The 57671-nt window shown below is 38.4% G+C and carries 51 protein-coding genes, 1 pseudogene and 1 other annotated feature (1 of these 53 running past the window's edge); of the genes and pseudogenes, 7 read left to right on the top strand and 45 right to left on the bottom strand.

Annotation, left to right across the window (positions count from 1 at the left end; translation table 11 throughout):
* From glmU to IGJ24_RS00175, 18 genes are all read right to left on the bottom strand, one after another.
* Positions 1–187: the beginning of a bifunctional UDP-N-acetylglucosamine diphosphorylase/glucosamine-1-phosphate N-acetyltransferase GlmU gene (gene glmU, locus IGJ24_RS00260; protein WP_271706453.1), read on the bottom strand. 1199 nt of this gene lie to the left of the window's left edge; the window shows 187 of its 1386 coding nt (coding positions 1–187); it begins with the start codon at positions 185–187; its stop codon lies off the left edge, out of view.
* A gap of 201 nt (positions 188–388) precedes the next feature.
* Positions 389–1210 carry a pur operon repressor gene (gene purR, locus IGJ24_RS00255; RefSeq protein WP_002381336.1) on the bottom strand — a complete coding sequence of 274 codons (822 nt, stop codon included), beginning with the start codon at positions 1208–1210 and terminating at the stop codon, positions 389–391.
* A 143-nt stretch (positions 1211–1353) separates the two neighbouring features.
* Complete coding sequence (locus tag IGJ24_RS00250) at positions 1354–2193, bottom strand: metal ABC transporter permease (protein ID WP_002383493.1); 840 nt, start codon at positions 2191–2193, stop codon at positions 1354–1356.
* Positions 2194–2354: 161 nt separating this feature from the next.
* A complete protein-coding gene (locus IGJ24_RS00245) occupies positions 2355–3047 on the bottom strand; it encodes a metal ABC transporter ATP-binding protein (RefSeq protein WP_002356064.1) in 693 nt (230 codons plus the stop codon).
* Positions 3048–3072: 25 nt separating this feature from the next.
* Positions 3073–4026, bottom strand: coding sequence for a metal ABC transporter substrate-binding protein (locus IGJ24_RS00240; protein WP_002367576.1), 954 nt, complete (start codon positions 4024–4026; stop codon positions 3073–3075).
* A gap of 166 nt (positions 4027–4192) precedes the next feature.
* The gene (gene ispE, locus IGJ24_RS00235) at positions 4193–5044 is read right to left on the bottom strand and encodes a 4-(cytidine 5'-diphospho)-2-C-methyl-D-erythritol kinase (RefSeq protein ID WP_002356061.1); all 852 of its coding nucleotides are present in this window, start codon (positions 5042–5044) and stop codon (positions 4193–4195) included.
* Between the two features lie 180 nt (positions 5045–5224).
* A complete protein-coding gene (locus tag IGJ24_RS00230; RefSeq protein WP_002383497.1) occupies positions 5225–5527 on the bottom strand; it encodes a Veg family protein in 303 nt (100 codons plus the stop codon).
* 57 nt (positions 5528–5584) lie between these two features.
* Positions 5585–6151 carry a sigma-70 family RNA polymerase sigma factor gene (locus IGJ24_RS00225; RefSeq protein WP_002356059.1) on the bottom strand — a complete coding sequence of 189 codons (567 nt, stop codon included), beginning with the start codon at positions 6149–6151 and terminating at the stop codon, positions 5585–5587.
* A gap of 85 nt (positions 6152–6236) precedes the next feature.
* Entirely contained in the window at positions 6237–6767 is a 531-nt protein-coding gene (locus IGJ24_RS00220; RefSeq protein ID WP_002356058.1) for an NYN domain-containing protein, read from the bottom strand.
* 14 nt (positions 6768–6781) lie between these two features.
* Positions 6782–7639, bottom strand: a complete 858-nt coding sequence (rlmB, locus tag IGJ24_RS00215) for a 23S rRNA (guanosine(2251)-2'-O)-methyltransferase RlmB (RefSeq protein ID WP_129194061.1) — start codon at positions 7637–7639, stop codon at positions 6782–6784.
* Positions 7629–8027, bottom strand: a complete 399-nt coding sequence (locus IGJ24_RS00210; protein ID WP_002356056.1) for a Mini-ribonuclease 3 — start codon at positions 8025–8027, stop codon at positions 7629–7631. The genes rlmB and IGJ24_RS00210 overlap by 11 nt, the downstream gene beginning before the upstream one ends.
* Positions 8024–9436, bottom strand: a complete 1413-nt coding sequence (gene cysS / locus IGJ24_RS00205) for a cysteine--tRNA ligase (protein ID WP_010709112.1) — start codon at positions 9434–9436, stop codon at positions 8024–8026. Before cysS ends, IGJ24_RS00210 begins: the two co-directional genes overlap by 4 nt.
* Positions 9429–9968 (bottom strand): serine O-acetyltransferase EpsC, encoded by a 540-nt coding sequence (gene epsC, locus IGJ24_RS00200; protein WP_002356054.1) that lies wholly within the window; start codon positions 9966–9968, stop codon positions 9429–9431. The genes cysS and epsC overlap by 8 nt, the downstream gene beginning before the upstream one ends.
* A 64-nt stretch (positions 9969–10032) precedes the next feature.
* Positions 10033–10239 (bottom strand) — a binding site (T-box leader).
* Positions 10238–11695 (bottom strand): glutamate--tRNA ligase, encoded by a 1458-nt coding sequence (gene gltX / locus IGJ24_RS00195; protein WP_010707928.1) that lies wholly within the window; start codon positions 11693–11695, stop codon positions 10238–10240. (Overlaps the previous feature by 2 nt.)
* 52 nt (positions 11696–11747) lie before the next feature.
* Positions 11748–12221: a 2-C-methyl-D-erythritol 2,4-cyclodiphosphate synthase gene (ispF, locus tag IGJ24_RS00190; RefSeq protein ID WP_002367570.1), complete on the bottom strand. Its 474-nt coding sequence runs from the start codon at positions 12219–12221 to the stop codon at positions 11748–11750.
* Between the two features lie 18 nt (positions 12222–12239).
* Positions 12240–13385 carry a PIN/TRAM domain-containing protein gene (locus IGJ24_RS00185; RefSeq protein WP_002368622.1) on the bottom strand — a complete coding sequence of 382 codons (1146 nt, stop codon included), beginning with the start codon at positions 13383–13385 and terminating at the stop codon, positions 12240–12242.
* 100 nt (positions 13386–13485) lie between these two features.
* Complete coding sequence (gene radA / locus IGJ24_RS00180; RefSeq protein WP_002356050.1) at positions 13486–14856, bottom strand: DNA repair protein RadA; 1371 nt, start codon at positions 14854–14856, stop codon at positions 13486–13488.
* 78 nt (positions 14857–14934) lie between these two features.
* Positions 14935–15420, bottom strand: a complete 486-nt coding sequence (locus tag IGJ24_RS00175) for a dUTP diphosphatase (RefSeq protein WP_002361472.1) — start codon at positions 15418–15420, stop codon at positions 14935–14937.
* Positions 15421–15739: 319 nt separating this feature from the next.
* Between IGJ24_RS00175 and proB the strand changes: the two genes are divergently transcribed.
* Together proB and IGJ24_RS00165 are read left to right on the top strand one after the other, a co-directional pair.
* Positions 15740–16555, top strand: a complete 816-nt coding sequence (gene proB, locus IGJ24_RS00170; protein ID WP_002389550.1) for a glutamate 5-kinase — start codon at positions 15740–15742, stop codon at positions 16553–16555.
* Positions 16542–17795 (top strand): glutamate-5-semialdehyde dehydrogenase, encoded by a 1254-nt coding sequence (locus tag IGJ24_RS00165; protein ID WP_129194060.1) that lies wholly within the window; start codon positions 16542–16544, stop codon positions 17793–17795. The genes proB and IGJ24_RS00165 overlap by 14 nt, the downstream gene beginning before the upstream one ends.
* A gap of 91 nt (positions 17796–17886) precedes the next feature.
* Here IGJ24_RS00165 and IGJ24_RS00160 read toward each other — a convergent pair whose 3' ends face one another.
* On the bottom strand, positions 17887–18834 hold the full coding sequence (locus IGJ24_RS00160) for a helix-turn-helix transcriptional regulator (RefSeq protein WP_002389777.1): 948 nt from the start codon (positions 18832–18834) through the stop codon (positions 17887–17889).
* Between the two features lie 64 nt (positions 18835–18898).
* Between IGJ24_RS00160 and IGJ24_RS00155 the strand changes: the two genes are divergently transcribed.
* The 3 genes from IGJ24_RS00155 to IGJ24_RS00145 all read left to right on the top strand — a co-directional run bounded on the left by IGJ24_RS00155 (position 18899) and on the right by IGJ24_RS00145 (position 23084).
* On the top strand, positions 18899–19366 hold the full coding sequence (locus IGJ24_RS00155; RefSeq protein WP_048949316.1) for a VOC family protein: 468 nt from the start codon (positions 18899–18901) through the stop codon (positions 19364–19366).
* A 7-nt stretch (positions 19367–19373) separates the two neighbouring features.
* Complete coding sequence (locus tag IGJ24_RS00150) at positions 19374–19883, top strand: ClbS/DfsB family four-helix bundle protein (protein WP_002378680.1); 510 nt, start codon at positions 19374–19376, stop codon at positions 19881–19883.
* 585 nt (positions 19884–20468) lie between these two features.
* Positions 20469–23084, top strand: coding sequence for a YfhO family protein (locus IGJ24_RS00145; RefSeq protein ID WP_010830571.1), 2616 nt, complete (start codon positions 20469–20471; stop codon positions 23082–23084).
* 36 nt (positions 23085–23120) lie between these two features.
* On the opposite strand, the gene mprF is transcribed toward IGJ24_RS00145, so the two are convergent.
* The 5 genes and pseudogenes from mprF to IGJ24_RS00120 all read right to left on the bottom strand — a co-directional run bounded on the left by mprF (position 23121) and on the right by IGJ24_RS00120 (position 30100).
* Positions 23121–25712: a bifunctional lysylphosphatidylglycerol flippase/synthetase MprF gene (gene mprF, locus IGJ24_RS00140; RefSeq protein WP_002378676.1), complete on the bottom strand. Its 2592-nt coding sequence runs from the start codon at positions 25710–25712 to the stop codon at positions 23121–23123.
* A gap of 191 nt (positions 25713–25903) precedes the next feature.
* Positions 25904–26284, bottom strand: a complete 381-nt coding sequence (locus tag IGJ24_RS00135) for a RidA family protein (RefSeq protein WP_002356039.1) — start codon at positions 26282–26284, stop codon at positions 25904–25906.
* Positions 26285–26383: 99 nt separating this feature from the next.
* On the bottom strand, positions 26384–27598 hold the full coding sequence (locus tag IGJ24_RS00130; RefSeq protein WP_438775339.1) for a MalY/PatB family protein: 1215 nt from the start codon (positions 27596–27598) through the stop codon (positions 26384–26386).
* Between the two features lie 14 nt (positions 27599–27612).
* A complete protein-coding gene (gene malX / locus IGJ24_RS00125; protein WP_289865771.1) occupies positions 27613–29181 on the bottom strand; it encodes a maltose/glucose-specific PTS transporter subunit IIBC in 1569 nt (522 codons plus the stop codon).
* A gap of 148 nt (positions 29182–29329) precedes the next feature.
* Positions 29330–30100, bottom strand: a pseudogene (locus IGJ24_RS00120) (MurR/RpiR family transcriptional regulator).
* A gap of 197 nt (positions 30101–30297) precedes the next feature.
* Between IGJ24_RS00120 and IGJ24_RS00115 the strand changes: the two are divergent.
* The gene (locus IGJ24_RS00115) at positions 30298–30501 is read left to right on the top strand and encodes a hypothetical protein (RefSeq protein WP_002381332.1); all 204 of its coding nucleotides are present in this window, start codon (positions 30298–30300) and stop codon (positions 30499–30501) included.
* Positions 30502–30550: 49 nt separating this feature from the next.
* On the opposite strand, the gene IGJ24_RS00110 is transcribed toward IGJ24_RS00115, so the two are convergent.
* From IGJ24_RS00110 to IGJ24_RS00080, 7 genes are all read right to left on the bottom strand, one after another.
* Complete coding sequence (locus IGJ24_RS00110; protein WP_002356034.1) at positions 30551–31078, bottom strand: HdeD family acid-resistance protein; 528 nt, start codon at positions 31076–31078, stop codon at positions 30551–30553.
* A 247-nt stretch (positions 31079–31325) separates the two neighbouring features.
* The gene (locus tag IGJ24_RS00105; protein ID WP_002356033.1) at positions 31326–31703 is read right to left on the bottom strand and encodes a DUF956 family protein; all 378 of its coding nucleotides are present in this window, start codon (positions 31701–31703) and stop codon (positions 31326–31328) included.
* A gap of 161 nt (positions 31704–31864) precedes the next feature.
* Complete coding sequence (locus IGJ24_RS00100) at positions 31865–32776, bottom strand: PTS system mannose/fructose/sorbose family transporter subunit IID (RefSeq protein ID WP_002356032.1); 912 nt, start codon at positions 32774–32776, stop codon at positions 31865–31867.
* A 22-nt stretch (positions 32777–32798) separates the two neighbouring features.
* Complete coding sequence (locus tag IGJ24_RS00095; protein WP_002356031.1) at positions 32799–33602, bottom strand: PTS mannose/fructose/sorbose transporter subunit IIC; 804 nt, start codon at positions 33600–33602, stop codon at positions 32799–32801.
* Positions 33603–33636: 34 nt separating this feature from the next.
* Positions 33637–34629: a mannose/fructose/sorbose PTS transporter subunit IIA gene (locus IGJ24_RS00090; RefSeq protein ID WP_002356030.1), complete on the bottom strand. Its 993-nt coding sequence runs from the start codon at positions 34627–34629 to the stop codon at positions 33637–33639.
* A 234-nt stretch (positions 34630–34863) separates the two neighbouring features.
* Positions 34864–35376: a mannose/fructose/sorbose PTS transporter subunit IIB gene (locus tag IGJ24_RS00085; protein WP_002385473.1), complete on the bottom strand. Its 513-nt coding sequence runs from the start codon at positions 35374–35376 to the stop codon at positions 34864–34866.
* 201 nt (positions 35377–35577) lie between these two features.
* Complete coding sequence (locus IGJ24_RS00080) at positions 35578–38463, bottom strand: sigma 54-interacting transcriptional regulator (protein ID WP_002356028.1); 2886 nt, start codon at positions 38461–38463, stop codon at positions 35578–35580.
* 252 nt (positions 38464–38715) lie between these two features.
* Here IGJ24_RS00080 and IGJ24_RS00075 point away from each other — a divergent pair, with 252 nt between their 5' ends.
* The gene (locus IGJ24_RS00075; RefSeq protein WP_002359215.1) at positions 38716–40347 is read left to right on the top strand and encodes an ABC-F family ATP-binding cassette domain-containing protein; all 1632 of its coding nucleotides are present in this window, start codon (positions 38716–38718) and stop codon (positions 40345–40347) included.
* Between the two features lie 39 nt (positions 40348–40386).
* On the opposite strand, the gene IGJ24_RS00070 is transcribed toward IGJ24_RS00075, so the two are convergent.
* The 14 genes from IGJ24_RS00070 to dnaA all read right to left on the bottom strand — a co-directional run bounded on the left by IGJ24_RS00070 (position 40387) and on the right by dnaA (position 57671).
* On the bottom strand, positions 40387–41256 hold the full coding sequence (locus tag IGJ24_RS00070) for a DegV family protein (protein ID WP_289865772.1): 870 nt from the start codon (positions 41254–41256) through the stop codon (positions 40387–40389).
* Between the two features lie 124 nt (positions 41257–41380).
* Positions 41381–42673, bottom strand: a complete 1293-nt coding sequence (locus IGJ24_RS00065; RefSeq protein ID WP_002376293.1) for an adenylosuccinate synthase — start codon at positions 42671–42673, stop codon at positions 41381–41383.
* A gap of 237 nt (positions 42674–42910) precedes the next feature.
* Positions 42911–44278, bottom strand: a complete 1368-nt coding sequence (gene dnaB, locus IGJ24_RS00060; RefSeq protein ID WP_002381331.1) for a replicative DNA helicase — start codon at positions 44276–44278, stop codon at positions 42911–42913.
* Positions 44279–44551: 273 nt separating this feature from the next.
* Positions 44552–45004: a 50S ribosomal protein L9 gene (gene rplI / locus IGJ24_RS00055; protein WP_002356023.1), complete on the bottom strand. Its 453-nt coding sequence runs from the start codon at positions 45002–45004 to the stop codon at positions 44552–44554.
* Positions 45005–45009: 5 nt separating this feature from the next.
* Positions 45010–46986: a DHH family phosphoesterase gene (locus tag IGJ24_RS00050; RefSeq protein ID WP_002356022.1), complete on the bottom strand. Its 1977-nt coding sequence runs from the start codon at positions 46984–46986 to the stop codon at positions 45010–45012.
* A 205-nt stretch (positions 46987–47191) separates the two neighbouring features.
* Complete coding sequence (gene rpsR / locus IGJ24_RS00045; RefSeq protein WP_002356021.1) at positions 47192–47431, bottom strand: 30S ribosomal protein S18; 240 nt, start codon at positions 47429–47431, stop codon at positions 47192–47194.
* Between the two features lie 25 nt (positions 47432–47456).
* Positions 47457–48023 carry a single-stranded DNA-binding protein gene (ssb, locus tag IGJ24_RS00040; RefSeq protein WP_002364599.1) on the bottom strand — a complete coding sequence of 189 codons (567 nt, stop codon included), beginning with the start codon at positions 48021–48023 and terminating at the stop codon, positions 47457–47459.
* A gap of 44 nt (positions 48024–48067) precedes the next feature.
* Entirely contained in the window at positions 48068–48370 is a 303-nt protein-coding gene (gene rpsF / locus IGJ24_RS00035; protein WP_002356019.1) for a 30S ribosomal protein S6, read from the bottom strand.
* Positions 48371–48544: 174 nt separating this feature from the next.
* A complete protein-coding gene (gyrA, locus tag IGJ24_RS00030; RefSeq protein ID WP_002361457.1) occupies positions 48545–51046 on the bottom strand; it encodes a DNA gyrase subunit A in 2502 nt (833 codons plus the stop codon).
* A 55-nt stretch (positions 51047–51101) separates the two neighbouring features.
* Positions 51102–53051, bottom strand: a complete 1950-nt coding sequence (gyrB, locus tag IGJ24_RS00025; protein WP_002359210.1) for a DNA topoisomerase (ATP-hydrolyzing) subunit B — start codon at positions 53049–53051, stop codon at positions 51102–51104.
* Entirely contained in the window at positions 53048–54175 is a 1128-nt protein-coding gene (gene recF, locus IGJ24_RS00020; RefSeq protein ID WP_002356016.1) for a DNA replication/repair protein RecF, read from the bottom strand. Before recF ends, gyrB begins: the two co-directional genes overlap by 4 nt.
* A complete protein-coding gene (gene yaaA / locus IGJ24_RS00015; protein ID WP_002356015.1) occupies positions 54162–54407 on the bottom strand; it encodes a S4 domain-containing protein YaaA in 246 nt (81 codons plus the stop codon). The genes recF and yaaA overlap by 14 nt, the downstream gene beginning before the upstream one ends.
* 579 nt (positions 54408–54986) lie before the next feature.
* Positions 54987–56117: a DNA polymerase III subunit beta gene (gene dnaN / locus IGJ24_RS00010; protein ID WP_002356014.1), complete on the bottom strand. Its 1131-nt coding sequence runs from the start codon at positions 56115–56117 to the stop codon at positions 54987–54989.
* 210 nt (positions 56118–56327) lie between these two features.
* Entirely contained in the window at positions 56328–57671 is a 1344-nt protein-coding gene (gene dnaA / locus IGJ24_RS00005; protein WP_002356013.1) for a chromosomal replication initiator protein DnaA, read from the bottom strand.

The raw sequence follows: 57671 nt of genomic DNA, 5'->3' as shown, positions 1-57671 counted from the left end.
TCATTTCCGCCCCGTGTCCAACGATCGTCACGATTTCTGTTGGTTCTGTTTGTTCTACTTGATCTAAAATATGTTCGACCATTGGTTTACCAGCAACTGGATGCAATACTTTATAAAGTTTAGATTTCATGCGTGTTCCTTTACCAGCTGCTAAAATAATTGCGTATCTATTTTCCACGTTTGCCACCTCAAATTAACTAAATTGTTTGATTTTCTTCTAAATCGTCCTCATTATACCTTTTCTAGTTTATCTTACTCTTTTGTCTTTTTCAACAAAATAAGGCATTTAAAAGGTAGACCAATTTATTTTCTCATCTTTTTTTAAAGGAATAAAACAGAAAAAAAGAACCTGAAAATGGAATGGACCATTTTCAGTTTCTTTTTCAAATTATTTCTCTGTGAAATAGTTTCCTGGGACTACGCTAATCGTTTTTGTTTGTGTATCCACATCTTCCACATATAATAGCGAAGTGTAGTCATCGATTGCACGACGGCCATTGAATTTTGACTCAGCAAAAACGGTAATGCCCACAAGTTCTGCTTCAAATTCTTCAATCATACTCTTCATACCATTGACGGTGCCGCCGCCTTTCATGAAGTCATCCACGACTAAAACTTTTGATCCGCGTTTTAAGCTGCGTTTTGAAAGTTCCATTTTTTCGATACGTTCTGAAGACCCTGATACATAGTTCACGCTCACCGTTGAACCTTCAGTAATCTTAGAATCGCGACGAACAATCACAAACGGAACATTTAAGTAATAAGACACAGCTTGCGCAATTGGCACTCCTTTAGTCGCAACGGTCATTACCGCATCAATTTGTTTGCCTAAATATTTAGAAGCAATAATCCGGCCCACTTGTCTTAATAAATTCGGTTCCCCAAGTAAATCTGAAAGATAAACATAACCCCCAGGTAATAAGCGATCTTGTTCTGACAAACGATCACACAAATCCATAATCAACTGCTCCGCTTCCTCATAAGGAATTTCAGGGATAAAGCGGACACCGCCTGCAGCGCCCGGAATCGTTTCTAAAATACCTGTTCCACGTTCTTTAAATGTTTTTTTAACAATTGCTAAATCTTCACTAATGGAAGACTTGGCAGATTGGTATCGGTCAGCAAAATATGTCAAAGAAACCAATGTATGGGGATGATCTAAAAGATATTGGGTCATATCGATTAATCGTTCACTTCTCCGAATTTTCAAATTCGTCACTCCTTTTCATTCTATCGTTCCTTATTATAAGGGGTTTAACCGAAAAATTCGAGGATTTTTTTCAAATAACTGAAAATAGTTCGCCATTTCTTTTAAAAAAAAGAAATAAAAGAGAAAAACTTTCGTTTTTCTCCTTAGTTTCTTTGCATTTTTTGTTTTCGTTGGACCATAACAACCACTCGGCGATAAATATTGACTAATAAGAATAAACCAATAAAAATTAGGGTAATACTTGCACTCGGTGGTGTTTCCAAATAATACGAGCTAGTCAACCCTGTTAGCATGCCAATCAAGCCCATAAACACACTGATAATAATCACCGTGTTAAAACCTTTACCAATTCGCATACCTATTGCAGCTGGTAAGACCATAATTGCTGAAATTAACAAGGCTCCCGCAATCGGAATCATCACAGCAATCGCCACACCAGTAATTACATTAAAAAGCATCGACATCCAATGAATAGGTAGCCCATCAACATGAGCAGTATCTTCATCAAATGTTAAAACATACATTGGACGTTTAAATAACATAAACAATAGAACTAAAACTACGAATAAAATTGCCAACATAACCACTTGATCCCACGTAATCGTGACGATGGAACCAAATAAATACGATTGAATACTAGCAGCTGAATTGCCTCCTGTTAAATTCATCAAAACTAACGCCAAAGCCAAACCGCCTGACATTAAAATAGCAATCGAAATTTCTGAATAGGTGCTATAAATCATTCGTAAATATTCTAGAATGATTGCAGCCACAATCACGACAATTAAGGTCATTAAATTAGGATTCCAATTAAAAAAGAAGCCTAGTGCCACACCAGCTAATGACACATGTGAAAGGGTATCTGCCATTAAAGATTGTCGGCGAATAACTAGAAAGACGCCGAGCATTGGGGCAATCACTGAGATAAACAGTGCTGCTAAAAAGGCCTTTTGCATAAATGCATAAGAAAGCATTTCTGCCATACGATTCACTCCTTACCGCTAAAATGAACACTACCATTGTAGCGACGTTTAAGCGAATTAATTTTTTAATTCCTGCTTATTTTTTAAATTTTTCCAACATTTCTTTAAGCCGTTCCTTGGCTTTCGTTATTATCGAGCCAGATAACGTTTTATTGGAAAATTTACGTATACGATTCTTCACTCATATGGAAGCAACGCCATTTCGAATCTTCTTTGCGGACAAGACGAATTTGACGATCCACATAGGTTTTGATATCTTCATGATCATGCGTAATCATCAAAATAGCTTTTCCATGTTCATGCGCACTGTGTTGCAACAATTGATAAAATTCGTTTCGCGATTGTTCATCCATACCTGTTGTTGGCTCATCTAAAATAAACAAATCTGGATCGGTCGCAAACACTCGTGCTAAACTAATTCGTTGCTTTTGCCCTCCAGAAAGCTCGCCAATTCGTTTGTGGCGCATTTCCCACATATCCACTGATTTTAAAGCTTTTTCCACATGAAGATGATCTTTTTTCGTCAACGGTTTGAACCAACGATTTCTGGGAAAGCGACCTGAACGTACTAATTCAATGACGGTGCTAGGAAAGCCCGCATTGAAAGAAGCGACTTGTTGTGGAATGTAGCCAATGCTGATTTTTTCACCAGCACTATTTTTTTTAGCGACCGTAATTTTGCCACTTGTTGGTTTTAATAACCCTAAGGTACTTTTGATCAGCGTTGACTTGGCAGCGCCATTTTCTCCTGTTAAAATAACGAATTCCCCTGGATCAACATAATAAGAAACATCTTCTAAAACAGGTTCATCATCATAATAGAAGGTTAAATTTTCGACTTCAATATAATGCATAAGTTGGCTCCTTTCTGTTGCCAGATTAATGAATGCTTTTTTGTAAAGCAGCGAGGTTTTCTTTCATGACAGACACGTAGTTCTCGCCTGCTTCTTGTTCTTTTTGAGTTAAACTCTCTAAAGGATTCAATACGGCTAATTCGACGCCTGTCTCGTCTGCCAATGTTTTGGCTACTTTTGTAGAAGCCGATGCTTCAAAATAGATCACAGAAACATTGTTTGTTTTAATATATTTTTTTAATTCGGCTAAACGACTTGGCGAAGGTTCTTGGTCTGGAGAAATCCCAGCAATCGGTTCTTGGGTCAAGCCATATTGTTTCGCCAAATAGCCAAATGCAGCATGTTGCGTCACAAAGGTCCGATTTTTAGCGCCTGCAAACGCAGCTTGGTATTCCTTATCTAACGCAGTCAATTTTTCCAAATAAGCAGCGGTATTTTTTTCAAATACGGCTTTTTTCTCAGGATATTTTTTGATAAGCGCATCCCGAATCGCTGTCACTTCTTTTTGCGCTAACACGGGATCTAACCAGACATGCGGATCCAGTTCGTGGGAATGGTTATGGCCTTCATGACCTTCTTCGCCAGATTCTTCCTCTTCTGTTCCTTGCATCAATTGAATGGATTGACTGGCTTCCACGATTGAAACTTTTTTCGTGTCCAAGTTTTCAATAACATTCGGAACCCAAGTTTCTAGCTCTTTACTATTATAAACAAAGACATCCGCATCAGTAATTTTCGCTAAGTCTTTTGCGCTTGGTTCATAATCGTGTGGTTCCGTTCCAGCTGGAATCAACAGCTCAACCTCTCCCTCATCACCAACGACTTGTTTTGCGAAGTCATACATCGGATAAAAAGTAGTCATTACCGTGAGCTCTTTCTTCTCTTTTGGCGATTGTGTGGTTTGCCCACAGCTAGCTAAAAGAAAAGCACTGATTGCTAAAGTAACGCCGATTATCAAACGGCGGTAGATTTTCGTCATGTTCTGTCCTCTTTTCGATTTACCTATTATAAACCGTAATATTTACGATTTGCCAGGAATAATGTACCAAATGGATCACGGGACGTCAAGGAATAAATTTAAAAAAACAACAGAGCGTGGGACAAAAATCACTTTGGGTTTTTGCTCCACGCTCTGTTGTTTTTATTTATTTCAATGTCCGAACCAAATAAACTTCTTCACAAAAGCCTTTAAGTCCATTATAAATCCGTTGTGCTCGTGTTTTCTTTTCACATAAAGCAAAGACTGTCGGTCCACTGCCGCTCATCAACGCTGCATCAGCGCCGTACTTCAGCATGCGATCCTTGATTTGTTGCACGATTGGATGTCTGGCAATCGTGACACTTTCCAACGCATTGCCAACCGTTTGGGTCATCCCAGTATAATCACCATTTTCAATAGCTATTCTTAGTCCAGCAATATCTGGATGGTGCAATTCATCTACCGCTAAATCATTAAAAACGGTACTAGTAGATACACTAATTCTTGGTTTAACTAACACAATCCAACATTGAGGCATGGTCGGTAATGCTTCAATTTTCTCCCCACGTCCGTTTGCAAAGGCTGTTCCGCCCCTTAAACAATAAGGAACATCCATACCAATTTGGCTGCCAATTTCACAGAGTTCGTCCATCGTCAACCCCAGATTCCACAGTTTGTTCAAGCCTCGTAATGCTGCGGCACAGTCACTGCTCCCCCCTGCTAAACCAGCTGCCACGGGGATACGTTTTTCAATATATATTTTAATTCCTTTATGAATATTATAGGTACGCTTTAATAAGTCAACTGCTTGATAGACATGATTCCGTCGATCCACGGGTAAAAAAGAGCTGTCCGTTTCAATACGAATGATGTCTTCTTCTAGATTTTCAAAAGTTAAATGATCGGCTAAATCTACACTTGCAAAAATAGATTCAACTTCATGATAGCCATCCACACGTTTATGCAGAACATCTAACCCAAGATTAATTTTCGCAGGAGCTCGTTCGATTATTTCCATCGGTTCCCTGATTCACCTTCCTTAATCTTTTGTCTACCAACATTTTAATCTTTTAGATTCTATCATATGTCCATGAAGAAGTACACCGAAGATTGCTCTTTCTCTGACAACAGATGGGTGAAATTAAAAAGAGCTTAGGAACGAAGGGCTCTTCCTTCACTCCTAAGCGGACTTTCTAAATTATACGGCTTGACCGATGAATTCGATTTCAACGGTGCGTGTTAAAACATCTGAATAGCTATAAGATACACGTTCAAATGAGTTCTCGTCTGGATCCAAGTCAACAACAAAAACAGATGGATAAGTCTCCGTTAAGATTCCTTTACGTTCTGTTTGGCGCTTTCTTCCAGTCTGAGCAACTAACATAATTTCACTGCCGATACGGCCTTCCAAATCTTTCTTAATTGACGATAACGTTGTTGGCATTGCATTCACCTCGAGAAACATTATATCACTTTTTTTAAAAAATTTCAAGTTTATCATACTAGAAGTCTGTTTGCAACTACTTTTGCTCGACAAACCGGCTGTTTTGTCGAATTTTTATTCATTTTCTAATGTATATTTCATTTTTGCTTTGGCACGATCATAGGCACTTCGGACAGCTGAAAAAGTTCCCCCACGTACTTTAGCGATTTCTTCTAACGTGTAGCCTTTTAAGTATGCGTTTAAAATTTGTTGTTCCAACGAGGAAAGACGTGTCGGAAAAGCTGCCAATTTTTCTTGAATCATTAATTGACCTAATGGGTCGGTAGCCGCTGTCCCTAAATAGTCCACTAACTCTTCACCAGCGCTTTCTAATCGTTGTTCCAGAGAAATAGACAAGGTATCTGTTCGCCGCTTATAGGCGCATTGATGGCGAATTAAGCTATGTACGTGATTTTCAAAATTTCGTTTAAAAAACTTTCCTAATGATGCTTGTTTTTCTGAATCAAATCGTTCTAACGTCCGAAAGAAGACAATTCGTCCTTCTTGAAGCCAGTCTTCAGTATCATAATCTTTTAAATAGTATTTTTTCATGCACTTATAAATCACTGGCTGATATTGCCCATATAAGGCTTGAAATTGTTCTTGGTCTCCTGCTAATGCTTGTTGAATCTGTTCTAACATAAAAAGCCCTCCTTTTCGATAAACGTATCGAATGATTTAGGAGAGCATAGCATGTTAGAAATTTATGACTTAAGCGAACATTTGTTTAATCTTTTTTTTGAGACAATTCTTCTAGCTTCTCAGAAAGTTTTGATAACTGCTCCACGTTCCATGGAGAATTTCGACGAAATTGCTGGAAATGGATATCCGTTGCATGAATGGCAATCGTCTTTTCTGTTTTCTGGACAGCTTTGTAAAGTTCATTGGCCGAAGTCCGCAATGCACCTTGTGAAAAGACCACCCATTGTTCAGCCAAATCACTCGTTGCGACTGTTACTTGCGTTAAACGATCATTTTTTTCACCAGCTAGACGTTCAATATAACTATCTGCTGTTTCATCTTCTTTGGTGAAAACCACGGTCAAAAGGTACTTTTTGTACGTTTGCTGAATACCTGGGACTAATTGGGCATCAAAGACCACAATGATTTCCAACCCTTCATATTTGGCGTAATTGGACAGACGACTAAGAAGCAGTTCACGCGCATCCTCTAAACGCTCTTGCTTTTTCAACTGGACCAATTCTGGCCAAGCACCAATCATATTATAGCCATCAACGATTAACAATTGTTTTTTCATACAATCGCCTTCTTCTATAATGGGTTGCGGCCACGATAGACTTCATACATTAGCAAGCCTGCAGCCACACCAGCGTTTAAGCTTTGAACGTGTCCAGTCATTGGAATCGTTAATAATTCATCCACTTCTTTATGAAGACCTTGACTCATGCCACGACCTTCATTTCCGATGATTAAGGCAATTGCGCCTTGTGTATTCCAGCGACGATAATCCGTCCCAGACATATCTGTACCAAAAATCCAAAATTGATTCTCTTTTAGCGTTGCAATACTTTGCGCTAGATTCGTTACACGAGCCACTGGAATATGTTCCACGGCCCCTGTTGATGCTTTGCTTACGGTTGGTGTAATTCCCACTGCACGATGTTTCGGAATGATAATACCGTCCACGCCTGTCGCATCAGCTGTTCGCAAAATTGAGCCAAAGTTATGTGGGTCCTCTAGACTGTCTAAAATTAGGAAAAATGGTGTTGCTGTCTTTTCTTTTGTTTGTTCCAATAATTCTTCTAAAGTTAAATATTGATACGCTGTGATTGCTAAAACCATGCCTTGATGCACGCCGTGATCACTCATCGTATCTAATTTTGCTTTAGGCACCCATTTGACTGGAACAGCCTGTTCTTTCGCTGCTTGTTTTAATTGCTCAATTTTCTCGCCACGAGCATCTTCTTGTAAAAACAATTTATTTCCGCGTCCTTGCTGCAACGCCTCAACAGTGGCATGGAAACCAAAGACAAAGTTATCTGCTAGCTCTTCTGAGGTTCCATCAGCACCTGCTGTCGCTGGTCGTGGGTTCCGTTCTTTTGAACGCTTGTCTGAACGTTCTGGACGTTTCTTACCTTTTTTAAAAGGACGAGATTTTTCATTTTTCATTGGTTTCACCTACTTTCTTGATACACCAGTTAATTAATTCTTCTAAACGTTCTTTTTGTTGTGTTAAATGTAAATAACCCATCAAGGATTCGAAACCGGTCGCTACCCGATAAGTCGTCACATCAGCATTTTTGGCAAAGGTGTGACTTTTAGCATTCCGACCGCGTTTGTACATCACTTCTTCTTCCTCCGTTAGCATTTCTCCCGCTAACATCGCTTGCATTAAGCTTGCTTGGGCTTTTGCTGACACGTAGTGTGTCGCCATGCGATGCAAAACATTCGGTTTCGTTTGTCCCAAGGAAACTAAATAATCACGAATGTAAATTTCATAAATCGCATCGCCAACATAGGCCAAAGCTAAACCGTTTAATTGTTTGTAATCTCTCATTCACTTCTTCTCCATCTCGTTCCTTGCGGAGTATCTTCTAAAACAATGCCTTGTTCTTTTAATAAATCGCGGATTTCATCACTTCGGGCAAAATCACGGTCTTTCCGTGCTTGGTTCCGTTCTTCAATTAACGCATCGACTTGTGCATCCACTAATTCTTCGTTTTTAAAGAATAAACCAAAAATAGCTAACCAGCCACTGAAAAGCTTATCCATCGCCACTAGAATTGGTTCCGAAACTGTCGCTTGTTCACTGTACTGATTCATCATCTTCGCTAATTCATAAACGACCGTAATCCCGTTAGCTGCATTGAAATCATCGTCCATTTCCGTAATAAAACGTTGTTCTAATTCGTTTAATTGAGCCAAATAGTGTTCATCCTCTGGCAAACTTGCGACCGCATCTGCTTGTCTAAAACGTAAATTTTCAAACGCATTTTTCAATTTTTGATAATTGGCTGCTGCCTCTTTTAGAGTGCTTTCGCTATAACGAATCGGGCGACGGTACTGGGTGGTGGACATAAAGAAACGTAAAATTTGCGGATCCACTTTTTGAATCATTTCATGAACAGTAATGAAGTTACCTAGGGATTTGCTCATTTTTTCATCGTCTTCACCAATTGTGACATAGCCGTTATGCATCCAGTAATTGGCAAAGGTATGGCCTGTTTTGGCTTCGCTCTGTGCAATTTCATTCTCATGATGTGGAAATTCTAAATCTTGTCCACCGCCATGAATATCAATCGTCTCTCCCAAGTGTTTTGTCGCCATGACAGAGCATTCAATATGCCAGCCGGGACGTCCTTTCCCCCAAGGAGAATCCCAAGAAATTTCATCTTCTTTGGCACTTTTCCAAAGAGCAAAATCCAATGGGTCTTCTTTTAATTGTTGTTCAACGCCAGTTCGTTGACTTGCCCCCACTTCTAATTCATCAATCGATTGATGGCTTAATTTACCATAATTAGGGAATTTACGGGTGCGATAATACACATCACCTGCGACCTCATAAGCAAAACCTTTTTCAATTAAAACTTCGATGAAAGCTAAGATATCAGGCATGTGGTCCATCACCCGAGGATGTAACGTTGCTGGTTGGACATTCAATGCTTGCGTGTCTTCTTCAAAGGCTTTGATAAAACGCTCCGCCACTTCCGGCGCAGTAATTTTCAATTCTTTAGCTGCCTTGATAATTTTATCATCGACATCTGTAAAATTCGAGACATAATTCACTTCATACCCACGATATTCAAAATAACGACGAATTGTATCAAAGGCGATCGCACTGCGCGCATTACCGATATGGATATAATTATACACGGTTGGTCCGCAGACATACATCCGAACTTTATGCGCCTCAATTGGCGTAAATACTTCTTTTTCTCTGGTCAATGTATTATAAATTTTAATCATGCCCTTTTTCCACCTTTCTTCCATTTAGACGAACGACTTTCGCAGGAACACCCACAGCTGTAGCATCTGCTGGGATGTCTGAAATAACAACAGCACCCGCCCCAATTTTTGAACGTTCACCAATCACAACTGGCCCTAAAATTTGAGCTCGTGCCGAAATCATCGCTCCTTTTTTCACTGTTGGATGGCGTTTACCCGTATCACGACCGGTCCCACCTAACGTCACTCCGTGAAACAAAACAACATCTTCTTCTATTTCCGCGGTTTCCCCAATCACAATGCCCATGCCGTGATCGATAAAAACCCCCGCACCAATTGTGGCCCCGGGATGAATTTCTACGCCCGTTATGAAACGCCAAAATTGTGCATGAATCTTCGCCAACAAAAACAACTGATGCCTATATAAGAAATGAGACAAGCGATGCCAAAACAGGGCGTGCAAGCCAGGATACGTTAAAAGAACTTCTAGTGTGGTCCGCGCTGCAGGATCGTTTCTTTTAACAGCTGCGACGCTACGTTTCAACCAACTCATAGGGTGAACTCCTTTCTATTATACAAAAATAAAAAACGTCTTTTAAGCAACAAAAAAACGTTGCTTAAAAGACGCCCATGCGTGGTTCCACTTTTCTTCACAAGAACTAGCTCTTGCCTCGATACAGTTAACGCCTGCCGACGTCTTCGGTTACTTTTTTCACCAAAGCCACTCATAGATGCATTTCGACAAAAGATGCTCGCTGTTCTCACCACCCACAGCGTCTCTGAAATCCATCTGATTGTCTACTTCTTCTATTCTTTGTGTTTTTATAACACTTTATTTAAATGATCTAATGCTTTTTCTTTGCCTAATAATTCGATGGTTTCGCCTAATTCAGGACCATGCATTTGTCCAGAAACAGCAATTCGAATTGGCATAAACAAGTTTTTGCCTTTAACGCCGGTTTCTTTTTGGACGGCTTTAATCGCTGCTTTAATACTTGGCACATCGAAAACGTCCAAGGCTTCTAATTGTTCTTTAAACGCCTGTAACACAGTTGGCACTGTTTCTCCTTGCAAGAATTCTTTCGCAGCATCATCTAAAACTGGATGTTCATTAAAGAACAAGTTTGATAGTTCCACAATTTCAGCTGCATAACTCATTTGTGGTTGATACAAGCTAACTAATTGTTTTAACCATTCGATTTTTTCAGGAGATGGATTTTCTTCAACACGACCGTCAGCGACTAAATAAGGAATACACATATCTGTTAGTTCACTCAAGTCCATTTGTTTCATGTATTGATTGTTAATCCATTCTAATTTTTTCGCATCAAAGGCCGCTGGTGACTTGCTTAAGCGTTGTTCATCAAACAATTTAATCAAGTCTTCTTGTGAGAAGATTTCTTCTTCGCCAACAGGAGACCATCCTAGTAAAGCAATAAAGTTGAACATGGCTTCTGGTAAGTAACCTAATTCACGGTATTGTTCAATAAATTGTAAAATTGTTTCATCACGTTTGCTCAATTTTTTGCCAGTTTCTGAATTAATGATTAAGGTCATATGGCCAAAGACAGGTGGTGTCCATTCAAACGCTTCGTAAATCATTAATTGTTTTGGTGTGTTCGCAATGTGATCATCGCCACGTAAAACGTGAGAAATTTTCATTAAGTGATCATCTACTGCAACGGCAAAGTTATACGTTGGCATCCCATCGCGTTTTTGGATGACAAAATCGCCACCAATGTTATCTGACTCAAAAGTAATTTCACCTTTCACGATGTCATCAAATTTGTATTCTGTATTACGTGGCACACGGAAACGAATCACTGGTTCTAGACCAGCCGCTTCTTTGGCTGCTTGTTCAGAAGGTGTTAAATTCGCACAAGTGCCTGCGTAGTGAGGCATTTCCCCACGAGCTTGTTGTGCTTCACGTTCTGCTTCTAATTCTTCTGGCGTACAATAACACTTATACGCACGATTGCTACTTAATAATTGATCAATCAATGGTTGGTAAATTTCTTTACGTTCTGATTGACGATATGGACCATATTCTCCCGGATGAGCAGGTGATTCATCCCATTCCATCCCTAACCATGCTAAGTTTTCCAACTGACTTTTCTCGCCGTCTTCGATGTTCCGTTTTTGGTCGGTATCCTCGATACGAATGATAAATTCTCCGTCATTGTGGCGGGCAAATAAGTAGTTAAATAATGCTGTTCTTGCATTCCCAATGTGCAAGTGTCCAGTTGGACTTGGTGCGTAACGCACACGAACTTTCGTCATGTTCATTCCTCTTTCCATTTTTTAAAAACAGACGGTTTAACGTCGTTTTCAGTTATTTTTCCAATAAAGCAACGGCAATTGCGCCGATTCCTTCTTTTTTACCAACAAAGCCCATCGTTTCCATGGTCGTTGCCTTAATGTTCACTTGTGTGACCGCTAAGTGGCAACTCGCGGCTAGATTCTTTTTCATCTCTGCCAAGTATGGGCTCATCTTTGGCTCTTCCGCTAAAATTGTACAATCAATATTGCCAATAGTAAAGCCCGACCGCCCAACTTTTTCATTTACTTTTTTTAATAAGTTTACAGAATTCGCATTTTTGAACTGCGGATCGGTTTCGGGAAACAGTTGCCCAATATCACCCAGACCAGCGGCACCAAGGATTGCATCAATAATTGCATGTGTTAAAACATCGGCATCTGAGTGACCTAACAGACCTTTTTCATAAGGAAGAGTAACCCCACCAATAATTAAAGGTCGTTGCGGAACTAATTGATGAACATCAAAACCTTGACCGATTCGAATCATACTAAGTCCTCACTTTGCTTAATTTTTATCGTTTTTAGGATGGTTATCCTTGCGATCATTAATCCCGCGACCCGCATGCGCCGGTTTGGCAAAAATCATACGCCCAGCTGCGGTTTGTAAAGCACTTGTAACGACCACTTCGATTTGCTCATTCATGTAATGCTGGCCATCTTCTACCACAACCATTGTGCCATCATCTAAGTAAGCGACCCCTTGTTGACGCTCTGTTCCGGCTTTTACAACCATCACATTCATCGTTTCACCTGGAATCACCACTGGTTTCACAGCATTAGCTAAAGCATTAATGTTTAAAACAGGCACATTTTGAAATTCAGAGACTTTGTTTAAGTTGTAGTCATTGGTCACAACCACGCCATCTAATAATTTTGCTAATTTGATTAATTTACTGTCTACTTCAGAGATATCCTCGAAATCTCCGTCATACATCTCAACGGAGATACCTTCTTCTTTTTGTAAAGCATTTAAAATATCTAAGCCACGACGACCTCTCACCCGTTTTAAACTGTCTCCAGAATCAGCAATGTATTGTAATTCATATAAAACAAAGTTAGGGATGAGCAAAACACCTTCTAAAAAGCCTGTTTTAGCGATATCGTAGATTCTGCCATCAATGATGACACTAGTGTCTAAAATTTTGTATTTATGGAAGTTGTCTTCCACTTTACGTTCCAACATTTGTCCTTCGGTGTCTTCCGTATTTGCTTTCTTTTGGCGAGGTGTAAAAACTTTTTTCCACTCCTCAATCCGTGTTGTTCCCATTCGGAAACCTAAGTAACCCAGAATAATCATAACTAGAATTGGCAGTAAACTATTCACGACAGGAATTTGTAAGTTGTACATGGGAATGGAAATAATGACACCAATTGTTAAACCAATGATGGCACCAATACTTCCAAATAATAAATAGGTTAAACTCATTTCATTTAAAGCTGCTTCGATTTTTTTGACAGCGGAAACAATATACTTTGCTAACCCTAAAGATAAAATAAAGAAAATAATTGCACCGATTAATCCGTTCGTAAAGTTATTGTTTAACCAACTGTTATTGCCTTGCTTAGCCATTTCCCAAGCCATTGGGAAAAGAGAAATTCCTAAACTTGCACCAGCAATGATCATCAGCAACGTGATGATTCGTTTTTGCATATAGCCATCCTCCTCGTTTATTTAATAAAGACGTCTAGTGTTGTGGGGCGTACAAAAATCATACGCCACCAACAACCTAAACGGATTATTTCTACTTTCATTATTTAAAAACTTTTCTTAACGTTTCACCAATTGTTGAAACGCCAATAATTTCAATCCCTTCAGGCGCTTCCCAGCCACCAAGGTTATTTTTAGGGACATAGACTTTTGTAAAGCCTAGTTTTTGCGCTTCACGCACTCGTTGTTCAATACTATTCACGCGGCGAATTTCACCAGTTAAACCAATCTCACCAATGAAACATTCCGAAGATGAGGTTCCTTTTTCTTTATAGCTAGAAGCAATACTGATTGCTAACGCTAAATCAATAGCTGGTTCATTAATTTTGACTCCACCAGCCGCTTTTAGATACGCATCCTGGTTTTGTAACAAAAGGCCTGCCCGTTTTTCTAAAACCGCCATGATTAAAGAAACGCGATTAAAGTCCAACCCGGTGGTCGTTCGCTTGGCATTGCCAAACATCGTTGGGGTAACTAACGCTTGGATTTCCACCAAAATGGGGCGTGAACCTTCCATTGCTACCACAATTGAAGATCCGGTGGCTCCTTCTAAACGTTCTTCTAAAAAGACCTGAGAAGGATTCATAACTTCAACCAATCCATGTGTCTGCATTTCAAAAATACCAATCTCATTCGTTGAGCCAAACCGATTTTTGACAGCCCGTAAGATTCTAAAGGTGTGATGCTTATCTCCTTCAAAATAAAGAACCGTGTCTACCATATGTTCCAACATCCGTGGCCCTGCGATAGACCCTTCCTTCGTTACGTGTCCGACAATAAAAATGGCAATCCCATTCGTTTTTGCCAGTTTCAATAATTCGGCAGTTGTTTCTCGGACTTGACTGACACTACCAGCAACGCTGGTAACATCTGGCTGCGTCATTGTTTGAATCGAGTCAATAATGACATAATCTGGTTCTAATTTTTCAATGGCTCGTGATATTTCGTGCATATCTGTTTCTGCGTATAAGTAAAATGTCTCGTTGACGGTGCCTAAACGCTCCGCTCGTAATTTAATTTGCTCAGCACTTTCTTCACCAGAAACATATAAAACCGTGCCACCTGTGGCTGCTAATTGTTGCGATACTTGTAAAAGCAATGTTGACTTACCAATTCCGGGATCGCCACCGATTAAAACTAACGAACCTGGGACAACGCCACCACCTAAAACCCGATTCAGCTCCACTAATTCAGTTTTTACACGCGGCTCTTTTTTAGGTACGACTTCAGATAGCCGTTGTGGTTGTGTCTTTTTACCAGTCAAACTTACTCTAGCACGACGATCAGAAGTATCTTGAATAACCTCTTCCACCATCGAATTCCATTGTCCACAATTAGGACAGCGGCCGAGATATTTTGGAGACACATACCCACAGCTTTGACATTCAAATTGAACTTTTGCTTTTTTTGCCATGTAGAATCTCCTTATCTGTTGTTTATTTTAACATTTATTAAATGGTTTGAATAACGTTGCCTACTGAAAAAATGGGCTTTATTTTTGTCCAGACGAACCAAAACCGCCCGTTCTTTCTGCCTCGACTTGGTCATCATCCGCTAATAAAAACGGCTTAAAAATCCCTTGGCCAATTCGTTCACCTTTTTCAATGACAACATCTTCATATCCAAAGTTTAAAAATTGGAACATGATATGTCCTTCGTTATTCTCGTTATTATAATAATCACTGTCAATGACTCCGACACCATTCGCTAAAAGTAGGAACCGTTTTAGCGGGTTCGAAGAACGACTCACCAATTCTAAATATTCAGAATCAGGCATATACGCCTTAATTCCTGTTTTAACTAAAATTGGTTTGGGATTTTCTCCAGCTTGTTGTAACTTCCAAAGACTTGGTACAACGACCGTTTCGGCTGCTTGAAAATCATACCCAGCGGCACCTTTTGTTGCTCGTTGTGGGACACTCAAGCCCTCTTCTTGATACTTAGAAATAATCTCAAAACCACGTTGTTTCATATTCATTCTCCCCTACTGTCTAAACTACTCCTATTTTACCATAATCTCTGATACTCTGGTTGTTTTTAGTAAGTTTCTCATTTCTAAAAGCCCAGTTAATCTAGACTACGCAAAAAAGAGGAGAATTTTTGTTTATTTTCCTTCTTTTAGTCTATCATCTTCTCTTAAAATAAACAGACCAAATCCCAAAAAGTCCCAAGATTCCCTCAAAAAGTTCACACTTTCATTAAACTTTCTTTACTATTCATTATTTAGCACTTTCTAGTAGCCGCTGATTTTGTTATAATGAGTGTCAAATTTTACTGTAAAAAGAAACGAGGCACTTATGAGAAACAAACTCCAACAGGCCAAACGAATTGTGATCAAAGTCGGAACCAGTTCTCTGATTTATCCCAATGGCAATATTAACTTAAAAGCAATTGATCAATTAGCCTTTACTTTGAGTGATTTAAGCAACCAAGGCAAAGAAATTATTTTAGTTTCTTCTGGCGCAATTGGTGTCGGACTGAATAAATTAAATCTATCTGTGCGCCCAACGACAATTCCCGAACAACAGGCAGTCGCTGCAGTCGGCCAAGCAGAATTAATGAACATTTATAATCAGCGGTTTTCAACCTATAGCCAACAAATGGCACAAGTTTTATTAACTCGTGATGTTATTGAATATCCTGAAAGTCGCAATAATGTTACCAATACTTTTGAACAACTGTTAAAAATGAATATTATTCCTATCGTCAATGAAAATGATACTGTCGCAATTGAAGAATTGGATCACTTAACCAAGTTCGGGGATAACGATCAATTGTCTGCCATTGTCTGCCAAATTGTTCAAGCTGACTTGTTAGTTATGTTATCAGATATTGATGGTTTCTTTTCAGACAACCCTACTGTCAACAAAGAAGCCACGTTATTTTCTGAAATCAATGAAATTAATGAAGACTTGTTCCAATTAGCCGGTGGTAAGGGGAGCCGCTTTGGCACTGGTGGGATGTCTAGTAAATTAAAAGCTGCTGAACGTGTGTTAGCTAATCAACAGGCGATGATTTTAGCAAACGGAAAGCAGCCAAAAATCATTTTTGAAATTTTAGAAGGAAAAGATATCGGTACGTTATTTATTAAAGGAGGGCATGAAAGTGACTGATTTAAAGCAACTAGGGCAACAAGCTAAAGAAGCCTCTTATACGCTAGGCTTGATGGATACTCGTCAAAAAAATACTTTGTTAAACAAAATGGCCGCAGCCATTGAAGACAATGCGCCCCGCATTTTACAAGCAAACGCATTAGATTTAGAGCAAGCCGCTACCCACGGAATTTCTGAAACAATGCAAGACCGCTTACGTTTAACAGAAGAACGGATCACAGCGATGGCCGAGGGCATACGCCAAGTCGCTACTTTACCCGATCCAATTGGGGAAGTAGATAAAATGTGGCGCAATGAAGCGGGGCTGTTAATTGGGCAACAACGCGTGCCTTTAGGTGTTATTGGAATCATTTATGAATCGCGGCCAAACGTGACAACAGATGCCGCTAGCCTTTGTTTCAAATCAGGAAATACTGTTATTCTTCGAGGCGGAAAAGAAGCGTTTCACTCCAATCAGATATTGGTGACAATTTTACAAGAAGCGCTAATACAACAAGCCGTTTCTCCCCATCTCATTCAATTTGTTGATGATACTTCTAGAGAAACAGCCCAACAACTTATGCGCTTAAATGACTACTTGGATGTCCTCATTCCGCGTGGCGGCGCCAACTTAATCAAAACTGTTTTGACAACAGCCACTGTTCCTGTTATTGAAACGGGCACAGGCAATTGTCATATTTACGTGGACAAAGACGCCCAGTTAACAATGGCAACTGAAATTATTGTCAATGCTAAATGTCAACGTCCTTCTGTCTGTAACGCCGCCGAAACGTTATTAATTCATCAAGAGGTGGCTGAAGCCTTTTTACCAACAATTGAAAAAGCCTTGAAGGAGTTTCACGTGGAACTTCGGGCAGATGAACGTGCGTCAGCAATTTTTGAAGAAGCCATTCCAGCGACTGAACAAGATTGGGAAACGGAATTTCTCGACTTTATCTTAGCAGTGAAAGTCGTTGATTCTTTAGACGAAGCCATCCAGCATATTAATCGCTACAATACAAAACATTCTGAAAGTATTATTAGTGATAATTACTTTGCCACACAACAATTTTTACAACAAGTGGATGCAGCCGCTGTTTATGCGAATGCTTCAACTCGTTTCACGGACGGTTTTGAATTTGGATTTGGCGCCGAAATCGGCATTAGTACGCAAAAATTACATGCCCGTGGACCTATGGGTCTAGCAGAGCTTACTTCGACAAAATATGTTATTTATGGAAATGGGCAAGCACGTTCTTAGAAAGAAAAACCCTTGATTTAAAGATCAAGGGTTTTTCTTTCTCTTCTCCAATGTGCATTTTTACACATGAGATTGTTCACAGTCCCACAATCTATTCTTGATATTTTTTTTGAATCCTCATTATACTTTCTACATATGCTTGTTTCACTTGGACTGGCTCTAAAATTGTCACTTCTTCACCAAAGCCCATAAAATAGTTGGCTAAAAATTGTGTTTCTGTTGGATGAATCTGTCCAACTAAAAAACACTGCGTGGGCGTTTCTTCCAACTGAATATTGTCAAAGCGATGTTTATAAAAAAATTCTTTGCCTTTTTCTGTAATGATTGCTTTAAATGGAATCGTACGTGCCGTCGTTTGTTGATGGCGATACGATTCTTTCAGTTCTTCAGTCGTAAAATCCAGTGTTTGGTTTAACTGCTGAATAGCCTCCATAAAATCACAGCGGTAAGTACGCCAAGCCTTTTTAGTCACATCATAGCCTGAACAATACCAATACCCTTCTAAAATAGTTAACCGGGTTGGTAAGATTTTTTTCGTTGTTGCTTCATATCTGGTATAGTTAAACTGAATTACTTGTTGCGCCAAAATACAATGAAACAGCTGCTCTAAATTGCCTGGTGCTTCTACTTGTTCAATTCCTTCGTAATAGACGACCTTACTCATTTGACTGATTTTAAATTGGGTTGGTTCATCTAAAGAATGTAATAATTTTTGCTTAATTTGCTGATAGGAATGACCAAACGGTGACTCTGCGACTAATTTCAGTAATTGTAACGAAAAAAAGATTGCTAACACTTCATTTTCGTTAAAATAAATCGGCGGCAACAACGGTTTGTTTAAAACTCGATAGCCACCATAACGACCATTCTCCACATATAGCGGCACGCCTAAATTTTCCAAAGCTTCAATATCCCGCAAAGCTGTGCTTTTAGAAATCCCAAAAGTTTTCATTAACTGATTTAAATTAAACTGAGGATGGGTTCTCAAGAAAAAAAGTTCCTGATTTAAACGTTCTGATTTTTTCATTTTTCCCTCCATCGGTGTCACTTTTTGACACCTTTTATTGTTATGCTTATCTTATCAATCTTAGGAGGTTCAAACAATGAAAAACACACAATTTGCCCTTTTTATGGTCTTAAATGGACGAGCAACGGAAGCCTTGACGTTTTACCAAGAAGCCTTTGCTGGTGATATTCTTTTTAAAATTACTAATCAAGAATTTAAAGAGCGTTTAAATCCTTCTTTGACCATTCCCGCTGGCGAAGAACACTGGCTTTCTCACTCGATTTTACAAATGGACACTTTTCAATTACAACTAGCTGATAATCCTTTGTTTGCAGGAATGAATACCACGCCCACAGAACAATTGACCCTCAGCTTAACCGTCGACAGCCGTCACTCTGCCAAAACAATTTTTGAAAAACTCACGTGCCATCCCGAATCCTGTATTATCCAAGAACCAATTGAAAATGAATTTGCAACATTTTATGCGATTGTGAAAGATCCTTTTGGTTTAGTCACTCAAATTACTCATGAAAAACAAGCAGATCCTACCAAGAAAGGAAGTTAGCCGAAGAATGCGAACCTATGAATCAAAAGAAGCCTTGATTGAGGCCATTCAAATAGCTTCACAAAAATATTTAGCTGAATTTGCAGAAATTCCTGAAACACTTAAAGATCACCGAATTGAAACAGTAGCTAAAACACCTTCAGAGAACTTAGCCTATCAATTAGGTTGGCTCAACTTGCTGCTTTCTTGGGAAGAACAAGAACAACGTGGTCTGACCGTTCAAACGCCAGCTGAAGGTTATAAATGGAATCAACTGGGCGCTCTCTATCAATCATTTTATCAAACCTATGGACAAATGAGTTTAGAAAGTCAGCTGATTGCGTTGCAAGACATCTTAGAAAAATTACTTCATTGGATTGACTCGCTTTCCGAAGACGAATTATTTTTACCTCAACAACGGGCTTGGGCGACCACCAAAGCACAATGGCCTCTTTGGAAATGGATTCACATTAATAGCGTTGCCCCTTTTACTAGTTTCCGAACGCAAATTCGCAAATGGAAAAAAGCTTGTCTTTAAAAAGTTATCCACATTTTTTCAAAAAAAGCTTGACAAGCATTTTTAAATTCTCCACAGAAAACTTTGTGGATGAAATTTCTTATTTTTTCCAAAAAACTTTTCCACAATGCTTATTTGTTCGACATTAAATCTTTGTAAATTCTAGAAAAAAGAAGATGAAAACGTTGTTTTAATAACGTTTTCATCTTCTTTCAACTTTAGGGATTCCTTTACTTTTAGCAAGCAGGACTTCTGAACTTGCGTCTATTTTTTTTAGCAACTCGAAAACTTATCCTTGTGGATAAACCGAGATAAAAAGCTTTTTTGTGGTTTTCAACAGAGTTATGCACAAAGTTATCCACAGGGAGTTTTCAGCAATTTTTCGGAGAATATTCGTCTTTTGATGTGGTGATTGGAAAATCGACTTCATATAACCGTTTGAGAGTCTTTTAATCTCTTGCTAAAAGCTAGCTTGAGTGTAGGAAAATCGTTCCCCCCCCCACCCTTAGGATCCTAATAAAATTTTAAAGTTTTTCTTCTATTGGTACATCAAATAAAGAGTATGATAAACTATAGGTACTTTCGAAAAATCAGGTGAGGTTATTTATGAAAAATAAAAGTAGGCAGTTTTTAAAAAACAACTGGCCTTATATGTTAGCCAGTTTCTTCATTCCATTTTTAATTATGGCAATTATCTATTTGAGTATTGGGATTTATCCAGGAAGTAGTCGCAGTGTTTTAGCCAGCGATGCCTTTTCTCAATTTTCAAATTTTCACGCAAGCTTTAACAATGTTCTTCATGGAAAACAAAGTCTTTTCTATACGTGGAATGCTTCTTTGGGACTAAACTACTTGTCCTTAATTTCCTATTATCTTGGTGGCTTATTTACGCCGCTCGTCTTTTTCTTTAACAATCAAAACATGCCTGATGCGCTCTATTTCCTAACATTGTTGAAAATTGGGAGTGCTGGCTTGAGTTTTTGGTTCTTGGCAAAACAAACCTTTAAGATTCCTAAATGGTCCCATGTGACTTTAAGTGTGTCTTATGCGCTAATGTCCTTCATTGTGGCCCATTCAGAATTAATTATGTGGCTGGATGCCTTTATTTATCTGCCACTCGTAATTTTAGGAATTCATCGTTTAATGGACCAACGAAAACCGACATTATTGTTTGTCAGTTATTTCTTGCTTTTCATTACAAATTATTATTTTGGCTTTATGATTGGGTTGTTTTCCTTCCTGTACTATTTTGCACGAACGTTTACAGACTGGCAACGATATAAATCTCGAATCGTTGCATATTTTACTACTTCTCTTTTAGCTGGTGGAGCATCCATGATTATGGTCTTACCTGCTGTCTTAGATTTACGAACCAATGGTGAAACTCTTTCTGAAATTACAACCTTTAAAACAGAAGCGACTGCCTTTTTAGATATTATTATGAAAAATATGATTGGCGTTTACGATACAACCAAATATGGGTCCATTCCTTTTATTTACATTGGGTTGTTGCCTTTGATTTTTTGTCTCTTCTATTTCGTTACGAAAGAAGTTCCATTGAAAAACAAACTACTTTTTGGTAGTTTGTTTGTCCTATTGATTGCTAGCTTTTACATCACGCCCTTAAATTTATTCTGGCACGGTATGCATGCGCCGAACATGTTTCTTTTCCGCTATAGTTTCCTCTTTTCATTCCTAGTTATTTTGCTTGCTGGTTATGGTTGGGAAAAATTTGAAAAGGATGATCTCGGCGTCTTAAGCGGCTTGATTTTGATTCTTTTAGCAATTTTTGCTCTTGCAATGGGCACAAAAGGTGCTACTAGTTATACGTTTGTGACTTTAACCTCTTTCGTATTAACGGCAACTTTTTTACTATTATACTTTTTCGGGATTGCTTTTTATCAATTGAAAAAAGCGCCTATGCAATACTTAGTGATTTTGTTATTACTGCTCGTTTCTGGTGAAGCAATCATTAATACACGGGCGATGGTCACTGGTATTTTAGATGATTGGAACTATGCATCACGTAGTTTGTATTCTGAACCTTATCCTGACTTAAAAAATCTAGTCGATCAAACAAAAAAAGAAAATGATACCTTTTACCGCTTGGAAAATTTAAATGGTGTTTCGGCCAATGACGGCATTAACTATGGCTACAGTGGCATTAGCATGTTTTCTTCCGTGCGGAACCGACATTCTTCAACATACCTAAACGCCTTAGGTTTCCGCTCACGAGGCACGAATTTAAATATTCGTTACCAAAATAATACCTTGTTAATGGATGCTTTGATGGGCATTAAATACAATATTGCTGAAAACAATCCAATGAAATTCGGCTTTGAGCGACAAGCAGCTGCTGGTAAATATCAGCTTTATCGTAACGAAAATGCTTTGCCGTTAGGATTTTTAGCAGACAAAGAGATTTACAATGTTCGGCAACCTCTCAATGATAATTTAGGTAGTCAAACAAATTTACTAAATGCTTTAGCCAATACCAATGAACGGTATTTTACCTTTTATCAACCAACGATGACGCTTCAAAATAACGTGACAATTACGCAAAATACAGCTGGCGTAACTTTTACGGAGAAACAACATAACGTAGCCAAAGAGATTTCTTATACAGTCAATGTGCCCGCCAATACGCAAGCTTATTTGAGTTTATTCCCAACGGATTTTGCTCAATTGGAAAGTTCCACTGCGACGGTCACCGTGAACGGCTCGAGTCAGCAATCACAAATTGGCATTACTGGCCAATATTATAATTTAGGCTACTATCCAAAAGATACAACTGTTAACTTCAAAGTAAGTTTTTATGGAACCAAAGCAGTAAGTTTTGTTCAGCCGCAAGTAGTTGGCTTAAATACCAATGCATTTGAAAAAGCCATTTCCGCCGTGCAAGAAAAAGGCGTTGATTTAACCACTGGCAAACGCTCTGCTTCAGGTACCTTTACCGCGGACAAAGATCAAGTACTCGTCACTACAATTCCTTATGACAAAGGTTGGCGTGTCAAAATTGATGGCAAAAAAGTTACCCCAAAAGCCTTTAAAGATGCCTTTCTAAGCGTTCCTGTCAGCGCTGGAACCCATACTATTCAGTTCTCTTATTTACCAGAAGGATTGATTCCTGGCATCGTGTTATTCGTTCTATGTACTGGTGGTTTCGTTGCCTACGTAACCTTGATTCCTGCTAGACGAAACCGTAAAAAAGAAGACAAATAAAAAATCACGCGATGGCTAAGTCATCGCGTGATTTTTTTAAATTTCAGTCATTGCTTCTTCCACAAGCGAAACACTTTGATGTCTTCCTTTCGTAATCAACAAGGAAAGTTGCACAAAAGCAAAGAGTACACTGGTCCGCTTAGGATAAGCAAAATAACGTGGTTGCCAACTAGTGACATATTGTTCTTTGCGCTTGCGTGTATCTTGAAACGCATAAATTTGATAACTATACTTGTAAAAAATATTAACAAAGCGTTCTTTTAAAAAAGAGTACTTGCTCTCCCCTACGTTAGCCAACGGCGCCATCCCAATATCAATTAATTGATAGCCCTGCTGTTGATAGGTTTCAATAAAATGAGTGAACAAATATTCTCTAGTAAAAGCAGGTGCTTCTGAACGAATACGTAACAAATCATACGAAATACTTTTGCCTTTTTCCATTTCTTTTCCCGTAATGAAACCGATGACCGTTTGTTTCTGTCTCACCAAGCCCACGCTACTGCATTTCAAGTACTCGGGATCCAACCGTCCACCAATAAAGTAGCGCTCTTTTTGATTCCGTGACCAGTCCGCAGAAACTCGTTCTAACTCTTGATATAAGGCATCACTAATCGTTTCAGGATAAAATTCAAACTGAAAATCCGCTGCTTCCGCTGCTATTTTTTCAGTCACTGTTTCCGTCCAGGCTGTTTGATTCACTGTTGACGGCTCATCAAATTGAATCAAGCCTTCTTCCCCAACTTTCATAAATTCAAAGCCGCAATCGTGAAGATTCATAACATATTCTTCCGAAATACGATAAAAAACTAATTGATAGCCTAACAAATCAGCTTGATCCATAAACGCCAGTGTCGCCGCTGTCCATTTCTCTCGTTGCCCAATTGGATCCGCCAAGACAAAGCATTTATTAAACTTCATTTGAAACCCAAAAAGTACTTGATCTTCACCTTCTTCTTGGTAATAAAAATGACCATAATCCTTTAAATACAAAAATTGACTGCCTTCGTTGCCACCAAATTTTTCCAAAAAGCGTGTCAACCGCGCTTCCTCAAACCCCTCACCTAAAGTAACAGTTGTTTCGGCTAAATATTGATACAAAAAGAATAAACCAATCAAGGAAATACTTAAACCAATCAATCCGTTAAACCAAACATCATCTGACGGAAACAACAAAAAGTGATTGATAACTTGATTCCCACCAGCTGGTCGTGCGGCGTAATAGCCAGCAACCGCATAACCGATAAACAAGCAGCCAAACAAAATACTATCTACCGTTAAAGCGCCCCATGAATAAACAAACTTTTCACGATAAAATTCTTTACGAGCCAAAATAACCGCCAATAAAATAACAGCATAAACAGCAATTAACTGCCACGAAGTCGTTCGTGCCACCGTATTTACAATACAAAATCCTAGTAAAATAATTGTAGGCCAATAAGCTTTTTTCACTTTCATAGAAATGCCTCGAGCTAAACCTAATAACAAGAATCCTACAAATAAATTCAATGTTTGATCTAAAAAATTAAAAGAAAAGGGAAGTAACACTTGGAATAAACGACTAACATTCGACAAATTCGTCACAGTCGACAATAGAACCATCATAATCCCTGCAAAATATAACGCCGCCACCAAAATAAAATGCGCCACTTTTTGTGAAAATAACCGAGGTAAATTATCAAAAAATTGGTTAACTTTCATGCCTGCTTGTTGCAAGAACAAAATAACTCCTGTCATAAAAGGCGTCACATAATAGAACAAACGATAATACAACAACCAGACGACCGCTTGTGATCGATCAATCCCTAATTGTGACAAGCCCAAAATCATTAAGACATCAAACGTTCCCATACCACCAGGAACCATAGTTAACATCCCAATCAACGTGGCGATAACAAACATTGGATAAACAGAAACCATCGAAACTGGCACCTGCATCAAACGACCTATCATTAAGAAAGCAAACATCCCACCTAGCCATTGACCTAATGAAGCGCCGAATAAAAGGAGCACCGCTTTTGGAAAAAATGTTTTAAACAATGTTCGCCGTTTTAAATACGTGAAAAACCAGAGCGCTGGCGCAATCAGGCTGCCCAATAATAACCAAACCCAATATTCACGAAAAACATTTTGGGTTCGAATAAAAAATAAATCAACAAACGCCACAAAAGATAAAATAGATAACCCTGAAATCAAGAACAGAGCAACTTTTGAGACCGTTGCTACAACCTTGCCCCGCGGTACATCTTTTCCGTAAAAATTAATCCGTAGCGTTGCCCCAACCACGCCGCCAAAACCCGCTAAGTTATTAATGGTATTGGTGACCCAAGCCGAAGTTAACCAATCCATTCGTTTCATTGGTGGCTTACCTTCTTTTTCCAATAATTTAACGACTACATAGTCATAAAGGAGCATCGGAATAACCCCTAATAGTCCTGCCAAGACCATACCAATTAAACGCCCCGTACTTTGTTGTTCCATCGTGGAAAAAATATCCGCCCAGGTCATGCCTTGAGCGATATGTGTCACTTGGTTAGCCACGAAAACTAATACAGAACCAAGAAAAATTAGTTTCAATAATAAACTGTGTTCTTTCAACCACTGCGTTAGTTGGCTAATATTTTTTTTCATCTTGTAGCCTCTTTCATATCTCTTTTCTATTCATTTAACTTTCGTTTTATCGATTTTCTTCCATGGTAGCCTATTTGCTGAAAATTTTCCAGCACGGCTAGACATTTTGGCTGAATCGTATTGTTTTATTGAAAAAAAGAGTGAGAAAAAAATCTAAGACGATTTTTTTCTCACTCTTTTATCTGTATTTTTTACGCCACTACTTCTGCGATAATCTCAATCTCCACCAACACATCCATCGGTAATTTAGAGATTTCAATCGTTGTGCGTGCAGGATATTCCGCACTAAAATACTCAGCATAGACTTCATTGAATGCCGTGAAATCCGCCATATTTTGTAAATAGCATGTCGTTTTGACTACATGAGCAAAATCACTACCAGCTTCTGTTAAAATCCCTTGAATATTTTTCAGTACTTGATTGGTTTGTTCTTTAATCGTTGTACCAACCACCTTGCCTGTTTCAGGATCCAGTGGAATCTGACCAGAAGTAATCAATAAACCATTCACAATTTTTGCTTGTGAATATGGCCCAATTGCTTGTGGCGCTTGCTTTGTTTTAATTGTTTTCATTTCTTTTCCCCCAGTAAATGACAAGTTGTTACTTTTTGTTATTTTATTTGTTTCTATTTTTCCATTGTACTGCAACCATTTTCGGAATGCTATCTTTTCTCAATTATTCCCAAGCGCTGATGTTGTGCCATCCTTTTGTAAAACAGCTTCAAAACCTTGGCGCATCCTTTCAAGTCCCTCGTGTAGTTTTGCTTGCGAACAGCCAATATTTAACCGTAAAAATCGCTGTCCATTACCGCCATAAATCGAGCCGTCCATAATGGCGACTTTCCCCACAGAAACTAAAGCCTCTTGTAAGCGGGCCACATCTGGAACTGCCACTGATACGTCCAACCACATTAAGTAAGTGGCTTCCAGCTCCGTCACTTTAATTTTTGACAAATATGTCTGTAAAAAATCTTTCACGTAACGTTGGTTCTCCGCTAAATAATCATTCAACTCGTCCACCCAAGTACCACATTTTTGATAGGCCGTCATGGTTGCTAGCATTCCCAAAATACTTGTTGATGATAGACCATCGGCATTTTTTAATTTGAGCTGAAAAGCGTCACGTAATTCGTTATCTGGAATTAGGGCGTAAGCAAAAATCAGCCCTGGAAAATTAAAGGTTTTCGTGCCACTGGTAATAATGGCAGATTTTTTATAACCAAATTGCGTAATTGGTCGATGAACTTGGCCTTTATTAACGATATCCATATGAATTTCATCAGAAAGTAAAAACACATCATACTGTTGGCACAATGAAACCATTCGCTCTAATTCCCATTGCTCCCAAACACGTCCTGTTGGATTATGCGGAGAACATAAAAGCAAACAGCGATTTTCTGGTTGCGCTAGTTTTTTTTCTAAATCAATAAAATCAATGCTGTAGCGCTTCTCTTGATAAATCAGTTCATTTGCCACTACTTGCCGCTTATTTTCCTGAATGACTTTAAAAAATGCATCATAGGCAGGTGTTTGTAAAATAATGCCCTCCCCTTCGTTAGTCAATAATTGAATCAAAGCAGAAATACCATAGATAACAGTCGGGGTATACATAATCCAGTGTTCTTCAATCTTCGTCTGGAATCTTGTCTGGTACCACGTTTGAATTGCTTCTTTTAATTGCGGATGGTTCCACCTCGTGTAGCCAAATACGGGATGTTTCAAACGCTCCTGTAATGTTGCCAGAACTGCCTCTGGCACAGCAAAATCCGTATCGGAAATAGTGAAGGGAAGCAAGTCCGCTTCCCCAAATCGGTCTTCTACAAAATCCCACTGTGTACAATACGTTCCTCGTCGATCAATTGCTTTATCAAACGACACACTCTTCACCTTCTGTCTTTTTTCTAACCTAAAATCATCTCTAATTGATTACGGACCGTTGTCACTTTGGTTCCGATAATCACTTGTACATTCTGCGCATCTAAATGCACGACACCTAAAGCCCCTAATTGCTTTAATTTGTCATCATCTACTTTATTAGCATCTGCTAACACTAAACGTAAACGCGTAATGCAATTATCAATAGCTTGAATATTCTCTTGCCCACCCAAAGCCGCTAAAATCCCAGGCGCATCATAGCCACCCGTTTTCTTATATTGAACTTCTTGATCGGTATATTCAGTCTCATCTAAGACCTTGTCTCGTCCAGGTGTTTTTAAATCAAAGGTTACAATGACTGTTTTAAAGACGAAATAATAAACAACAAACCAGATAGCGCCGACAATGAGAACCCACCACCATTTTGTATAAGTTCCTTGTAACAAGCCAAAAATAACAAAGTCCAGTAGCCCGCCATCAGTGTTCCCAATCACAACACCCAATAAAGCCATTACCATGAAACCTAGACCAGTCATAATGACATGAAACAGCCATAATAATGGACTAATAAATAAAAATAAAAATTCAATTGGTTCTGTAATTCCAGTGATAGCCGTTGCAATCACACCTGAAAGGAGTAAGCCTTTAATCTTATGTCGATTCGCCGGAGCTGCAGTATGATACATCGCAAGTGCCGCCGCTGGTAAGCCAAAAATAAAGGTCGGCATTTTCCCTTGTGACAAGAAAGCTGTTGCGCTTGGTGAAATCGGTAAATTATTTTGCAATTCTGCATAGAAAATATTTAACGCACCAAACACTTCTTTGCCAGCCACCACCGCTGAACCCCCTGCTTCAGTAAAACGAATCATGGAAACCAAAATATGATGCAACCCAAACGGTAACAGTAGACGTTCCCCTGAACCAAACAGAAAAGGCCCAAAAATACCAGAACGTTGGATAAGTTGGCCAATCGCCATAATCATTAGCGCGAAAAGTGGCCAAACTAACGGAATTACTAAGCCCACGAATGCCATCACTAATGAAGTAATAATTGGTACAAACCGTGCGCCAGAAAAGAAGGCAAAACTATCTGGTAGTTGCACCGTATAAAATCGATTATGCAACTTATAGACAATAAGCCCAGCGATAATTCCACCAAGAACGCCCATTTCAATCGTTTGAATCCCAAAAACCATTCCTTGGCCGGCTTCCCGCAACTGCTCAGGATCCACGAGGCGATTCGTCTGCACTAAATAGAAATTAATCGCTAAATTCATCACCGTATAGCCTACGAAACCTGAAAACGTAGCAATTCCTTTTTCTTTCCGAACTAACCCCAACGGAATGGCCATTGCAAACATGACAGGTAAATAGGCAAACGCAAAACCACCAATTGTCGACATAAATTGGAAAATAATTTTCACTGCGGGCTTTCCTAAAAACGGGATCGTTTCAATCATGGATTCACTGGAAAAAGAACTTCCTAATCCCAACAAAATCCCCATAAAAGCTAATAAAGCCACTGGCAACATAAACGTTTTGCCTAATCCTTGGAAAAACTCCCAGAAAGTCGCTTTCTTTTTCTTTACTGCCATTTCTTAACTCCTCCATTCATTCTTTACAAAACTAAAAATGATTGCGTTTACATTCATTGCCCTCATTATAACTAGCCCAAAACAAAGAAAAAAGAGGCTACACTCTTTCTGTATCCCCTTACATCATTTAGTATGGTGTTGCATAAAATTACCGCGGCTGCTTTGCCTCTGCGTACATTAATAAAACCGTATCGAACAAACAAATGACAGCAATTCTTGAACTTAAATCCACGCGCTGATGATAACGTGTCGTCCCTTTGGCAAATAACGTCGTCGTCGACAATTTTTCCAAGGTGCTTCCTTTAGTCGAAATCAAACTAATCATCGGCACTTGCTGTTCCTGCGCTACACGTGCATACGCTAAAATCCCTTTAGTTTCTCCTGTATAACTGACAAAAATGGCTAAATCCTGTCCATCCAGATTCTTAACTGCTGCCGCTTATTCATCCCAATCAGATCGTGCATAGGCTTTTTTTCCTAAAAATGTTAGCTTTCGTGCAAAATCAGTACAAATAGGAAAACTGCCACCAACACCGAACACTTCAATCGTATTCGCACGCTCAATCATTTTAAGCATTTCCGCGACTTTGGCTTCATCCATTTGTTGAAAACTGTCTTGCACATTGGCGATCAACTGTTGCGTAATAGCTTGAAAACTACGACTATCGCTTTCTGTGCTCTCGCTCTGCACCGATTGGACGATCGCGTATTTTAATTCTTGGAAGCCTCGATAACCTAAGTGTTTTGCTGTCCGAGAAATAGTGGCTGTTGAGACAAACAACGCCTGCGCCACCTCATAAATGGTTTGTGAACTAATTTCCGTCATATGCGTCAAAATATAATCCAGTACTTGATTTTCAATTTTACTTAAATGATTTCGTTTCTTTTCTAACAAAGCGATTAATCCCTCAGTCGTCATCCAATCCCTCACTTTAAATCCTTTTTTATAATTATACACCAGAATATTCTGATTATTTCAATAAGAAAGTCCAAAATAACCAACAGCGGCTCCATCATTCGCCAGAGAAAAAAATCAGCCTTCCGATGGAGGTGCTTGTTGCGCGTTCTTGCTATACTCTGTATATAGAAAACAGGAAAAATTTGGAGGTAGTACGTATGAATAATCAACGACCAATGTTTATAAATATTCTTTTAGTGGTCCTTTTATTTTTAGTTGTCGGTTCACTCTTTAGTGCCGTTGTCGGTATCGTGGGAAGCTTATTGTGGCTAGCAGTAAAAATTTTAGTTCCCGTAGCGATTATCGTGTGGCTTGTTCGAACAATTTCGGGAAATAATGGCAACTGCCGCCGTCGTTATTAAAAAAAAAAACAGGTTTTCCTTTTCGGAAAACCTGTTTTTTTTACTTCTTTTATCTAAAAGCATATACAATATTACTAATACCAAACATCATAAAGTAGAAGCCAACTAAGAAGCTTAAAGTTAGTGCTGAAGACAATGGATTAAATAATAACATTACACCTAAGATAATCCCTAAAACGTCAACAATTAATGTGAACCAGAAGTAACCTGTGCTTACTCGTTTAGCAAAATCTAAAGTAAATAAGCCGAAAATTGAGTCGAATAAAAACCAAATTGCAAAAACAAATGGTAACACAGCGACACCAATATTTAAGTTAAACAATAAGTAAACACCAATTAGGATATCAATAATCCCTAAGATGATTGGTGCATAAGCTTTGTAGCCTAGCAATTCTTTCATACGATTACGTACAAAAATTTCGAAAATCCCTTTAATAATAGCAAAAATCGCAAAAACCATCACAATGGCAATTAAATTACCGGCAGGATTTTGGAAAGAAATTAATGCAGTCAGAACAAATAGAATTCCTAATACTAATGAACCCCAGTCCATTCCATGATGTTGTCGTTGTTCCATGACACTCACTCCTCTATAAAATAATTTATTACACTTATTATGTTACTACTATTTTACAAGGTGTCAAATATTTTCATCGTGCTTTCTGAAAACCATTTCAATGATAACTCCATTAAAAACAACGTATCACTTGATTGTCTCTTTTTTGGTGCACAATTGTGCCTTTTTTGTATAAATAAGTCCCTCGTTTTCCCACAAAAAAACCGCTACTTTTTCATCTAGTTTATAAAAAAGTAACAGTTATAAATTATTTTTTCTTTTTCCCGATCGAGAGAATCCCTCTTTTTATGACATCAAAGAAACTCAAAGATTGGACCATATGATCTGGGTCAACATATTCACGAATAGCTCGTAACACTCGCTTCGGCTCTTTTGAAGCAAACGTATACGTCCCATTTTTCTTGGTTTGAATCGCATAACGAGGAATCCATTTTCCTTTGAACATTACTGAAGCCAACACGTAATCGACTTCTTCCCACGGAATTTGGATAAACTTACGTGGATCTTTGGCATGGTAAAATTCAAACCCGCGGTCACCTATCATAATTTGTCCATAATCTGTTAATCCTGTAAATGCCGTCGCATCTATAACTAAATCAACTTTTGTGTTTAATGATTGTACCATGTTATCTGCTCCATTTCATTCGACTAATTCCTCTTTATTATACGTTTCTTTCCTGATCGAAACAAACAAAATTACATCTTTGTTTAAAAAAGCGGAAGAAAAGTTTCTCGACTTCTCTTCCGCTTTTTTTGATTAGAAGTAATAAACTTACCTCGTCATTCTTATAATAAGCCGATTAAGTGGCCGACAACGCCGACTACGAATAAACCAAGAATGATAACGATTGGGCTAACTTTTTTCTTCAATAACCACATACATAAGAATGTAAGTAGTAATGGTGCTAGACCTGGAATCAATTGATCTAAGTTATCTTGTAAAGTAGTAACTTTCGTTGGTGAAAGCGCCAAGCCTTGGTTCACTTGTTCAAAGGCTTTATGCATTCCTTCACCGCCAGCAGGAAGTTTATCCCACTCGATATAAGCACCTTTGTCTAACTTAACTTGTGAGACAATTGGTAAGAACTTAATCGATACCCAACGTTGAACTAATGCGGCCAGTACGAACATCCCTAAAATAGAAGCACCTTTTGTAATATCTTGTAGTAAACCACCTGAAAGGTCATCAGTAATTTTAGAACCTGCTTTGTAACCAAACTCTTGTGTATACCACATGAATGACCAACGAATTAAGTTCCAAGCAACGAAGAATAAGATTGGGCCTAAGATGTTACCACCCATTGCTAAGGAAGCACCTAAAGCGCCTAACATTGGACGAACAGTAAACCAGAAAACTGGGTCACCAACACCGGCTAAAGGACCCATCATCCCAACTTTAACCCCTTGAATCGCTACGTCATCAACTGGTGCGCCATTGGCACGTTCTTCTTCCAAAGCTAATGTTACACCAAGGATTGGTGAGGCAATGTATGGGTGTGTATTAAAGAACTCTAAGTGACGTTTTAACGCCGCTGAACGTTCTTCTTTCGTTTTATATAATTTTTTGATTGCTGGAATCATTGAGAATGCCCAACCGCCGTTTTGCATACGTTCATAGTTCCAAGAACCTTGGATAAATGTTGAACGCCAAGCTACAGCTAAACGATCTTTTTTAGTTAATTGAATTTTTTCTGCCATTTTCTTTGCTCCTCCTTCAGAATTAGTAGTCGTTTAAAATATCGCCTAATGGGTCGCCAGAGTTGCCTCCGCCATTTGAGTTAGAAGAACCGCCCATTTTAGATAAGTTCAAGTAAATAAGAGCTAAAGCGACACCTAAAGCACCTAATGCGATTAATGTTAATTGAGAAATCGCTGCGACTACGAAACCGATAATGAAGAATGGCCATACTTCTTTTGTTGCCATCATGTTGATTACTAATGCATAACCTACGGCAACGACCATACCACCACCGATAGCCATACCATCAGTTAACCAAGCTGGCATTGATTCTAAGAAATTACGAACAGTGTCAGCAGGAATGAATAGTAAAGCACCTGCTGGAATCGCAATACGAATACCTTGTAAACATACAGCGAAAATGTGTAACATTTCAACTTGTTTAATGTTGCCTTTTTCAGCAGCCGCATCCATCATGTGAACGATTGGAACCGCAACTGTCCGAACGATCATTGTTAAGAACAAACCTGCAACCGCTAAAGGAACTGCGATGGCAATCGCTGAAGGAACACCTTTAACACCTTGGCCACCTAAAACTAAAATAATTGCTGAGGCAACAGATGCTAAAGCGGCATCCGGCGCAACGGCAGCCCCGATGTTCGCCCAACCTAACGCGATCATTTGTAAAGTACCACCTAAAACAATTCCGGCTTCTAAATTACCAGTAACTAATCCGATTAATGTACATGCTACTAACGGTTGGTGGAATTGGAACTCATCCAAAATCCCTTCCATACCAGCTAGAAAGGCAACGAGTAAAACTAAAATAATTGATATAACAGACATGATAAGCCTCCTATTTTGATTTGTATTTGGCGAGTTACGCGTTTGCTAACTCATTTTTTGCTTTTTTCAAAATTTCGTCCATATTCGCTTTTGAATCATTTGGCACTTTACGCACATCAAATTTGATGCCTTTGGCTTTTAATTCATCAAACGTATCAACGTCTTCTTGACCCATTGATAATACTTTGCTTACAACGACTTTTCCAACAGAGTGAGCCATTGAACCAACGTTTACTTCTGGGATTTCTACGCCGCCTTCAACCACTTTTAAGACGTCTTCAGGATTTTCAAATAATAATAATGCTTTTGTATTGCCAAAACGTGGATCTTTCGCTACTTCAATCATTTTACTGATTGGAATAACATTGGCTTTTACTCCTGGAGGAGCTGCTTGTTCGATTAATTTCTTACGTAAGTCATCTTTTGCAACGGCATCAGAAACAACAATAATTCTGTTTGGTTGTGTTGCTTTTGTCCAAGCTGTTGCTACTTGACCATGTAATAAACGTGAATCAATACGTGCTAGCACAAATTTAATTTTGCCATCGCCAACAACTGTACCTGGTGGTAACGAACCTTTTGGCTGTGCATCTTCTGTCGCAGCAGCTTTTGGTGCTTCTGCTGGTTGTAACTCTTCTGGTTTAACTTTGACACCATCTTTTGCTGTTTCAAGAATGTGTGTCGCAATTTCTTGTGCTGATTCCATAGAGAAACGAGAAGCATATGCTTCAATAACCATTGGTAAGTTCATACCTGCAACGATTGCCCATTTGTCTTTATGATCTTCTAACAATGAGTTCGCTTGGTTAAATGGTGTTCCTCCCCATAGGTCAACTAAAAATAGTACTTCGTCTTGATTGTCAAACGATGCAATGGCTTCTTGCATTTTTGCTTTTACATCATCGGGACCTTCGCTAGGCATTAACGTAACTGCTTTTACATTTTCTTGTTCGCCAAAGATCATTGCACCAGATTGCAAGATCCCTTCAGCAAATTCACCGTGACTTGCTAGGATAATTCCTACCATTTTTATACCTCCTGTATAATTGATGTTTTTTTTCATGGTTGTACTGCTAAACGCTTTCACTTTTTGAAAAAAATCAGATAAATCAGATTCTGACAAAAATAAATGAAAAAATTTCAATAGTTCTTGATTTTTTTCAACATCAGCACTTGCCTTTATCAATACAGTTCATGAAGCAATGATGTTGGTCCTAGGCCACCACATCCTTTCAATGTCTTTCGTCTGTAAAAATGAACGTCAGCTGGCGTTATTTTCTTTGCTACGCTCTTTTTTCAGTAAATCCATCAAATTCACTTGGCTGTCTGCTGCGACTTTTCGAATTTCCAATTCAATACCTTGTTCATTTAAAAACAGAAATGCTTTTAAATCGTTGGCATCCACTGCGACTGCATTCGTAATCATTCGCTTGCCTGTACTGAAACTCATTCCGCCAATATTCACAGAAGTTAGTTGTACACCGCCTTCGACCACTCGTTTCACGTCCAAAGGATTAGTGAATAACAACATGGCTCGAAACGAATCAAAACGAGGATCAGGGTAAACATCAATCATTTTTTGAACAGTGATGACATTTACTTTGACACCAGGTGGAGCAGCTTGAACCAACAAGGCTTTTCTCAAATTGTCATGAGCAACGGAATCACTAACCACTAAAATGCGATTAATGTTCGTCAATTTTGCCCAAACAGTTGCTACTTGGCCATGAATTAATCGATCATCAATTCGAGCTAAACGAATATCCATTACCATCGGGAATGCTCCTTTAAATTCATTTTTAAAGGTTAGGACCTTTGTCTTTTTACCTAAAAATTTTAGGTAAAAAGGGACACCTTATTATAAGCAAGTTTCGTGCCAATTTTAGTGTATCGGTTCGAAACCTAGAAAATTATAGGTTTTTTTAAGAAAATAAAAAAACGATACACTAATAAATAGTGTATCGTTTTTTCTGTATTAATCTAGTGTATCAATTTCGGTGATTTTATCTTCGATACACTGAGCATTTTTGACTAACTGTGCGATAAAATAAACTTCTTCTGCTGGAACATCCATATTAAGAGCTTCTTCCATAGTCTCAATTGAGGCCACAATCACTGGATAAATTGGCTCTTGAACCAATCGACCAAGTTCTTTTTCTGAAACCGTCAGTGTATCATTCCGTAAAATACGCTCCAACATGCCCGATGTGTGCATAATCAAATTGATGTAAAATGTGTACTCTTCTGGCATCGCTAATTGGGTTTGGATATTTTTAGCGAATGACCACAACAGATCAATGATTTTTTTTCCATTAATGAAAGTGAAACTTTGCTCCATATATTTTAGACAAATTTCTTTTGCTGCCGCTTCGTCCAACGGCTTATTCATTACTTCTTCTTTCCGCTCTGCTAGTAATTGCTGAATAATTTTTTCTGCTTCACCGGAAAAGAAATTTTCCATGGAAATATAAGGAACACCAATTTTGGGATTGGTAATCCCAGTTGTCGCAATAATTTCATAGTCTTCTTGAATTTTAGGCAAGACTTCTTTCATATTTACAATGGACAAAGGAATCACTTCTAAATGCCAGTCTATTTGTGGCAAGACAGCTTCCTCAATAAGCTCTTTCATTCGGCGCGCAGTTCCTTCTCCAGAAGCGCAGATAGCAATAATTGCTCTTGTTTTCCAATTTTCAATGATTTGTTTCGTTTCACTTTGGCGAATATCGGCATAGCCATGAAAGTTTTTTAAAGACTCGTGAAGTGTTTCCAATTGCGTATCAATTAATGCGGTTTTGCGGGCCGCTTCAAGCACAATTGGCGTGGTCACCATGTCTACTGTCCGCACATCAATGCCTGTCTGGCGTACAATTTCTTCTGAAAACGTACTTAATGAACCCATATCCACTAATAATAGTACGCCATTTTCTTCATTCACTTCACCAACTGCTTCAACGATTTTACGCAAAGCTTCTTTCGGTGGCATATCTAAAGGCATATCCACAGCCTTCAAATTATCAACATTTAACAATTGAGAAACCACTTGTACCATACTGCTAGCGGTACTATTTCCGTGCGCAGCCACGACAATGCCAATCCGGCCAGCCTCAGGATTTTCTCTTAAAGAAATGAGCAAAACAGCTAAATAGTAACTTTCAGATTCAGGAATCTCCATCTGATAACTACTTTCAATAATATTTTTAATTTCTTTTGCTGTTTCAAACTCTGTTGGATAATCTAAAACCATATTTCGAATACTTTCATTTAAAGGATGCTTAGGATCTTTGCCTAATTGGATGCGTTTCAAGAAAGAACTAATGTGTAAACTCATTGCATAAATAAAGTTGGGTTGAAACGAATACGATAACCGCTTCGCTGCAAAATTATAAATTTTCTTAGTGACATCAATAATTCGTTGGTCCACAATTTCAGCCAATTTATTTTCTGTATCAAAGGTGAATCCATAATCTTTGTAGAAAGATTTTAAATGAACATTGATATCCGTTGTAATAAAATTATTAATTAGTTCTTGGTCCAAGCCGTCTGCTTTTAAGAGAGCCGCTTTATCTCCAATAATCTCATATAGATTGTAAGGCAATTCATAGGCATCTGACTGAATAGCTACTAAAGATTCATTTGGTGATACCACTAATTGCGGTTCCAGATATTTCGATAACTCCGACAATACTTCTCGATTACTGGCGAGTTGCATAATGCCTTCTTTAATATTGTCCGTTAATTCGTCCATCGTAATCATTAATTCCTCTTGTTCCATCTGATTAAGGAACCCTCGTGCAGTCACAAGTTGCACATTCGATTTTAGCTGACCGACATTTCCATAAGAAACACTTCCAATTAACGCTTTGACCACATCTTCTGACAAAGAGATTCGCCGTTGAATCCGCGCTGCTTCCATTGAAACCATCACTTTTAGGAGGTCAATTTTTTCTTTCGCAGGACGGTCACTAAAGTTCGGTAATTGAATGATAATCGGAATGCGTCGCACAAAAGTATTCAATAAAGAAGAAGTAGGATTCTCCGTCGTAGCACAAATAATCCGAACATCCGCATGATGTGATTTCACTGTTTCACCTAAACGCGCGTACACGCCGTGATCCATAAAATAAAAAATCATTTCTTGTCCTTCGGGTGGTAACCGATGTACTTCATCTAAAAACAGAATGCTGCCATCTGCTTCGTCAATAATCCCTTCTTTCGCTTTCGTAGCGCCTGTGAAGGCCCCTTCTACATACCCAAATAAATGCGACATCAAAAGTTCTGGATTATGCGCATAGTCTGCACAGTTAAACACCACAAACTCTTTTTCTTTGGCCACAATTTGGTTCAGCTTCGCAAATTGAAACATGGCATGAGCAAAATAAGTTTTCCCAGAACCTGTTGGTCCAGTAATTAAACAATTCAAGCCTTTTGGCGGATATAAAATCGCTGCTTTGGCTTGTTCCACCGGCGTTTTCATGCTTCCAGCTGAACCGATAATTTTTTTGAAAATATCTTCAACTTCTGGGGTTTTACTTGTCGTGACTACTGGTTCAACCAATGGTTCGATAAAAGTTTTTGTGGAGTGATCCATTGATTTTTCCCGATAACTTTTAACTGGCTTGGTTAATGGTCGATGCTGAAACGCCACCTGCGCGACATATTTTACTGGTCGACCAGATAATTTTTTCAAGCGCCCTTCACGAACCAGTTGATTCAAATCTTTACTAGCATTGGTCCGCTGAATGTTTAAACGTTCTGAAATTTCTTGTGTCGTGACTCCCGCATCACTTGTTAAGGTCATTGGCGTTAAATTCTTCGTTTGCTCTTTAACATATTGATAGATTTTTTCAATCCGCTTCATTTTTGATGGCTCCTTTAATCGATACACTAATTAATTTACATGATACAGTGTATCATTAAAAAAATACACTAAAAACCCTTTCATGAAAAAAAATTCTGTTTCACATGAAACATTTTAAAAAAGCGCCTTTTTTCTATAAAAAACCCACCTTTTTATTCGTTTCTGTAAAAAGATTGAAACTCCTTGAAAAAAGGTTCTGTAGCCGATATAATGCAGAGAGGTTCAAGAATATATTAAAAGTGAGGAAAACAATTGATTACTGTTAATGATGTAAGTTTACAATTTCCAGATCGTAAACTTTTTGAAGAAGTGAATATTAAATTTACTCCTGGCAACTGTTACGGCTTAATCGGCGCAAACGGTGCAGGAAAATCAACGTTTCTTAAAATTTTATCAGGTGAGATTCAACCGACAACTGGCGTGGTTTCAATGGGTCCTAATGAGCGACTAGCAACGCTGAAACAAAATCACTTTGACTACGAAGACTACACTGTTTTAGAAACTGTAATTATGGGACATAAACGTCTTTACGAAGTAATGAAAGAAAAAGATGCTATCTATATGAAAGAAGATTTTTCAGATGAAGATGGGATTCGTGCCGCAGAACTAGAAGGCGAATTTGCTGAACTTGACGGTTGGGAAGCAGAACCTGAAGCAGCTGTTTTACTCCAAGGGCTAAACATTCCAGAAGAATTACATGATCAAAAAATGAGCGAATTAACAGCTGGTCAAAAAGTCAAAGTATTATTAGCTCAATCTCTTTTTGGTAAACCAGATGTCTTACTATTAGACGAGCCGACAAATGGTTTAGACACCCGCTCAATCAATTGGTTAGAAGAATTTTTAATCAACTTTGAAAATACCGTTATCGTGGTTTCCCATGACCGTCATTTCCTAAACAAAGTCTGCACTCACATGGCAGATTTAGACTTTAGTAAAATCAAACTTTACGTTGGTAACTATGATTTCTGGTTGGAATCAAGCCAACTAGCGACAAAATTGCAAGCACAATCTAATGCCAAAAAAGAAGAACAAATCAAAGAATTACAAGACTTTATCGCTCGTTTTAGCGCCAATGCCTCAAAATCAAAACAAGCAACGTCTCGTAAAAAAATGTTAGATAAAATTACCTTAGATGACATTCAACCTTCCTCTCGTCGTTATCCATTCGTTGGTTTTACACCAGAACGTGAAATCGGCAATGACTTATTACAAGTTGAAAATGTCTCTGTAACGATTGATGGCAAAAAAATCTTAGATAATATCTCGTTCAACTTAACAAAAGATGATAAAGTGGCATTCATCGCTGACTCAGATATTACAACGACTACGTTATTCAAAGTGATTATGGGCGAAATTACTCCCGATACAGGTTCTGTTCGTTGGGGCGTTACAACTAGCCAAGCTTATTTACCAAAAGACAACAGCAAAGATTTTGAAGAGCCATTAACTATTTTAGATTGGTTACGTCAATTTGCTGGTAAAGAAGAAGATGACAATACGTTCTTACGTAGTTTCTTAGGTCGGATGTTATTCTCTGGTGAAGAGGTACTAAAACCAGTCAATGTTCTTTCCGGAGGCGAAAAAGTGCGTGTCATGCTTTCAAAATTAATGCTTTCCAAAGCCAATGTATTAGTTTTAGATGATCCAACGAATCACTTAGACTTAGAATCAATCACTGCATTAAATGATGGGTTGATGGCTTTCACTGGTTCAATTCTTTTTGCTTCACATGACCACCAATTTATCCAAACATTAGCGAACCGAATTATTGCTGTTTCTGATAAAGGAGTCATTGATCGAGCAGAAACAACCTATGATGAATTCTTGGAAAACCCAGAAATTCAAAAACAAATGGACGTTTTATTCAGTTCAGATTATTAAAAAAATAGAGAAGTCATTAAAAAATGACTTCTCTATTTTTTATTTTCTTTTTTCACCAAAAGAAAACACAGCAATACAACCTATTCCAGTATGACTAGTAATGGTGGGTCCTAGAGGATAAATCAGTATCTCATTAATTTCTATTTCTTTTTCAATTAATTCTTTGACTTTTTCCGCGTCATCTTTCGTTCCCGCATATGCAATCAACAGTGTTTGTTTCATTGGCTCTACAATGCCTTGAATCGTTTCTTGCGCAATCTTTTGCAAGGACTTGTTTCGTCCACGAGTTTTACCAACGGATGCTAGTTTGCCTGCCGCATCCACGCGAATAATTGGTTTAATGTTCATTAAGCCACCAAGTGCTGCCGCTGTTTTAGAAATCCGTCCGCCACGTTCTAAATGTTTTAAATCATCTACCGTTACCCACGAGTGAAGTTTCATTTTTTGCTCTTCAAGATAGGCAACAACTTCTCCTAATGAATGACCATCTGTTTGTAATCGAATGGCTTCTCGGACTAACATCCCTTGACCTAAGCTAGCTGCTTTTGTGTCAATAATATGAATTTCTACATTATCATACTCTTCTTTTAACATCTCTACTGATTGCAACGCACTTTGATAAGAGCCACTTAACCCAGATGAAAAAGCTAAATAAATCACCGGTAACCCTTGCTCCACAAAAGGACGGAAAAATTCATTGTAGCGTCCCACATTAACTTGAGAGGTAGTGGGCATACTTCCATTTTTAATAGCCTTTAAGAAGTTCTGATAATCAAACGTTTCACCTAAATCATCGCGATATTCTTTCCCGTCAATTTGAATATTCATGCTAATAAAAGGTACTTGGTTTTCTTTTAAGTATGTATACGGCAAGTCACAACAAGAATCTGTCACTAATTGATAATTCACGGACAATTGCCCCCTTCATGTTTTCTTTTATTTTACCATAGTTTTTCATTTTTATATAAAATTAAAAAAGAACGTAAAGGCTGAACTGGCATAAGCCATCCTTTACGTTCCCTTAAAAATCTGCTTAAATTTGTGCCCAAACGCTTTCTAAAACGTTCGTTTGGTTACGGTCTGGACCTACAGAGAATGTTGAAATGCGCACACCAACTAATTCTGAAATCCGATGCACATAGTTACGAGCATTAGCTGGTAAATCGGCTAAAGTTTTGCAACCAGTGATATCTTCAGACCAACCTGGTAATTCTTCATAAACTGGTTTACAGCGGCTTAATTCTTTCAAGCTTGCTGGATAATGATAAATTAATTCACCATCAAGTTCATAAGCTGTACAAATTTTCACCGTTTCTAAACCACTTAACACGTCAATCGAGTTTAATGACAAGTTCGTAATCCCTGATACACGTTTTGAATGACGCATAACTACTGAATCAAACCAACCGACACGACGCGGACGTCCTGTTGTTGTTCCGTATTCTTTACCGACACGACGAATGGTTTCTCCTGTTTCATCAAATAATTCTGTTGGGAATGGGCCGTCACCGACACGTGAAGTGTACGCTTTGCAGACACCAACCACTTTATTAATTTTTGATGGACCAACGCCACTACCGATAGTTACGCCACCAGCTACTGGATTAGAGGAAGTAACAAATGGATAGGTTCCTTGATCGATATCCAACATGACACCTTGTGCCCCTTCAAATAAAACCCGTTTTCCAGCATCTAATGCATCATTTAAAATAACCGAAGTATCTGTAACATATTGTTTAATTTGTTGTCCGTATTCATAGTATTCTTCAAAAATATCATCAAATTCAATGGCTTCGCTATCAAACATTTTAACGAATTGACGATTTTTTTCTTCTAAGTTAATTTTCAAACGTTCCGCAAAAATTTCTTTATCCAATAAATCAGCGATACGGATTCCCACCCGTGCTGCTTTATCCATGTAGGCTGGGCCAATTCCTTTAATCGTTGTCCCAATCTTGTTTTCACCTTTCGCATCTTCTTGCAATTGATCCAATTTAATATGATACGGCAAGATGACATGGGCACGATCTGAAATACGTAAATTATCAGTGGCAACATTATTTTCTTTTAAATAAGCTAATTCTTTTACTAAAGATTTTGGATTCACAACTACGCCGTTACCAATTACACTAATTTTTTCTTTATAGAAAATCCCTGAAGGAATTAAATGTAATTTATACGTTACGCCGTCGAATTTAATGGTATGTCCGGCGTTATCTCCGCCTTGGTAACGAGCGATCACTTCTGCGTTTTCACTTAGAAAGTCTGTAATTTTTCCTTTACCTTCGTCGCCCCATTGCGTTCCAACAACTACTACTGATGACATTCGAACACCTCGTTCATAATTTTTTTGTCCTGAATCATTGTACCAGTAAAACCAGTCCCTTTCAAGGGTAAAAATCGAATATTCTTTCACAATCAAAAGCGTTTATGTCAAAAATACGAACATTTTTAGTTATGTTTTTGTAAAATAATAAAATATACGAATATTGTTCGTGTTTTACTCTCTGATTTTAATCCCTTAATAAGCAAAAAAACGAACTCAAAAAATGAGTTCGTTTTTTTAAAATTCTGTCCTCGGCGAAAGCGAAGAAAATTTATTATATTCTTTAATGAAAAGTAATTCGACCGTTCCACGCGCACCACTACGGTTTTTCTCAATGATGACTTCTACAACATTGTCAACTTCTGGTGGCTCATGATCACCGTCTTCTCCTTCACCACGATCGTAGTAATCATCACGATAAAGAAAGGCAACGATATCGGCATCTTGCTCAATGGAACCTGACTCACGAATATCACTTAACACAGGACGTTTATCTTGACGTTGTTCCACGCCACGAGAAAGCTGTGACAAAGCGATAACTGGGACTTTTAATTCTTTCGCTAATTTTTTTAATTGACGTGAAATATCAGAAACCTCCTGTTGGCGGTTCTCTTTTCCAGTTCCTTCAATCAATTGTAGGTAGTCGATCAAAATTAGACCTAAGTTGCCTTTTTCTTGTGCTAATTTACGACATTTCGCACGAATTTCGGTAATTTTAATCCCTGGTGTGTCATCAATATAGATATTCGCACGGGACAAACTACCCATCGCAATAATTAAGTTTTGCCATTCTTCTTCAGATAATTGCCCTGTTCTTAAATGGCTGGCCTCAATGGATCCTTCTGCACAAAGCATCCGGTTCACTAATGATTCTGCCCCCATTTCTAAACTAAAAATAGCGACAGCTTTATCTGTTTTGGTGCCGACATTTTGGGCAATATTTAATGCAAAAGCGGTTTTCCCTACCGCTGGACGGGCCGCTAAAATAATTAGCTCTTCCGCTTGCAAGCCGGCAGTCATTTTATCCAATGCTTGATAGCCTGTAGGTAAACCAGTAATCTCTTCATCATTTTGGTATAATTGGTCAATATTCGCAATAGTTGTATTTAGAACATCTGAAATTGATAAAAAGCCACTACGATTCCGCTTTTCGGAGACTTCTAAAATGCTTCGTTCTGCATCATCCAAAATAGATTCAACATCTTCACCTTGCTCAAAGCCTTTAGTTACAATCTCTGTAGCGGTTTGGATTAAGTTGCGCAGCAACGATTTTTGTTCAACAATTTTTGCATAATAAATGACATTGGCAGCTGTCGGTACAGCTAAAGCTAAATCTGACAGATAACTTAGTCCACCAACATCTTCTAACAAATTCTCTTGTTCTAGGCGATCTTTGATTGTTACCACATCAATCGCTTCATTTCGGTCGCTTAAGGTCATCATCGTTTGGAAAATCAACTGATGACTACGACGATAGAAATCTTTAGGTTCCACATATTCCATCGCTTCTATTAGCACATCTGCATCTAAGAAAATAGAACCTAAAACGGCTTGTTCCGCTTCAATATTTTGTGGCGGTACCCTATCTTGCAATAATTCATTCATTTTGTTCTCTCCCACGATGTCTTACTTTCTGGTTCGTTTAGTCTATCCATTTTAACACAATTTCATTAAAAAAAGTACATTTTTTCTCTGCTGATTTCTCTATTTTTAGTTCACTTTCCAATTTTTAAAAATATACAATTAATAAAAATATAATACTTTCGTTAATTTAAATTGTTGTATATTTTATTTTTAAATATTATAAAAAATAATTCTAGTAATTTATTTTGCATAAAAAAGAAGCCGGAGAAATCGGCTTCTTTTTTATCGATTGTATTATTCCGCTACGACATGAACCTTAATTTTCGCTGTAACTTCATGATGTAGTTTGACTGGTACGTTAGTGTAACCTAGAGAACGAATCGGGTTGGCTAATTCGATTTTGCGTTTATCCAATTTTACATTGTATTGTTTGTTTAAGGCTTCTGCAATTTGTTTTGAAGGAATTGAGCCAAATAAACGGCTGTCTTCTCCAGCTTTTGCCTTGATCTCTACAACAGTCTTTTCATCTTCTAAAAAGGCTTGCATTTCTTTTGCTTGTGCTAAAACTTCTGCTTCATGTTTTTCTTGGGCTTTCTTTTGACCCGCTAACGCACTCATGCTCCCTTTATTGGCTTCTTTCGCATAACCATTTTTAATTAAAAAGTTTTGGGCGTAACCAGTTGGCACTTCTTTTACGTCCCCTTTTTTTCCTTTTCCTTTAACGTCTTGTAAAAAAATGACTTTCATTTCCTTCACTCCTGTTCATACATTTCATTAATATTTTGACGAATTACATCAAGTAGTTGCTCTTTTACTTCTGCTACTGTTACGTTTGATAATTGTACTGCCGCATTAGTAAAGTGACCGCCACCACCTAAATTTTCCATAATAATTTGGACATTAATTGAACCATTACTCCGAGCACTAATGCCAATCTGTTGATCCGTCCGCTTGGTAATGACAAATGCTGCATTAATCCCTGCCATAGAAAGTAATGTGTCCGCTGTTTTGGCAGCTGTGACACTATCATATTCTTTGTCTTCACTCCCTGCAACAACGACGGTATCTTTTGTGACATATTCGCTTTTAGAGATTAAGTTGTTCATTTCCAGATAGCTTGTAAGATCAGAACTTAATAGATATTGTACTAAAGATGAGTCTGCTCCACAAGTTCGTAAATAACTAGCCACATCAAATGTTCGCGCCGTCGTTCGTGTATTGAAACTTTTCGTATCAACCACAATTCCCGCCAACATCATGGTTGCTTCAAAGGCCTGCAGTTTATTTGCGCTATTACTTTGGTATTCGATCAATTCTGTGACTAATTCTGAAGCAGAAGAGGCAGAAGATTCAATATAAGAAAGCAAGGGTTTTGCTGGAAATTCGTCTCCTCGTCGATGGTGATCAATGATTACCACTTTATCAAAACGCTCATAGAGCTCTTGTGAGATCGATAGAGACGGTTTATGGTAATCTACCATAACTAATAAGCTACTTTCTTTCTTGCGCTTCATGGCCTCTTTAGGACTAATAATGCGCTCTTCTAATTCTGGGTACTCTTTAATCGCCTCTAACACTCTTTTGACATCGGGAATGATTTCATTTTCATCTAAAACAATCCACGCTTTTCGATTATTAAACGAGGCTAAACGAGCAACACCAAATGCTGAACCTAACGCATCCATATCTGGATAACGATGGCCCATAATATAGATGTCAGCAGATTCCGCAATAATTCCCTTAATTGCCATGCTCATTGCGCGAGAACGTACTTGGGAACGTTTCGTCGTTACTGCCGTTTTTCCACCAAAAAATAACGGCTTCGCTTCATCTTTAGCTTCTTTTACAACCACTTGATCACCACCACGAACTAAAGCTGTATCTAGGTTCGTTTGAGCCGTGGTCCCGGTTTGATCTAAGGTTGGCCCCCCATAAGCAATCCCCATGCTTAACGTAATAGCTACTTCATGGTTAGCTGATTCCTTACGGATCGTATCCAAAATAGAAAATTTTTCGTCCATCATTTTTTGAATATCTTCCCATTGGGCAATGAAAAAATAACGTTCTGCATTGATTCGCTTATAAAAAACTTTGTATTGGTCCATCCAATCAGAAACCATCGTCGTAATGAAACTATTCAAATAAGAAATTTCTTTCTCGTCCATTGTATCGGTGACATCATCATAATTATCGACAGACACAATGCCAATAGCCGTTTGCATTTCGACTTTTTCTTGATACAAATTACTTTCTTTAGTGATATCTTCAAAAGTAATTGTATGTTGTTCTTTATTGACGCTAAAGCGATAGGTATTTTCGTCAATCGTAAAAATATCTTGGTTTCGTTCTGCTAATTCTAAATAAGACGTAACTTGGCTAGCGGTTAACGTTAGCTGATTGTCTTTATTAAAAATAGAAGCAGCATAAGGATTAAGCCATTCTACCGCGCGTGTTTCCCCGTTATACGTAATAATTCCCACAGGTACTTCATTTACAACATAATCCAACGATTGTTCAGCAATGGAACTTGCTTCTTGAATCTTTTCTACGTTTGTAATTTCTACATCTCTAATCAACAGCCGAATAACCACTAAGAGAAAGATATCTAATGCGATAATTACCGCCAATAGCAGCCATTTATTTGTTAGTAAGAAATAGAGGAGAAATTCTACTAAGAGAAGACCCACAACAATTAAGAAACCGTTTTTTTGAATTCTCTTCTTTTGCATTTTTTTTGCCTCCAATCTTTCTGCAGACCTTTGAGGCGACTTATTCCAACGAGCATATTGCTCTGGTGATTCACTAGTTATTTCATCCTTTATTTTATCACAAAACACTTCATTCTGCGAACCTTGTTATGTTTCACGTGAAACACTAGTCAAGATAAAAAAGAACCAAAGAGCAAGCTCTTTGGTTCTGGAAATTGTCATAAAATTATTGTTCGTCACTAACGAATGGTAATAATCCCATGATACGTGCGCGTTTAATAGCAATCGTTAATTTACGTTGGTTTTTAGCGCCAGTACCTGTAACACGACGTGGTAAAATTTTGCCACGTTCTGAAATGAATCGTTTTAACAATTCAGTATCTTTATAATCGATGTATTCGATGTGGTTTGCTGCGATGTAGTCGACTTTCCGACGTTTACGTCCGCCTCTTCTTTGTTGTGCCATTCTTGTTCCCTCCTATCAAATTCGTTTAGAATGGTAAATCATCATCTGAAATGTCGATAGATGAACCTGAGCCACCAAATGGATCAGAATCTTTATCGAAATCAGGCATACCGTTATTGTTTTGCGACTGAGAAGATGATGGATTGAAACTATTGTTGTTGTTATTAAATCCAGAACCGGCATTGTTATTACCAAAGCTACGATTTTGTGATTGATAACCATTTTCGTTGTTATTAAAGCTACCGCCGCCAGTTCCTCTTTGTTCTGAAGCAGAACGAGATTCTAACAATTGGAAGTTTTCACAAACCACTTCAGTTACGTAGACACGTTGACCTTGTTGGTTCTCGTAGTTACGAGTTTGAATTCTTCCGACAACACCTAATAATGTACCTTTACGGGCATAATTAGCCATTGTTTCTGCGGGTTTACGCCAAATCACACAGTTGATAAAGTCTGCTTCACGGTCACCATTTTGATTCGTAAAGTTACGGTTTACAGCAAGTGTAAAGGTCGCAACAGCTGAACCACTAGCGGTGTAACGTAAGTCAGGATCTTTTGTCAATCTTCCGACTAATACAACGTTATTAATCATTCAAAACATCTCCTTTCGTCAATAAATGTTTCATGTGAAACAAATTATGCTTCTACCTTCACGATCATATGACGGATAATATCGTCATTGATTTTTGCTAAACGATCAAACTCGTTGATTGCGCCAGCTGTTGATGGAGAAGTAACATTAACGATATGATAGATGCCTTCACGGAATCCGTTCATTTCATATGCTAAGCGGCGTTTTTCCCAATCTTTAGATTCGATAACTTCTGCTCCGTTATCTTTTAAGATTGTGTCGAAACGTTCTACTAAAGCAGTTTTTGCTTCTTCATCAATGTTCGGACGAATAATGTACATGATTTCGTACTTCGTATCTTGACTCATTGATTTTCACCTCCCTATGGACTTCAAGGCTCTTAGTTGGCTAAGAGCAAGGAGAACATACCTAAAAAGGTAGTTCACAATCTCTAATTATATGCTAATTGATGGACAAAAGCAAGAAATAGTTTTGAAAAGCCCCAATAAAAAAGTTTCGCCAACTGGCGAAACTTTTTTATGTTATTCTTCTGTTTCTGATGTTGTTTCGTTTTCTGTTGTTTCTACAACTTCAACGATTTCTTCTTCCACTTCTTCTGGTTCTACAACAGCCATTGTTACCACTTTGGCACCATCTTCCATTCTCATTAAACGAACCCCTAATGTTGCGCGTCCTGTTTGAGAAACAGAATCTACGTTAAAGCGGATAATGACGCCTTTGTTCGTAATCAATAAGATATCTTCATCCCCATTGACCGTGGTTAAACCAGCTAATGGACCATTTTTCTCAGTGATATTTGCTGTCTTAATCCCTTTACCGCCACGTCCTTTAACTGGATATTCAGAAGCTTTTGTACGCTTACCATAACCATTTTCAGTAATGACTAGGACTTCTTTGTTTTCATCCAGAATCGCTGCGCCGACCACATAATCATTTTCGCGGAGACGGATTCCACGAACACCTGATGCTGTCCGGCCCATATCACGTACAGTATTTTCATCAAATGTGACAGAGTATCCTGCATGTGTTCCGATAATCATCTTCTGATTGCCATTAGTCGTTACCACGTTAACTAACTCATCATCTTCTTTTAAGCTAATGGCGATTAATCCATTACTACGGATATTAGAAAAGGCTGTTACGGCTGTCCGTTTGACGGTTCCTTTTAAGGTTGTGAAGAACAAGTATTTACCTGCTTCCGCTTTGCCCTCAACAGAAATAATCGCTTGAATTTTTTCTGCAGAATCAATTCCCAGTAAGTTAATCACTGGAATTCCTTTTGCTGTTCTACCGTATTCAGGGATTTCGTAACCTTTTGCTCGGTAAACTTTCCCAGTGTTCGTAAAGAATAATAACGTGTCGTGTGTTGAACAAGAAACTAGGTTTTTCACGAAATCATCATCATGAACGCCCATCCCTTGGACACCACGTCCACCGCGGCGTTGCGCCCGGAATTCAGAGTTTGCCATCCGCTTAATGTAGCCGTTATTGGTTAATGTAATCACGACTTCTTCTTCTTCGATTAAATCTTCATCTTCAAGACTTAAGACTTCACCTACTAATAATTCTGTGCGTCGTGCATCACCAAATTTTGTGCGAACGTCATTTAACTCTGTTTTAATGATTTCAATGACGCGTTCTGGGCGGGCTAAAATGTCCTCTAAGTCCGCAATGAATTTCAATAGCTCTTGATATTCATTTTCAATTTTGTCGCGTTCTAAGCCTGTTAAACGGCGTAAACGCATATCTAAAATCGCTTGCGCTTGACGATCTGAAAATTCAAAGCGTTCAATTAACGTTGCTTTTGCTTCGTCATCTGATTGTGATCCACGGATAATGGCAATGATTTCATCGATATGATCTAAGGCAATTCGTAGACCTTCTAAAATATGCGCCCGTGCTTCTGCTTTGTTTTTGTCAAAAATCGTCCGGCGAGTAATGACTTCTTTTTGATGCTCGACGTAGTTTTCTAAAATACGTTTCAAGCTTAAAATTTTCGGTACGCCTTTTTCAATGGCTAACATGTTAAAACCAAAAGATGTTTGTAAGGCAGTCATTTTGTACAAGTTGTTTAACACAACAGAGGCACTCACATCTCGACGAACATCGATGACGATCCGCATGCCTTCACGAGAAGATTCATCCCGCAAATCAGTAATTCCTTCAATTCGTTTATCTCTGTGTAATTCAGAAATTCGTTCGATTAATTTGGCTTTATTCACCATATAAGGCAATTCAGTTACTAAAATACGTTCTTTTCCATTCGGCATTTCAGTCAATTCAACTTTTGCACGAACAGTAATCGAACCTTTCCCTGTTTCATATGCTCGGCGAATCCCTGATTTCCCCATCACTAAACCGCCTGTTGGAAAATCTGGTCCAGGTAACACTTCCATCAATTCATTCGTCGTTACATCAGGATTGTCCATCAATAAACTTGTTGCATCAATCACTTCACTTAAATTGTGTGGTGGAATATTTGTTGCCATCCCCACCGCAATCCCCGTTGTTCCGTTAACTAGTAAGTTTGGAAAACGAGCAGGTAAGACTACTGGTTCTTGTTCTGAATCATCATAGTTCCCTTGGAAATCGACTGTATTTTTGTTAATATCTCGTAGCATTTCTAAAGCAATTTTACTCATACGTGCTTCGGTATAACGCATAGCGGCAGCGCCGTCACCATCGACAGAACCGAAGTTTCCGTGGCCGTCAACTAACATAGCCCGATAACTAAAAGGTTGTGCCATCCGCACCATTGATTCGTAAATCGCACTGTCCCCATGGGGATGATATTTACCCATAACATCCCCAACAATCCGGGCTGATTTTTTGTGTGGTTTATCAGGGGTTACCCCTAATTCGTTCATTCCATATAAGATTCGGCGATGAACAGGTTTTAAACCGTCACGAACGTCAGGTAACGCGCGGGCTACGATAACACTCATTGCGTAGTCAATGAAAGATTCTTTCATTTCGCTGGTCAGATTGACGTCTTGAATGTTTTCTTTAATTTCTTCACTCATGAATTTTTTCCCCTCTAAATATATGTTCTAGCGTCTCTTACAACGTTGCGACACATTAAATATCCAAGTTTTTCACGTAATGGGCATTTTCTTCGATAAACGCACGACGTGGTTCCACACGATCGCCCATTAGCATTTCAAAAATTTGATCAGCTTCAATGGCATCATCGACACTCACTCGCGCCATTAATCGTTTTTCTGGGTCCATTGTTGTTTCCCAAAGTTGGTGATCATCCATTTCACCCAAACCTTTGTAACGTTGAACACTTGGTTTTGGTGAAGCAGGTAATTCTTCTAACACTTTTGCTAGTTCCTCTTCAGCATGTTTGCCCGGTTGAACGTAGGTGATGTTTTTCCCTTGTTTCACACCATATAGTGGTGGTTGGGCAATATACACATAACCAGCTTCAACAATTGGCCGCATGAAGCGATAGAACAAGGTTAATAACAACGTTCGAATATGCGCACCATCGACATCGGCATCGGTCATAATCACTAGTTTGTGATAACGTGCTTTAGAAACATCGAAATCTTCGCCGAAGCCTGTTCCCATAGCTGTAAATAATGACCGAATTTCTTCATTGGCTAAAATTTTATCCATGCTGGCTTTCTCGACATTCAAGATTTTCCCACGAATTGGTAAAATGGCTTGGAATTCACGGCTACGGCCTTGTTTTGCTGAACCGCCGGCCGAGTCTCCTTCGACGATAAATAATTCGCATTTTTCCGGATCTTTACTTGAGCAATCAGCCAGCTTCCCTGGCAAGTTGCTAATTTCTAACGCGCCTTTACGACGGGTGACTTCACGGGCTCTTTTAGCGGCTAAACGAGCTTTTGAAGCCAACATGCCTTTTTCGACAATTTGTTTGCCGACTGTTGGATTTTCCATCAAGAATTTTGTAAAGTATTCTGAGAATAAACGATCCGTAACGGTCCGTACTTCTGAGTTCCCTAATTTCGTTTTGGTTTGTCCTTCAAATTGAGGATCGGGATGTTTGATGGAAACCACTGCGGTTAAACCTTCACGAACATCTTCCCCAGTTAATTTTTCATCGTTTTCTTTCATCAATTTTTGTTTACGTGCATAGTCATTAATCACACGTGTTAAAGAAGTTTTAAAACCAGATTCATGCGTTCCGCCTTCATAAGTATGAATATTGTTGGCAAAACTTAAAATATTTGAGTGGTAGCCATCTGTATACTGCATTGACACTTCCACTGTAATATCTTGTTGCTCTCCCTCAATGAAGATTGGCTCTGGGAAAATAACGTCTTTATTGGCATTTAAATGCTCAACATAACTCTTAATCCCGCCTTCATAGTGATACTCTTTTTTATCTTCTTGTCCTTCACGACGGTCTTCAATTGAAATGTGTAAGCCTCGATTTAAAAAGGCTAATTCACGAACCCGTGTTGCTAATTTATCAAAATCATAAACGGTTGTTTCTGTAAAAATTTCAGGATCTGGAATAAAGTGAACAGTGGTTCCGTGACGATCCGTTTCTTCGATAACTTTTAGGTCATCAACAACCGCACCACGACGATATTCTTGGTAATACACTTTGCCATCTTTATAAACACGAACATCTAAACTGGTCGATAAAGCATTAACAACAGAGGAACCAACACCGTGCAAGCCACCTGATACTTTATAGCCGCCACCGCCAAATTTCCCGCCGGCATGTAGCACTGTAAACACTGTTTCCACAGCTGGGCGACCTGTTTTGGCTTGAATCCCGACTGGAATTCCACGACCATCATCGATAACAGTAATACTATCGTCTGGTTCGATAATTACTTGAATTGATTTAGCAAATCCTGCTAAGGCTTCGTCGATAGAGTTGTCAACGATTTCCCATACTAAGTGGTGTAACCCTTCGCCACTAGTAGAACCTATGTACATACCAGGACGTTTCCGGACAGCTTCTAAGCCCTCCAAAACTTGAATCTGACTAGCGTCATATTCTTGCGCACGTTCTCTCATGTTTTTTTCTTCTTCTGTCATGTCGCTGAATTCCTTTCTATCTTGCCTTGTTGAACATAGAAAATATCTGGTTCAACTGTTAGCTTGTCTTTTATGTGATCTAAACTAGTTGTCGTTAAGAACGTTTGAACTTTGCCTTCAATCGTTTCTAACAAGTGAATTTGACGTTCATTATCTAATTCACTCATGACATCATCTAGTAATAACACAGGATATTCTCCTGTTTCTGAATGCATCAAATCAATCTCTGCCAATTTAATACTTAAAGCTGTCGTTCGCTGTTGGCCTTGTGAGCCATACGTTTGAACATTTTGACCATTGACAATAAATAGCAAATCGTCACGATGAGGGCCTAAAAAAGTATTCGCTTTAAACAATTCACGCTTACGATTGTTCATTAATTGTTGGAGCAATTGATTTTGAAGTGCTTCTAAGGAAAGATCCGTGTTGTCAATTGGGATGCTTGATGCGTAGTCAATGGTGAGCGTTTCGCGTCCATGACTAATTTTTTGATGGAGTAAGTTTGCCCAGTGTTCTAATTTTTTAAGAAAACCTAACCGAGCGTATAGAACTTTCCCGCCAAATTCAGCTAGCTGCTCTGTCAAAATATCCAGATAAACAGTATCTGTTTGTTTCTTTTCAGCTAGTTGTTTTAGGTATTGGTTCCGTTGCTTTAAAACAGACTGATATTGGACAAGATCATAAAGATAAATAGGACTCACTTGTCCGAGTTCCATGTCAATAAATTTCCGGCGGACTTGAGGTGAGCCTTTCACCAAAGATAAATCTTCTGGGGCAAATAAAATAACATTCAGTTGCCCAATGTACGCACTGAGCCTTTTTTGCTCAATGTGGTTAACCTTGGTTTTACGTCCTTTGTTGGAAATTAAAATTTCCAACGGTACGGTGCCTGTCTTTTTTTCAACCACACCGCTAATTTTAGCTGCTGCTTGTTCCCAGCCAATTAATTCTTTTTCATTGCTGGTTCGATGACTTCGTGTCATTGCTAGAACATAAATGCTTTCTAACAAGTTGGTTTTTCCTTGGGCGTTTTCGCCTAAAAAAAGATTTAACGTTTTTGGAAAATCTAAGCTGACTGTTTCATAATTACGATAATGCTGAAGTGTCAGCTCATTCAGCCGCATCGTCGGACTCGTTTCCGTTTTTCACCATAAAAAAAGTACCTTCTTCAGGTATCTCAATCATCATGCCCGCATAAAGTTTCCGTCCGCGACGATTTTCCAACTCGCCATCAACAAACACGCTATTGTCTGCCAAATACCATTTGGCTTGGCCGCCACTACCAATGACGTTGATTTCTTTAAGAAACTGACCAAGCGTTATATACTCAGTTGCTAAAACAAACGTTTTTTTCAATGTGCATCCCTCTTTTTTCTAATACGTTCTCATATATATTATACCCTTTTTCATAAGAGAAAACAAATTTATCTGTCTAATTTTCATTCTAAGCAATTTTAATTCTAAATGACCGAAAATATTATTAGGATAAAAAAACTCTTAAAAAGCATTTTAAAACGGAAATTGATATTTTCTTGAGAAAAAAGGGGCCTGATTTGGCAGAAATGACGAGTAGCGTTTAACTAAAAAACAATTAGGGGTAACTCAAAGACAAACGAAGAGGGCGCGCAATGAAGAAAAGTAGCTTGTAGAGGTCTGAGCGTCGTTTTAAGCAACGTAAACTTCTTTCACTAGTAAATATTCATAAAAAAATGAACAGCCCTTAAACGAAAAATTAAAGGGCTTTTTTCTTTATCCACGAAAAAAAAGGCAGAATTTATTCGTCAAACGATAGTTCAAACATTCACAATCACATTAGCGTAAAAGCTATTCTAGTTTTAAAAAGCTTATCTAGCAGCGTTTATCGGCTTTAAACAGACGACAAAAAAGAACCTTCGGCGATCATAGTGATTTTCCGAAGGTCTTTTTTAAACATGATTAATTTGTACGAACCGGTGTAATTAGTTGAATGAAATCTAGTTCTGTTTCGGTTGGCTCCAATGTAAACGGACGAATTGGAGAAAGGAATTTCACGGTAATATTCATATCGCCAAACGCTCGCAACGCATCTTTCATATAATCTGGGTTGAAAGAAATATCCAACGCTTCACCAGAAACATTTTCATAGTTTAACGCTTCTTCGACTTTTCCAATTTCAGGTGAATTTCCATATAAAACAACAGAATCTGGTGAAATTGAAAGGCGAACAATATTGTTACGTCCTTCATGAGAAAGTAAAGAGGCACGTTCGATTGCTGAAAGCAATTCTGGTACATAAAATTCAATTTGCGTGTTATGGCTAGTTGGAATTAAACGGTTGGTATCAGGATAATTTCCTTCTAACAAACGAGAATAGAAGTACATTGTTTCTGTTTTAAATAGCACTTGGTTTTCCATAATGCTGATTTCAACCATTTCTTCTTCATTGGTTAATGAACGAGAAAGTTCAGTTAAACTTTTTCCTGGAATTACAATGTTAAAGTCTTCTACTGCTTGTTCTGTCGGGATCACACGTTGACTTAAACGATGTGAATCTGTCGCAACGGCAAGTAATTTTTGATTTTCTAAAATAAAGTGGACCCCAGTTAAAATTGGACGACTTTCGTGCATCGATACAGCAAAACCTGTTTCACTAATAATTTTTGTCAATAAATGAACAGGTAATTTCATTTGGTTTTGAGTATCAATTACTGGTAAGTGCGGATAATTATCAGCATCTAATCCATTGACCGTAAAATCAGCTTTTCCTGAAGTAATTGCAACTTGATTGTTATCTAGAACTTCCATTGTGAACATATCTTCTGGTAATTTACGAATAATTTCGCCAAAGAAACGAGATTGTAAAACGATGCTACCTGTGCGTTCAATGGTCATTTGAGCTTTTTCATCGTCTTTACTTAAAAAACTTTCAATTGAAATATCCGCGTTACTCCCAGTAAGTGATAAGCCATCTTCTGATAACACAATTTTAACACCTGTTAAGATTGGAATCGTTGTTTTAGAAGAAATTGCTCGTTGAACAGTTTGTAATTCTTGTAAAAAGACACTTCGTTTGACCGTTAATTTCATAATGTAAACTCCTTTTTAAGTATTTTAAGTATTTTCAATACGTTCTAATTTTGTACGCCACTGTTTTGTATATTATATATAAATAAATAATAAAAGTAATAGGGCATGTTGATTCTGTGGAAAAGTCAAAAGAGCATTGATTTTACTAAGTTATCCACTTGTGTATAAGTTGTGGATAACTTTGTTCTTTTTTGTTTAGTTTTCCACATCCTAAGAGTTCAATAAATTTTTAATTTCACTGACTTCTTTTTGAATCGCTGGATCTTTTTCCAATAATTGCTGAATCTTTTCGTGCGCATGAATCACCGTTGTATGATCTTTGCCGCCAAATTCGGCACCAATTTTTGGCAAGGAATTGTCGGTCATTTCTCTAGCAAGATACATTGAGATTTGACGAGGAACCACAATTGTTTTCACCCGTTTTTTCCCTTTTAAATCTTTAAGAGGCACATGATAATATTTGGATACTTCTTCTTGAATTTGTAAGATGGACAATTGATTTTTACTACCAACTGATTTTAGAGATTTCAAGGCGTCCGCCGCTAAACTAGTGGTAATATCTTCTCCATTAATAGTTGCAAAGGCTTGAACGCGGACCAAAGCACCCTCTAATTCACGGATGTTGGAATCAATTTGACCAGCGATATAACTTAGTGTATCATCCGGAATTTCTAAACGCTCGGCATCTGCTTTTTTGCGCAAAATTGCAATCCGTGTTTCTAAATCAGGCGGGGTGATATCGACAGACAAACCCCAAGCAAAGCGAGAAACTAATCGTTCAGGTAATTTTGGAATATCATTCGGCGGGCGATCACTTGTTAAAACAATTTGTTTATTTTCATTGTAAAGATCGTTGAAGGTATGGAAAAATTCTTCCAATGTTGCTTCTTTTTCCGCCAAAAATTGAATATCATCGACTAATAATAAGTCAACATTGCGATATTCTTTCCGAAATTGTTCGGATGTCTTTGTTTGAATTGAGTTGATAAATTCATTCGTAAACGTTTCGCTACTAACATATTTGACTTTGGCATCTGGTTGATTCACTAACATTTGATGACCAATAGCATGCATCAAATGGGTTTTCCCTAACCCTACACCACCATAGAAGAAAAGGGGATTGTAAATCGAACCTGGATCCTCGGCAACAACAAGCGCTGCAGCATGAGCCATTTGGTTTCCTTTACCAATAACGAAGGTGTCGAAAGTGTACTTAGGATTAAGCATCGCTTTTTTACTTTGTTCACTAAAAACAACTTCTTCTTCGGCAGGTTCTTCGAGTTCTTGTGCCAGTGCTGCGTCTTTTTCATCGGCAACAACAAAATGGGGCATCACTTCTGCACCGGTCAATTTAAATCCAGTTTCGACAATTTTTGCCGAAAGATTTTTTTCCCAGTAATCACGATGAACTGCAGAAGGGACTTCTAGCCACAATTGATTGTTGTCTAATTTCAAAGGGCGTGTGGTTTTAATCCAAGCATCAAAACTTGGCGCCGACAAAATCGCTTGATAGGCTTCTTCAAGGCTATGCCAAAAACTTTCCACGTCGGGCAT

It is taken from the genome of Enterococcus sp. DIV0546, assembly GCF_051712785.1.
In the GTDB taxonomy this organism is placed as follows: Bacteria; Bacillota; Bacilli; order Lactobacillales; family Enterococcaceae; genus Enterococcus; species Enterococcus faecalis.
Note: the sequence above shows the minus strand (reverse complement) of the source record. Positions and strands in the feature narration are given on the sequence as shown.

What these genes read in the sequence shown, in the direction of transcription:
- IGJ24_RS00250 (WP_002383493.1), bottom strand. Translation starts at nt 2,193, where the DNA reads ATGGCAGAAATGCTTTCTTATGCATTTATGCAAAAGGCCTTTTTAGCA.
- IGJ24_RS00245 (WP_002356064.1), bottom strand. Translation starts at nt 3,047, where the DNA reads ATGCATTATATTGAAGTCGAAAATTTAACCTTCTATTATGATGATGAA.
- IGJ24_RS00240 (WP_002367576.1), bottom strand. Translation starts at nt 4,026, where the DNA reads ATGACGAAAATCTACCGCCGTTTGATAATCGGCGTTACTTTAGCAATC.
- ispE (WP_002356061.1), bottom strand. Translation starts at nt 5,044, where the DNA reads ATGGAAATAATCGAACGAGCTCCTGCGAAAATTAATCTTGGGTTAGAT.
- IGJ24_RS00230 (WP_002383497.1), bottom strand. Translation starts at nt 5,527, where the DNA reads ATGATAAACTTGAAATTTTTTAAAAAAAGTGATATAATGTTTCTCGAG.
- IGJ24_RS00225 (WP_002356059.1), bottom strand. Translation starts at nt 6,151, where the DNA reads ATGTTAGAACAGATTCAACAAGCATTAGCAGGAGACCAAGAACAATTT.
- IGJ24_RS00220 (WP_002356058.1), bottom strand. Translation starts at nt 6,767, where the DNA reads ATGAAAAAACAATTGTTAATCGTTGATGGCTATAATATGATTGGTGCT.
- rlmB (WP_129194061.1), bottom strand. Translation starts at nt 7,639, where the DNA reads ATGAAAAATGAAAAATCTCGTCCTTTTAAAAAAGGTAAGAAACGTCCA.
- IGJ24_RS00210 (WP_002356056.1), bottom strand. Translation starts at nt 8,027, where the DNA reads ATGAGAGATTACAAACAATTAAACGGTTTAGCTTTGGCCTATGTTGGC.
- cysS (WP_010709112.1), bottom strand. Translation starts at nt 9,436, where the DNA reads ATGATTAAAATTTATAATACATTGACCAGAGAAAAAGAAGTATTTACG.
- epsC (WP_002356054.1), bottom strand. Translation starts at nt 9,968, where the DNA reads ATGAGTTGGTTGAAACGTAGCGTCGCAGCTGTTAAAAGAAACGATCCT.
- gltX (WP_010707928.1), bottom strand. Translation starts at nt 11,695, where the DNA reads ATGACGAAAGTTCGTGTGCGTTACGCACCAAGTCCAACTGGACACTTG.
- ispF (WP_002367570.1), bottom strand. Translation starts at nt 12,221, where the DNA reads ATGATTCGAATCGGTCAAGGTTTTGATGTTCATCAATTAGTTCCGCAA.
- IGJ24_RS00185 (WP_002368622.1), bottom strand. Translation starts at nt 13,385, where the DNA reads ATGCAAAAACGAATCATCACGTTGCTGATGATCATTGCTGGTGCAAGT.
- radA (WP_002356050.1), bottom strand. Translation starts at nt 14,856, where the DNA reads ATGGCAAAAAAAGCAAAAGTTCAATTTGAATGTCAAAGCTGTGGGTAT.
- IGJ24_RS00175 (WP_002361472.1), bottom strand. Translation starts at nt 15,420, where the DNA reads ATGAATATGAAACAACGTGGTTTTGAGATTATTTCTAAGTATCAAGAA.
- proB (WP_002389550.1), top strand. Translation starts at nt 15,740, where the DNA reads ATGAGAAACAAACTCCAACAGGCCAAACGAATTGTGATCAAAGTCGGA.
- IGJ24_RS00165 (WP_129194060.1), top strand. Translation starts at nt 16,542, where the DNA reads ATGAAAGTGACTGATTTAAAGCAACTAGGGCAACAAGCTAAAGAAGCC.
- IGJ24_RS00160 (WP_002389777.1), bottom strand. Translation starts at nt 18,834, where the DNA reads ATGGAGGGAAAAATGAAAAAATCAGAACGTTTAAATCAGGAACTTTTT.
- IGJ24_RS00155 (WP_048949316.1), top strand. Translation starts at nt 18,899, where the DNA reads ATGAAAAACACACAATTTGCCCTTTTTATGGTCTTAAATGGACGAGCA.
- IGJ24_RS00150 (WP_002378680.1), top strand. Translation starts at nt 19,374, where the DNA reads ATGCGAACCTATGAATCAAAAGAAGCCTTGATTGAGGCCATTCAAATA.
- IGJ24_RS00145 (WP_010830571.1), top strand. Translation starts at nt 20,469, where the DNA reads ATGAAAAATAAAAGTAGGCAGTTTTTAAAAAACAACTGGCCTTATATG.
- mprF (WP_002378676.1), bottom strand. Translation starts at nt 25,712, where the DNA reads ATGAAAAAAAATATTAGCCAACTAACGCAGTGGTTGAAAGAACACAGT.
- IGJ24_RS00135 (WP_002356039.1), bottom strand. Translation starts at nt 26,284, where the DNA reads ATGAAAACAATTAAAACAAAGCAAGCGCCACAAGCAATTGGGCCATAT.
- malX (WP_289865771.1), bottom strand. Translation starts at nt 29,181, where the DNA reads ATGGCAGTAAAGAAAAAGAAAGCGACTTTCTGGGAGTTTTTCCAAGGA.
- IGJ24_RS00115 (WP_002381332.1), top strand. Translation starts at nt 30,298, where the DNA reads ATGAATAATCAACGACCAATGTTTATAAATATTCTTTTAGTGGTCCTT.
- IGJ24_RS00110 (WP_002356034.1), bottom strand. Translation starts at nt 31,078, where the DNA reads ATGGAACAACGACAACATCATGGAATGGACTGGGGTTCATTAGTATTA.
- IGJ24_RS00105 (WP_002356033.1), bottom strand. Translation starts at nt 31,703, where the DNA reads ATGGTACAATCATTAAACACAAAAGTTGATTTAGTTATAGATGCGACG.
- IGJ24_RS00100 (WP_002356032.1), bottom strand. Translation starts at nt 32,776, where the DNA reads ATGGCAGAAAAAATTCAATTAACTAAAAAAGATCGTTTAGCTGTAGCT.
- IGJ24_RS00095 (WP_002356031.1), bottom strand. Translation starts at nt 33,602, where the DNA reads ATGTCTGTTATATCAATTATTTTAGTTTTACTCGTTGCCTTTCTAGCT.
- IGJ24_RS00090 (WP_002356030.1), bottom strand. Translation starts at nt 34,629, where the DNA reads ATGGTAGGAATTATCCTAGCAAGTCACGGTGAATTTGCTGAAGGGATC.
- IGJ24_RS00085 (WP_002385473.1), bottom strand. Translation starts at nt 35,376, where the DNA reads ATGGTAATGGATATTCGTTTAGCTCGAATTGATGATCGATTAATTCAT.
- IGJ24_RS00080 (WP_002356028.1), bottom strand. Translation starts at nt 38,463, where the DNA reads ATGAAGCGGATTGAAAAAATCTATCAATATGTTAAAGAGCAAACGAAG.
- IGJ24_RS00065 (WP_002376293.1), bottom strand. Translation starts at nt 42,673, where the DNA reads ATGTCATCAGTAGTAGTTGTTGGAACGCAATGGGGCGACGAAGGTAAA.
- dnaB (WP_002381331.1), bottom strand. Translation starts at nt 44,278, where the DNA reads ATGAATGAATTATTGCAAGATAGGGTACCGCCACAAAATATTGAAGCG.
- rplI (WP_002356023.1), bottom strand. Translation starts at nt 45,004, where the DNA reads ATGAAAGTCATTTTTTTACAAGACGTTAAAGGAAAAGGAAAAAAAGGG.
- IGJ24_RS00050 (WP_002356022.1), bottom strand. Translation starts at nt 46,986, where the DNA reads ATGCAAAAGAAGAGAATTCAAAAAAACGGTTTCTTAATTGTTGTGGGT.
- rpsR (WP_002356021.1), bottom strand. Translation starts at nt 47,431, where the DNA reads ATGGCACAACAAAGAAGAGGCGGACGTAAACGTCGGAAAGTCGACTAC.
- ssb (WP_002364599.1), bottom strand. Translation starts at nt 48,023, where the DNA reads ATGATTAATAACGTTGTATTAGTCGGAAGATTGACAAAAGATCCTGAC.
- rpsF (WP_002356019.1), bottom strand. Translation starts at nt 48,370, where the DNA reads ATGAGTCAAGATACGAAGTACGAAATCATGTACATTATTCGTCCGAAC.
- gyrA (WP_002361457.1), bottom strand. Translation starts at nt 51,046, where the DNA reads ATGAGTGAAGAAATTAAAGAAAACATTCAAGACGTCAATCTGACCAGC.
- gyrB (WP_002359210.1), bottom strand. Translation starts at nt 53,051, where the DNA reads ATGACAGAAGAAGAAAAAAACATGAGAGAACGTGCGCAAGAATATGAC.
- recF (WP_002356016.1), bottom strand. Translation starts at nt 54,175, where the DNA reads ATGCGGCTGAATGAGCTGACACTTCAGCATTATCGTAATTATGAAACA.
- dnaN (WP_002356014.1), bottom strand. Translation starts at nt 56,117, where the DNA reads ATGAAATTAACGGTCAAACGAAGTGTCTTTTTACAAGAATTACAAACT.
- dnaA (WP_002356013.1), bottom strand. Translation starts at nt 57,671, where the DNA reads ATGCCCGACGTGGAAAGTTTTTGGCATAGCCTTGAAGAAGCCTATCAA.